The organism is Vibrio sp. Evd11, from assembly GCF_900382755.1.
GTDB lineage: Bacteria > Pseudomonadota > Gammaproteobacteria > Enterobacterales > Vibrionaceae > Vibrio > Vibrio lentus.
The window spans coordinates 115,344-169,502 of record NZ_OSDX01000003.1 but is presented as its reverse complement, the minus strand read 5'-3'; the positions used below and the strand labels follow the sequence as shown (position 1 = coordinate 169,502).

Genomic DNA, 54,159 nt, shown 5'->3' with positions numbered 1-54,159 from the left:
TTTTCTGCAAGAGTTCGATGGTCTCAATTAGATCATATTTTTACTTGAATTGGTATAAGAGCGCTTTCGCAGGCTTAACAATGAAGGGCACTCGAATACCGCCTTCTGCCGTGTACGCTTTATACCAAGACAGACCACCGGTTGAAGCGCTTGCCCATTCAGGACCTAATGAAACGCTAGAGTTGGCTTTCCCTAGGTTTTCCGTCGAGTTGTCAAAGTGATGCGCCGTCCACGTTCGGATCAAATCACTGATGTTTTCACCGGTAATGTCCGCGGCTTCAGGGCCGTTGTCTGCCAGATACATAATGTAGGTATTGTCGTATTCGCCAATGTCTTTTAGGTAATCGACAACCTGACCGACTTGTTGGTCTTGCATCTCCATCATACCCATCGCCACCGCCATCTTCTTGCCATACCACTCTTGTTCTTTCTGAGACAAAGAGTCCCAAGGGCGACTTAATGCATTACGACTTGAGATATCGGCATCTTTAGGAATGACGCCCATCTCCTTCATGCGTTCAAAGCGGTCTTCACGAATCGAATCCCAACCATGCTCGACGTAGTAATCAACTTTATCTTGATACGCTGATTCTGGTGCTTGCAGCGGAAGGTGTATCGCAGTGAAAGGAAGATAAGCGAAGAAAGGCTTACCGTCGTCTTTCTTACCATCGATCATCTTGATGAGTTCGTTGGTATAGACTTGGTCGGAGTACTCGCCTTTGTATTTATCCTCAACGACTTCACCGTTTCTGTAGGTAGGCTCAACTTCAACGCCGGGAATGTCGCCTTTTTGAAGCGCTTCAGCGGTAGCCGCGTTTTTGGCAGGGAACATCATGTCGCGGTTAAAGTGATTCGAACCACCCGCTAAAATGCCGTAACTTTCCGAAAAACCTCGGTCATCAGGCAGGAACCCATCATCATGACCTAAATGCCACTTACCCGATAAATACGTGTTGTAGCCATTTTCTTTGAGCAGCGTAGCCACTGTTACGCCCTTCTTGGTCAGGTAGCCTTCATAGCCCGGTTTGCCAATCGCGCCCGGATAGACTGCATAATCAAAGGTGCCTAGCCCGACTTCGTGGCTGTTCGCTCCAGTTAACATCATTGAGCGAGTCACTGATGAGGTTGGTGAGGCATGGAAGTTAGTGAATTTAACCCCCTCTTCAGCCAACGCCATCAAGTTGGGGGTTTCGGCTTCTGAGCCATAAGGCTGGGTATCAGCAAAGCCAACATCATCACCGACAATAACAACGATGTTCGGCTTGTCTGATTCGGCGGCGAAGGCGGTGCTACTTGCGGCGGCCATCGCTGTGCATAGTAGGGATTTCTTGAATGTCTGCATAAGATGTCTCCAATAGCTGTGAATAATTTTTTCTGTGACTAACCTTTCTGTGATTAACCTGAGTTAGAATCTGAATTAGTGCGCGGCTTGGGACATCCAATGTAATAAGTCGAGCGCAGGGTCATAATCTTGAGCTGCTGCCAGACCGATCCAGGTGACAGCGTCCGCTTGGCTAACCTGAACGCCACTTCCAGAGAAGTACATTAGGCCAAGCTGTGTTTGAGCTTCAGGGCTACCGGCACTGGCTGCGGTTTCAAACCATTTCGCCGCTTTCTCGTCATTCTGCTCAACACCATCACCGCTCAAATACCGATAAGCGAGAGCAAGTTGCGCTTCAGACTGTCCTTCATAGGCTTCATCCAACAGCTGAACAGCATCTTGATGCTGTTCAGATAAAGCCGTGGAGCTTTCGCTTCCCACACTTGCCTTAGCAAAAAGCAGAACAGCCAAAGCACCAGTCAGAATCACGGTAGTTAAACGTTTATTGAACATTTATTTCCTCCTCGGGAATAAAGGTCACAACGTCCCTGTCGAGTGAATTAAGCGAAAAGTAGGAATGGCGCGATGATGCACAAGCTCGATAGCAATACGTTTTCAATCTTCATAATTTGTCCTCGATTTACAGTGCGTTTTTGAATGCTTAATGAGACGACTAAATCGCTTTTTCTATAATCTGTTCAATCGTTTGTTTTGAGATTGGATAGAACTGGAAGCAGATGTCTTTCTCAATCGCTTGAGCAATGTTGCGCTTCTCTTGGTCATCAAATTCCCAGCTACTGAAACGCTTCATCGCACTAACTTGGGTTTGGAAATTGTGTAAGAAATCCAAAACTCGTTGGTAAGTCATCTCGTCCGTTCCAGTGCTATCAAGCGAGAAGGCTTGAGCCAATTTAATTGCGTTTGGCATGTAGAATTCCGGCAGGGCTTCAATCACAACCGGCATCAGTACCGTGTTGGCATCGCCATGTGGAATGTGGCTAATCGCACCAAAAGCGTGAGCACAGTTATGAATCGGAATGCCGCCCAAAGACGAATAGAAAGCAGAGATCGCCATGGTACTTGCTTGAAGAAGGTTGCCACGTGCTGTTAGGTTTTCTGGCTCTTTAAGTGCCAAAGGTAAGTTTTCAACAATCAGTTTTGCAGCCTGAATGCCGTAAGCGTCGGTGAATGCATTACTCATTGGCGAGACAATCGCTTCAACAGCGTGTGTTAGTGCATCAATCGCGGTAGAACGAGTAAGGTGGGCAGGCAGCTTAGTGGTGACCGTTGGATCAAGAATCGCGATATCAGCTTCCAATCCCGATGCGACTAGGCTTGCCTTGATGTTTTCATGTTCGTTGTAAAAAACAGCAATAGGAGAAGCTTCTGCGCCTGTGCCAGCCGTTGTTGGTACGGCAATATGAGGCACTCGAATGTCTTCGTTGTTTGGCCACACTTCCATAAAGCCACCGCCAGCAATCACGGTACGGATATCATCAATCTGCTTATGAAGTGCGTATTTCACGCCCTTAGAAGCATCAATCACACTACCGCCACCGACAGACAAAATAGCGTCAGCATTTAAGCTATTAGCAAACTCAATCGCAGCGTTGATGTTGTCGCAAGTCGCGTCTGGCGCAATATCGGTGTACACACCAACCAGCTGAGTCGTTTGTTGGGTCACCTTTTGGTTTACAAACAACGCTGAGAATTGTTCAACAAAGCCCAAAGACTCCAAGCCTTTGTCAGAAAAAAGCACGACTCTTTTCGCGCCTAAGCGAGCAAACAGAGAAGGGATATTTTCGATGCCGTTCTCTTGAGCATGAACAATGGTTTTCAGTTGAAAGTTAAAGTTATTGGTAGTCATGGTGTTTACCTCGTTTATGTTTGATGACTAAACAACAACCAATACAAACCGGTCGATCTAAAGTGTTAATGTCAAAGATATGTCAATTAAGATCGTTGAGGATCATTTGTCGGAAACGAAAAAAGGCCCGCAAATACGGGCTTAGAAATATTAGAATCAACGTGCTGAACGACAGAGGTTAACGCAAGTGAGCGGGTACCTTTGTTTTGTCTCGGTTGAGATAGTAGTAGAGATAAACCAAAGAGTAGACGGTCACAAATCCATCGAGCGCAAACACGCCACTCCAACCATAAAACCATTCATAGTCATTGATACAGACGTTGTATAAGAAGATGCCAACAAACATCGACTTCTCAAATGCGCTGTAAATCATGGTCGAAGTACGCAGCGATTTGTACTTGGCCGAGAACATCAGCAACACACCAATACAGCCAACCATCACACCCCAGTGCTGATAAGTCCCCAACAGATACTCTTTATTTTCCATCATCGTATCGTTGTAAGAAAACAGTGTCTGCATACTCCAATCCGGTGCCAAGAAGGTAGAAAAAGCAGTGGCGGTTAAGAATCCAGTAACCATCAAATACGATTTCATGGTTCGTTCAAAAAAGCGTTCCAACATAAAATAACCTCTAAAAATAACTTCTTAATAATGAATAGCGTAATGACAGAAATGATTTACTTACCAAGCATGCTCATCACTGCTGTTTTTAATTCGTTGTCTTCTTTTGAAAACAGATGCTTAACTCGATGATCTAAGCCCGTTTCCAAGACTGTTTTGGCATGGGAGAAAGTGAGAAAACCTTCTTTACCGTGATAATTGCCCTGCCCTGATTCACCAATGCCACCAAACGGCGCATCATCAACCGCTAAATGGAAGACACAGTCATTGATACACATTCCACCGGAATGTACTTGGTGCTTAACCTGAGCCTGTAAACTCAAATCAAAGCTCATCAGATACAGCGCTAAAGGCCTTGGTTTGCTATTGATGACTTGGAACGCCTCTTCGATATTACGATACGTAATCAACGGTAATAGTGGGCCGAAAATCTCTTCATTCATCACCTTGGATGACAGGTTTGGTTCTACAATCAGATGCGTCACCAGTCGTTGGCAATCTAAGTCCATCGCGTCGTCATGGCAGGCCACGGTTCGAGTCCCCGCTTGTTGTTCTTCACTCAACAAACCCACTATGCGGTCGCATTGGCGAGGGTTAATTAAAGACGTCAAATTCTCGGAATAGACCCCTTCGTCAAACAGCAGTTGGTATTGTTTTTTATATTCCTCAATAAATACTTCGAGTTTTTCTTCGGGCAACAATACGTAGTCAGGCGCGACACACACTTGGCCGTTATTGAGGCTCTTGCCGTAAATGATTCGCTCGACAGCAATATCAATCGGCATGTCTTCTGCCACGATAACTGGAGACTTGCCACCAAGCTCAAGAGTCACGGGGGTTAGCGTGTCAGCCGTTGACTTCATCACTTGACGACCCATTTGGGTTGACCCCGTAAACAGAAGATGATCAAACGGCAATGCAGAAAACGCCGCGGCTATTTCGACCTCGCCCTCAACAAGACATACCTCGTTGGCATTGAAGACTTCATCCAATAGCTGTCTTAAAACGTGATTGGTTGCAGGCGTAAATTCACTCATCTTGATCATGGCAGGATTGCCCGCTGCCAAGGCTGAAATGAGTGGGCCTACAGATAACATGATAGGGAAATTCCACGGGGCAATGATCCCCACTACGCCTTTAGGCTGATAAACCACTTCAACGCGAGAAGTTGAAAGCAAAGGACCGGAGTGGCGAATTGAAGATGTCGACCAATGCGGCAAACACTCGATGGTGTGATCGATATTTCCTAAACAAGGAAGTATGTCAGCCATCAAAGTATCTTGTCGGCTGCGGTGACCATAGTCCTCACTCACTGCCGAACACAAGCGGTCTGTGTAGTCGATAAGAGCAGATTTCAGCGCTAGCAACTGTTCTATTCTCACCGGCACAGTGGACATCGGATCATCTGCAAAAGCTTCCTGCATACTCTTCAACGTCGCTTTCATTTGTGTCGCCGTCAATTCATGTTTCATACATCACCTCATGGTTAGGAGAGGCACACAATAATACACAACAAACCGGTCGGTCTAGTGTTATTTTGTCAGAGAATCGTCAATGCTTTTGTGAAACAAGTGAATAAACGTTAAACAAATTAAAAATCAGAAAGCTTGAGAATTTAAAATCGAAAGGGATAATTGGAAGACAGTTTGGACTGAAATTGTCAAAGGGATAGAGGCTATAAGATCAAAAACGGCCGCTCAAAGCGACCATTAAATATTATTTTAAGATGTTGTTTTTAAAACAATTAACTCAGCTAGCTAATTAGCTCTTAGCAACGTTAGCAATGCCTTCAAGCTGTAGAACTGGGGCAGCGTCGATGTCTTCGGCGTTCATCATTGCAGACACACGTTGCATCGAAGAAAGCAGTAGGCTTTGCTCCCATGCTTCTAAATTTTGGAATTTTTTAACGAAGTTATCTTGTAGCGGTGGTGGCGCATTGTTAAGTAGCTCTTGACCTTTTTCAGTCAGATTTGCGTGTACTTTGCGGCGATCTGACGAGCTGCGAACACGTTGTACGTAGCCGTTCAATTCCAAGCGATCGATGATCGTCGTTGTCGTCGCTTGACTCACATTAGTTTGATTAGACAATTCTTTGATCGTCACATTACCCATCTCTTGGATTGCGCGCATTAAAATCAATTGAGGGCCCGTCAAACCATACTCTTTACTCAGCTTTTTCGAGTGTAAATCGATAGCACGAATAATTTGGCGAATAGCGACCAAGATTTCGTCATGTTTATCCAAGATGCAGACCTTTGTACTAATATACTGTGAGTGACTTTACAGTGCCGTGGCGATGAGATTTCCAAACTGAACAGCTTAGGATCGCTTGAATTACACTGTAAATTGATAATTTACTTTATTGATTTTTCCGCATTGTACTGATGTTAATACTATTCTCAATCTTTTCTATACCACTAAACTTGCGTGGTACGGCACTTTTGCTTAATGAAGGGGGAATCAAAGCTTCAATGAAGACAAAAATAATGAGTTAGAGAACACAAACTCAAAGAATAATATATTTTAATAATCATAGAGGTAGAGAGACTTAACCCTCTCCACCCAATGAAAAACCAGCCTCAATAGCTAAGCTGAAAAACGAAATTTTACGCAGCGGTATTCATCTGAAAGTTACCAGTAAGCGCATTATAAAATTCACTGTTATCCAAAATACCGACCAGTTTATTGTCTTCCACCAGCAAAATCGGGTGATTACTTAGCTGTTTCAGTTTAATCGCATCGCGCATGCCGATCTCTGGGCTTGCCACTACAACACTCGACGCGCTGATTGCCGTCAAATCGTCAGATTCATTCCACTCAACAAGCGCCAACGTCGATTCACCTTTTACAGATAACGTACCTTCGCTCTGCTCAATCCATAAGTCTTTGGCATCACAGATCTTCCAGCTTTCATCTTCTTGTTTCAAAGAATCCAGAGGCTGCATCAACGAACGACCTTTAAGTACGTTCAACGGGTTAGTGTGTGCGACAAAGTCTTTCACGTATTCCGTTTTCGGCGTGAGTACGATCTCTTCAGGCTTACCGTGTTGAATCAATTTACCTGATTCCATGATCGCAATGTTATTACCAATCTTCAGTGCTTCATCCAAATCATGGCTCACGAACAGAATCGTTTTGTTGAGTTTGTTTTGCAGCATGATCAGTTCATCTTGCAGTTGAGCTCGAATCAGTGGATCAAGCGCCGAGAACGGTTCATCCATTAATAGGATGTCGGTGTCCATTGCAAACGCACGCGCCAAGCCAACACGCTGCTGCATACCACCAGAAAGCTCATGAGGGAATTTGGTTTCCCACTCTGCCAAACCCACCATTTCAAGCTGTTCACGCGCTTTAGCACGACGAACACCTTTTGCGACACCTTGCATTTCTAGGCCAAACGCCACGTTATCCAACACGTTTAACCAAGGCATTAGGGCAAACTTTTGGAACACCATAGAAACGCGGTGAGTACGAAGATGACGCAGAGTCGCTTCGTCGCACTGTTCACCTAAATCAACCAGCTTGTCTCCATCTTTGATCGCCAATGAGCCACGGCTGATCTCATTCAAGCCGTTAACTGCGCGAAGCAAAGAAGATTTACCTGAACCCGATAAGCCCATCAGCACACAAATCTCGCCTTCTTCAACGGTCAGCGACACATTGTCTACGCCAACGACTTGGCCAGTCTCATCAATGATCTCTTGGCGAGTTTTACCTTGGTCGAGCAGCTCAAGCGCTTGCTTCGGCTTGTCACCAAATACAACATCGAGGTTTTTAATGGTAATCGCGTCCATTGTCTTTTGTTCCTGAGAGATAGACATGATTAAGCTTCCTTCTGGTTTGGTGTTTTGCACAAGCGATCAAGAATGATAGCGACTAATACAATCGCCAGCCCGGCTTCAAAACCTTGTGAGATGTTCACTGTGTTCAATGCGCGAACAACAGGTTTACCAAGCCCGTCAGCTCCGACAAGAGCAGCGATAACCACCATCGAAAGCGACAACATAATACATTGAGTTACACCCGCCATAATGCTTGGTAAAGCAGCCGGTAATTCGACCTTCATCAGCAATTTCATACGGCTTGCACCAAACGCTTTACCCGCTTCAATCAACTCTTCAGGCACTTTGGTGACGCCTAAGTAGGTCAAACGAATTGGCGCGGCAATGGCGAAGATGATGGTCGAGATTAAGCCAGGAACGATGCCCAAGCCGAATAAAACCAAAGTCGGAATCAGATACACAAACGTTGGAACCGTCTGCATTAAATCAAGGATGGGTCTAAGCATCGTATATAACCAAGGGCGATGCGCGGCCATAATGCCAACTGGAACGCCAATTAATACGGAAATCGTTGTCGCTGCAAACACGAGGACAAAGGTTTCCAGCATTTCTTGCCAGTAGCCAAGGTTTAAAATAGTCAGCAAAGCTGCAACCACGAAAATCACAAGCGAGGGTTTACGGTGTAAATACCATGCAATCGCTGCGGTCATCACGATTGGTAAAGCCGGTGGCATCCACTTAAATACATCGACTAAAAACATAATGACGGTTTCTAGAAAAATCGAAATAGCGTCAAAGAATCCTGCTGCATTGATTGTTAGCCAATCAACACCCGCTTCCATCCATTGACCAACAGGGATTTTGTTTTCCGTAATAAAATTCACAATATTGCCTTTTATTATGGGTGGGCTACTTCAAACCAATCGAACAATTGGTCAGCCCACCTTTTTTATTTATAGAGCTTTGATAAATAGATCGATAGGTAGGTAGGTAAAACTAAGCTTTAACTTGCTTTAGGTATTCAGTAATCGCTTGAGTCGCTGATTCACCTTTATGCGTTTTTACGTTGTCTAACCAAGCTTCAACTTGTTGAGGGTTATTGTTCAACCATTGTTGAGCTGCTTTCTCTGGCTTCACTTTTTGGTTAAGAATCTCTTCCATCAACTGGTTTTCCATCTCTAGAGTGAACTCTAGGTTTTTCAGAAGTTGACCGACGTTTGCACACTCAGACACGTAGTTTGAACGAACATTGGTGTAAACATTTGCGCCGCCGTAGTTCGGGCCGAAGAAGTCGTCACCACCTGATAGATATTCCATCTCAACATTGCTGTTCATTGGGTGCGGTGCCCAACCAAGGTAAACGATCCACTGGCTACGACGAGCAGCGCGAGATACTTGCGATACCATGCCCGCTTCACTTGATTCCACTAGGCTGAAATCTTTCAAGCCAAACGCGTCAGAATCAATCATTGATTGGATTAAGCGGTTGCCATCGTTACCCGGCTCAATACCGTAGATGCGGTCTTTAAATTTGTCGGCATGTTTTGCTAGGTCGGCGAAGCTTTTCACGCCAGAGTCGTACACGTATTTTGGTACGGCTAGTGTGTATTTTGCCCCTTCAAGGTTGGCACGCACGGTCTCAACCGTTCCCGCTTCGCGGTACTTAGCGATGTCGCCTTCCATAGTTGGCATCCAGTTACCTAGGAATACGTCAATATCGCCGTTCGCCATTGAAGAGTAAGTAACCGGTACTGAAAGTAGGTCAGTTTTGGTTTTGTAGCCTAGGCCTTTCAGTAGCTCTGAAGTGACAGCCGTTGTTGCGGTAATGTCTGTCCAACCAACATCAGCGAAGCGTACGTTTTCACATTGTTGTGGTTCAACAGAAGCGTTAGCACCAAATGCAAATGAGCTGATCGCTAGCGCTGTTAACGTTTTTGTCGTCACGTTCTGAATATTTAGAGTCGTCATAATGGTTCCTTTTTATCTTTCCTTTTGCTGCTCGATATCAACACCGATAGAGAGCAGTTCTTCTGACTTTTGACTAATTAGTTTTGTTATTTTTTGCTTGTTACTTGTTGTTTTTATTCTTTGCTGCTTTTGCTATTTTTTAATCAATAACAGACGCTTACGCTTCTCGTACTGGCTTATTGATTCTTTGTGTTTCTTCCCACTCCGGTGCTATCCATACTGGAACGTTTTGCTCTTTTAGAACGGGCTTGCCCAAAATCAGGTCCGAGGCACGCTCAGCAACCATAATGGTCGGTGCGTTCAAGTTACCGTTTGGAATAACAGGGAAAACAGACGAGTCGACCACACGCAGATTATCAATGCCGCGAACACGACACTCTTCATCTAGTACCGCCATTGGGTCGTTATCTGAACCCATTTTGCAGCCACAAGAAGGGTGATAAGCACTTTCAACGTTCTGCTTAACCCATTCGTCGATCGCTTCATCAGAAGTTACGCTTAAACCTGGCTGAATCTCTTCACCACGGTAAACATCCATCGCTGGTTGCGACAAAATTTCACGGGTTAAGCGAATACAATCACGCCAATCTTGGCGATCTTGTTCGGTTGAGATGTAGTTGAAAATGATCTCTGGCTTGGCATGTGGGTCAGCAGAAGTGATCGCTACCGTACCGCGACTTTCAGGTTTGTTAGGGCCAACATGAACTTGGAAACCATGACCATCAAAGGCCGCTTGTCCGTCGTAACGCATCGCTGCTGGCAGAAAGTGATATTGAATATTCGGCCACTTCAATCCTTTGCGAGAACGAATGAACGCGCACGATTCAAAGTGATTAGTGGCACCCAAACCTTTGCGAGTCAAAATCCACTCTGCGCCAATCATGCCTTTGCTGACTAAACCAAGCTTGCTGTTGAGCGTGATGGGTTCGTTACAGTGGTATTGGAAGTAGACTTCTAAGTGATCTTGTAGGTTTTCACCGACACCGCTCAGTTCGTGTTTCAGCTCAACACCTGCCTTCTCAAGTACCGATTTCGGGCCGATACCAGACAGTTGCAGCAGTTGAACCGAGCCAATAGATCCCGCAGAAGAGATCACTTCTTTGTTCGCCACGGCCACTTGGGTATTGCCTGACTTTTCAAACTCGACACCAACCGCTTTCAAGCCTGATTGACCTTCTGAGTCTTGTGCTTCAAGTAAGAAACGACGCGCCACGATGCCTTTTTCCAAGGTGAGGTTTGAACGCTTCAATGCACGACGCAGATAAGCATTAGAGGTTGAGGCTCTAACACCCTTGTCTACCGTCATATGCATAGTGCCGAAACCTTCTTGCTGGTAGCCGTTGTAATCTTGTGTTTCTGGGTAACCTGCGTCTTTACCTGCATCAATGAATGCTTGGTAAAGGGGGTTAAGCTCCATATCGTTACCGTTACAAGTGCCGACAGGGCCATTGTCGCCACGATATTCGTCACCACCTTTATTCCATGATTCAGCACGGCGGAAGTAAGGCAAGCAAGATTGGTAATTCCAACCGGCTGCGCCCTCTTCTTCCCATTGGTCAAAGTCACAAGCGTGGCCACGAACGTAAACCATACCGTTGATCGATGAGCTGCCACCCAACACCTTGCCGCGTGGACAATGCAGTTCACGTCCATCAAGGCCCGGTTCTTGTTGGGTCTCAAATTGCCAAGCGTACTTTTCAGTATTCATCGGGTAAGAAAGCGCAGTCGGCATTTGGATAAAAATACTCTTATCCGTACCACCCGCTTCCAGTAATAAAACGCTATGTTCACCGCTTTCCGTTAGCCTATCCGCTAACACACAGCCGGCCGAACCCGCGCCGACGATAATATAATCGTAGCGTTGTTCCATGTTTTGATTTCCCTGAGATGAGTCAGTGGAGCTAGCTCTGTTAAGCTAGCTCATAAAATTGAGTGTTACGCGTTAGGCATAAGGGCTGGCGTAGTCGCCAAGTTCAATAAGAATGCTCTTAGTCTGCGTATAGTGGAGTAGAGTCTCTGGTCCGTTTTCACGGCCAACTCCTGAAAGTTTGTAGCCACCAACAGGCATTTCTGCTGGTGAGTCACCCCATGTATTAACCCAACAAATACCCGCCTGCATTTGATGAATAACACGGTGAGCGCGAGAAAGGTTTTGCGTGAACACACCAGCCGCAAGGCCGTATTGAGTATCGTTAGCACGACGAATCACATCGTCTTCATCAGTGAACTTCAACACCGACATAACAGGGCCGAAAATTTCTTGCTGAACGTGAGGCATGTCGTCATGGCAATCTGTGAATACCGTAGGAATAACAAAGTTGCCGTTTGCTAAGCCGTTGTCCGTCACTTGGTAACCGCCAGTCAGCAATGTAGCGCCAGACTGTTTAGCCAGCTCAATCGCTTCAAGGACTTTTGAAAGATGTTCTTTAGAAATCAACGCGCCAATCTGAGTCTCCATATCCATTGGGTTACCAATGATCAGCTTCTCAGTGCGTGTTTTAAGTTGGTCGATGAATGCGTTGTAGATATTTTCATGTACATAAACACGAGTACCGTTGGTACACACTTCGCCTTGGGTGTAGAAGTTTGCGACCATCGAAGCCGACACCGCATCGTCTAATTTCGCATCATCAAACACGATCATTGGTGATTTACCACCGAGCTCCATCGTTACAGATTTGAGTGTTTTAGCACTGTCTGACATTACCGCTTTGCCCGTACCGGTTTCGCCTGTGAACGACACTTTAGCGATGTCTGGGTGCGCCGTTAGCATTTGGCCGACACGGTAATCGCCCTGAACTACGTTAAACACGCCATCAGGAAGGCCAGCTTCTGTGAAAATCTCAGCAAGTTTAAGTGCCGTTAGCGGCGTTTCTTCTGAAGGCTTGAAGATCATCGCGTTACCCGCAGCGAGTGCTGGAGCCGATTTCCACATCGCGATTTGGATAGGGTAATTCCACGCACCAATGCCCGCACAGATACCTAACGGTTCACGGCGTGTGTAGAAAAATTGAGATTCACTAAGAGGTTGTTGATCGCCTTGCAGCGTAGGTGCTAGCCCTGCGAAATACTCAATAACGTCGGCGCCAGAAGCCACATCGACTTCGATCGCTTCTTGTAACGGCTTGCCCGTATCGACAACCTCAAGGTTCGCAAGGTCATTATTTCGAGCTCTAAGTATCTCTACCGCCTTTAAAAGAATGCGGCTGCGTTCTACGGCTGTCATTGCTGACCATACCGCAAATCCGCGCTTCGCCGATTCAATCGCATTTTCAACGTCAGCTGAAGAAGCTTGGCCAAGCGTTGCGATAGGTTCGCCGTTTGCAGGGTTAATGCTGACGAAAGTTTCGCCTGAGGTAGCGTCAACCGCTTTACCATCGATGTATAACGAGTTCATTTCCATTTGATCTTCTGACTTAATTATTGTTGTTAGACTCTATCGGTCTATGTATTTGTGAATGCATATCGTTGTTGAGAGCGAGCCTTTTAAGCTCACTCACTAGAATTTTTGATGACTCATTGATCACGCTGACACGAGTAAAACGTAAGTTGCTTGTCTAAGTAGTCATTGATGATTGCACGAGCTTTATCGGCGTTAATGCCTTCAGGATTGAGCGTCCCTCTCAGCCAGATGCCATCAATTAATGATGCGATGCCGTGTGCGATTAATTCCGCTTGATCAGGTTGAAAAATCGATTTCAATTCAATAAGTAAGTGAGAAATCAAACGCTTTTCATTCACGCGCTGAAGACGCTTGAGTTGAGCGTCATGCATCGAATAAGACCAGAATGCGAGCCATGTTTTCGACACTTTATTTTCCGCTTGATAGCCTTCGAAATTGCCGTTGATGATAGCGTTGATCCTTTGCTGGTGAGCATCAGCAGGGAGCGCTTTTAATTCTGTTGTTACGGTATTCGAAAGTTGACGCAGTATTTCTCGCATGGTCTCTTCGAGCAGCCCATGCTTTCCACCAAAATAGTGATTAATAATGCCAGTGGAGACTCCCGCTTCTTTGCTGATCAGCGCAATACTCGCGGCATGTAAACCTACTCTATCAATCACCGTCATAGTGGCTTGAACAAGCTGTGGTTTACGTATGTCAGGCATCCCAACCTTGGGCATTTCTTAGTCCTTCTATTTTATATTGAACGTTCAGTTAAGTATAAAATGACAGAAATTTAATTAGGGTTCAAATGATTATTTAAAACGAACTTGTAACAACACACCATTCAAAATCAAATAAGTCATTTTAAAACAATACTTTAAATATCATTTAGACCACTAAATAAAATCATTAAAGATTTGAGGTGTGATGGTTACGGGTCAAAGTTTTTAGTCAATAAGCACAAGATTTAAACAAAGGAAGAGAATCGCATAAGAAGAGTCGAACGTCGTTTGAGACAACTTAAACGTAATAATCGGAGTAGCAGAATGGGGAACATAGAATGAAAAGCAGAGCACCATGTAACGAATAGATACTCTACTTTATGACGGCTCAATTTCAGAGCCAGATAATGAAGCTAAGACTAGATCTAGAAACTAGGTTCAATGATTGACTAGCCAATAATCGGCATAGATTGCCATGCTCTTTGGTGCAACATCTCGCAGCCAGACTCTGTGATGACGATGTTTTCCTCGTGCACCATCATGCGGTTTTTCGCAAATGCCATGCCCGGCTCAAGGGTGAGCACCATACCGGGTTTTAATATCACGTCACCATTGGGCACATGTGATGGCCACTCGGTTAGCTGCATGCCTAAGCCGTGCCCCATGCGACCCACATCGTTGCCGAGTGCACCGTTCTTTTCGAGCACCGACCACATAGCTTGCCACACGTCTCCAGTGGTGCGTCCCGGCTCTGCAATCGCGAGTCCCGCTTCTGTCGACTGATATACCGCGTCATAAGCCGCTATTGTATCTGGCTGCGCATGCCCAAACGCATAGTTACGGTCAAAATCACTGAAATAGCCATCAAAGTTAGCCCCCGAGTCTATGATCAAAACATCCCCTTCAGAGAGCACACGATCGGTTGGCCCCATGATGATGTTGTCATAGCCACCTTGGCCGGATGCCGAAATCAGATAAGGGCAAGCATCGGCACCTAAACGCAGCATCTCCAAATGCATGGCTTTACACGCCTCTCGTTCTGTCACCCCTATCGCGAGATGATGACGAAGATACTCAAAGCCCGCCGCCGTCACTTGGCAGGCGAAGCGTACTTTATCGATCTCCGCTTGAGATTTAACACTGCGCAGATCTCGAACCATCAGCGACACATCAACCAAACTGTGTTGGCTCAGCTTTTGCTGTAACAATGCATAGTTAGTGGCTGGCATACGCAAATGTGTTTCCGGACCAATCATCGAGCCGATTCTGCGAGAACCCTTGGAGACCTCAGATAACGTAGAAGCTAATAAAGAGACGCCATCGTCTTCTGGTCTTGGTGACGGCCAGCTGCGCACATCGTCAATCCATGTCTCGTCAAAGCCAGCCACACCGATCTCTGGTACTACCGCTATGGGCTTACCAACCGCTGGCACCACCAAAAACCAAGGCCGAGTTGGGCTTTCCCAAAACTGCGATTTAAAACCGCTGAAATAGCGGAATTCAGGCTCCGTCGTGAAAAACGCAGCATCGATGTTTTGCGCGCGAAGACGTTGTTGCAACTCGACAGTACGTTGCTCTAGTTCTGCTGATTCAAACCCTCTCTGCGGAGGTGTTAACGGCAATATACTCATATCTCTATCCTTGATTGAATAAGGGTAACTCGACGGATTAATTGAATAAAATGTCTCTTGGTAACAGAGCGATACTTGGGAAGAAAATCAGCAACGCAGACATCAATATCAAAATAAGGAAAAACGGTAGCGTCCCACGGATGACCTCCATATAAGGACGCTCGAAAATCGCAATCGCGGTGAAGATGTCACAGCCGAATGGAGGCGTTGCCGACCCAATCGCCATTTGTAGCGTTACCATCACGCCGACCAAGATTGGGTCGATGCCTGCTGCATCAACAATCGGCATGAAGATGGGCGTCAAGATAAGTAGAACCACCAATGAATCCACGAACATGCAACCGACAAAGAAAGTCAGTGCGATAACAAACAGGATGAACTCAGGCGAAGCGTCTTCTAGATTGAGAGGAGCCAACAACTCTTGAGGGATTTGTTCAAACGAGATGTACCAAGAGAACGCCTGACCAACACCCACCAGCACAAAGACAACCGCGGTAATCAAGCCGGTATTTAACGCCGCATCGCAGATGTCTTTTACGCCAAGTTTGCGATAGAAAATGCACTCAACGATGATCGCATACAACACAGCGAATGAGGCCGCTTCGGTTGGCGTCACAATACCCGAATAGATACCACCGATAATCAAAGCAGGGAAACCAAGAGGAAGAATCGCTTTCTTGATCGCTTCAATGCGTTCTGCGGTGTTGGCTTTTTCAACCAAAGTGATGGTGTCGCTGTGTTTTACGCTGTAGGCATAGCTGTATAACGAGAACAGGCTCGCGAGTACTAAACCTGGGCCAATACCAGCAATGAATAATTCACCCACACTGGCGTTAGCTAAGGTGCCGTAAAGAATCAAACCGATACTCGGTGGGATAAGAAACGCGATGTCACTGGCATTGATGATCAGCGCCATCACAAAACTGTCTTTGTAGCCGGCTTGCAGCAACTTCGGACGCATGATTTGGCCAACCGACACCACGGTCGCTTGGGTCGAACCGGAAACAGAACCAAATAAAGTACAGCTGATACACGTCGTAATCGGCAAGCCACCACGCAGATGTCCGACAAACGCTTGAATCAGGCCAAGTAAGTTATAGGCTGTGTGGCCGCGCGTCATGATATCGGCTGCTAAGATAAACATGGGTACCGCAATCAATGCGTTCGGCGAAATGCCCGTGACCATCTGCTGAATCAGTACTCCCGGCTCAACCTGAGAGAAATGAATCAAGCCAATTAAGGCCCCAACCGCTAACGGAACGATCATTGGGAAGCTCAAAAACAGCAAAATCACCATCACAGAAACAAGAGTAAATGTGATGACATAAATATCTAATTCGCCGGCAATAATGTCCGAGAAAAACTGTGCAACATCGCTCATTCGAACTCACCTACTTTTGTGTTTCTATTTTCAATCACGTCAAATGACACGTAGATCTCTTTGTGCAGTAAGTTCATCAAGAAACTCATGCTGTATTGCAATCCGGCAATGAAAAAACCAATTGGAATGATCGCGTATACCCAATACACAGGGAACTGTAAGGCTGGACTTAATCGATTGATGTCTTTGAGCTCTTTGACGTAGAAGAACGCATGGTAGGTGAGGTAAAACATCAACATGGCGGTGAGTAGCGCAATGATGGTTGTGAGAACTTTCTGAGCTTTAGTGCTCAATGAATCGTAGACTGCGGTCATACGAATGTTTCTACCTTGGCGCACCGCATAAGCGAAACCGATAAAGGTGACTGAAACGATCAAAAACTGGTTAAGTTCTTCTGAGAAAAACAGGCTTTTGTTAAAGGCATAGCGACCAATCGCATTGGCCGTGGAATTGATCATCATCGCGAGAATGGCGGTCATGATTAAAAAGCGTTCTAGCTTTTCTGTCGCGACGCTTATTTTATGTAGCAGTTCTTTCATAACAGGCAGTGCTCCATACTTCGTTCAGTGACAGGGGTCCATTGCCACAATTTGGAGAAGGTGGGGATAAGCTACCCGCTGCCAATAAACAGCGGATAGCATTCATCCTAACAACGCTTTCTATTGCGTCGCTGAAGCAGCCTTCACTTCATCTAGGATTTCTTCGAGAATGGTTTTCGCACCCTCACGCGCTTCACTTTGCTCACCAGAAGGATAAGCATTTGCTACCACGTCATAGTAAGTCGTGTGCAGCTTTTGACTGAGGACCTTGAAGCGTTCACGCTCTTCCTCAGTTAACACAACCACCTGCATGTTTGGACGCTCTTTCAAGATCTTGTCCATGTTCTCTTTGTTGATGCGGATTTGGTAGTCGTAAGCCGCTTGGTCTGCCGCGGTGATCGCTTTGTCGACCATCGCTTGCTTCTCTTCCGACAGGCCGTTGTACCACTTGCTGTTGGTCGAAACGGTGCTCACATAAGGTTGCTGACCTGGGAACATTAGGTAATCTTGAACCTCATGCCACTTCGCGTTATAGATGAAGTAGATAGGGTTAACCATGCTATCGATGGTCTTAAGTTGCAGTGAACCGTACACTTCACCCCAAGAAAGAGGAGTCGGTGTTGCACCAAACGCTTTGTAGGTTTCAACAGGAATGGTTGAAGTGAAAGTACGGATTTTCTGATTCGCAAAATCTTCAGGTGTGCGGATAGGTTTGTTGCCACCCCAAACCATTTCGCCTTCAGACATCATCGACAACAGCTTTAAGTTTACGCTCTCAAACTTAGGTGCCAGCTTGTTGTAGATGGTTGGGCTTTCCGTTAAGACCTTATGCGTGATCGCTTCGTTGGTGCCCAGTACATACGGTAAGCTCACCGCTTGGACTTCAGGAACATAAGACCCTAAGTGACCCGCGCCTACCGACACAAATTGAATCGTGCCTTTAGCAGCCAGTTCTACAATGTCGTTTTCTGTACCCAGCTGACCGTAGTAATAGATGCGAACACGGATGTCGCCATCAGATTCCTTCTTAATCACTTCCGCAAATTTTTGCGCATAGATATCTTGAACGTCTGTTTTGTCCTCTTCTGAAGCAAACTTCCATGTTTCGGCATGAACGCCAAAAACCATGCTCAAACTTAGCAGTGCTACGCCTAATCGTTTCATCCTGTCTTTCCTTTTTATTATCCTAATTACACGCTGATGACCTTGGTCACTTCACGCGCTTCAGTTTTGGCTGTGTCGACAATAAACTCCGTTTAAAGTCAGCCATCTTGCAGTGCCAAATGCGTCACTGCTGAATCTGTTTCTTTACTTATTGCTTCTCATTGAATTGTGACTTCTCATTGATTTGCTTTTAATTCATTGTTTCTAAATAAGTATTTCTAAATTGATCTTGTTAAACGATCGTTCACCAACTGAATCCAGTAACTCGCACCGAGCTTTAAGATGCCGTCATTAAAGTCGTATTTCGGGTTATGCAATGCGCAACCACCGACCGATTCCGTGCCATTACCCAACAGCACATAACAGCCCGGTTTAACGCGTAACATGCTTGAGAAATCTTCCGAAATTGTCAGTGGATCGCAGGCGTCATTAACGTTCTCAACACCAAGTACCTTTTGCGCGGCGGTAACCGAATATTGGGTTTGTTGCTCGCTGTTGATGGTTGGGTAGAAGGTATTGATAAACTCGAAATCATAAGTCGCGCCAGCTGCCTGACAAATGCCCGCCACGATTCGCTCCATACTTTGTTTGATTCGATCGAGAGAGGCTTCAGTAAAGCAGCGGCAATCGCCTTTAATGACCACTTGAGTCGGAATGACGTTAACCGTGCCATCGGTAATAAATTCGGTGGCAGAGACCACAGCGGTGTCGTGAATAGCACTGAGATTACGAGACACGATGGTTTGCAAACCAAGAATGACTTGCGAGCCAACGACAAGAGGATCGACCCCTTGATGCGGCAAAGCAGCGTGGCCACCCACACCATTGATGGTGATCTCAAAACTGCTTTCACTGGCCATTAACGAACCGGGGCGAACCATCAATTCACCTTCCGCTAAGCCGGGGAAGTTGTGAACGCCGTATACTTCATCAATCGAGAATCGTTCAAACAAGCCATCATCAATCATCGCTTGCGCGCCACAACCATGCTCTTCATCAGGTTGAAAAATGAAATACACCGTGCCATCGAAGGTTGAGTTCCCTGACAATAAGTTTTCGGCCAAATAGCTTGCAGCGCCGAGCAACATTGCGGAGTGTCCATCGTGTCCACAAGCGTGCATCTTTCCGTCGTGTTGTGAGCAATGCGCAAAGCTGTTTTGTTCATGAATGTGCAAAGCATCCATGTCAGCTCTTAGGCCAATACTCGCCTCACTTGATCCAGAACGAAGTATCCCTACTAATCCTGTTTTACCGATGTTACGCACCACTTCAATACCAAAGCTCTCAAGCTTACTGGCGATGAAGTCAGAGGTCAGATTCACGTCAAAGCCACACTCAGGAAAGCGGTGTAAATGTTGACGCCATTCCGTCATGTTCTGGATAAGCTGTGAAGACAGTTGGTCTGGTTTTCTCGAAAAAGTAGACGGCATAGTAGTGTTCCCAAAGTGTCATTCTTTGTATTAACGTTAAATATGGAGTTAGCTTGGCTGCTGAATGTAAACGCAAAGCGAGCAGCCTTAATCAAAGGTCGTTACAACGACTGCGACCTTCGGCAATTATCTGAGGATGGCTGAAGATGGTGCGCTAGTAGTGCACCAAAGCCTTTAATGGGTATGGGGTAGTTCATCAACTGAAGCGAGTGCCAAGCCAACACCTGATTACTGCTAACAACGGGCTTATCTAATTGCGCTTCAATGGATTCAATCACCGATGCTGCACGCAATGCCGTGCAAGAGATAAACAGAAGATCCGCTTCAGGGTCACAGACTTGTATCGCGGCTTGTTTGATGTCCATTGGAGAAATGAACGTCATCGCGGTGTCATCTTCAAAACCAAAGCCAGCGATGCTCAACACCTCAATGCCTTGCGACTCAAAAAATGCGGCCACGTCTTGATTCACGGCTTCGGTATAAGGCGTTAATACCGAGATACGCTTCGCTTTAAAGCTGTCGAAAGCCGCTAAGGCAGCGGTTACCGGATTCGTTACCGCAGCGTTTGGGCGAGACTGATGAATAAGCTGCGTAATGCGTTCGCTACCAATCGCTACAGTGCCAGAAGTACAGGCGTAGATCACCACATCTAATTCAGTACCCGGTAGGATGGTATCGGCGCAAGCAGCGATTCCCGGCTCCATTCTACGCAGGTTCTCTATCGTCAACGGGTTGTAGTTTCTTAGGCGGCTGGTGAACGATTGCACATCGTTTGGATACAGCGCGTTTAAATCACGCTCAATATTGAAATCTGTCGCTAACGCAATCACACCGACGCGTCCTGCTGGTGCCAATTTTTCTAATTCAAACTGTAAAGTAGCGGTTGCAGATTTCATACTTTCCAACTCCTTGAGCGAGAGTTAACACCGCCCAAAGGATGTTAACAACATGTTTCATATAATTTTCAAACTCTGTCGATTTGATCTTTACATTTTGTTCACAAGATTAATAATGCACCGATAACTTTAAGGATTATCATTAAATGGTGACCTTGTTGTGCAGAAATTCCGCATTTTTTCTGCGTTATAGTGGTTTTTTGTTCTCGTTCATCGAGGTCTAAATGTTAAGGCTAAATACCTTTAACTCGATCACACACTGGTTCAAAAGAAACAATTAATTTACAAACAGATATTGGGAAGTATGGGTATGACACAGCAACCTGCATTGGTGGTCGACAGTTTCGACAAGAAGATCCTCAACATCGTACAAGACTCAAACAGAGCTACCTCTGACAAGATTGCAGAAAAGGTCGGACTCTCTCCAGCTGCTGTTCAGCGCCGTTTAAAACGCATGAGAGCGCAAGGTGTTATTCAAGCTGATGTCTCCGTGATCAACCCAAAAGCAGTCGGTCACGGAATGACGTTTATCGTTCAGGTAACGCTAGAACGTGAACGTGTGGATTTGATGCACAACTTCAAAAAAGAGATGAGTTCGAACCGCTCAGTACAGCAATGCTATTACGTGACAGGCAGTTCAGATTTCATCATGATTGTCACAGCAGCAGATATGGAGGGTTACGACAACTTTACTCGTGAAGCCTTCTTTGATAATGCCAATATCAAGAGCTTTCAAACCAATGTGGTGATGGATAACGTTAAGGTAGGGCTGACAATTCCAATTGATGAGCAGCGTGATTGATGACCAGATTGATTGATGACCAGCGAAATTAGCAAACAAGGCGTGTCGTGCGATGAAGTCAAAAAGAGAGGAAAAAAGACGGTATGAAGAAACCTTACATACCGCCAACTTTGGGGCTTACTTTATTATTCGTTGTTCGCGATTAGCTCTTAACAGCTAACTGCTAACTATGTACTTCTAGTTATTAGATTTTATTGTCGATGATCTGTTGATAGAGATCCGGGTCAGTTGCCCCTTCAGTGCCAATCACTAGCACTCGGCTGTCTTGAGTCAAATTCAGTTTTTCAGCGTATTGGGGGTCTTGCTTAGCGATGATCGCCGCAGCAAATCCAGGAACGGCAGATTCCCCGCCTTCAATCGCGACTTCCGTTTGCTCGCCGCTTGCCAACATGCGCATCGCTTGCGGGATCGCCTCTTCACTCAACGTCATAAAGTCATCAGCGCCGTTTTGTAGAATCGTCCACGCCAAGCTTGAAACCTCACCACATGCGAGCCCTGCCATCAGCGTCTCTAGGTCGCCCGTAACCACGATAGGTTTACCTGCTTGAGCACTCTTCTGTAAGCAGTTAGCCTGCTCAGGTTCGACAATTACAAAGCGTGAACGATCAACGCCCCACAAATCCCAGAAGTAGCCGCAAACTGCTGAAGCTAGACCACCCACTCCCCCTTGCACAAAGACATGGGTTGGGATTTCACCATCTAATTGCTCGACAATTTCAGCCAACATCACGGTGTAACCCAAAGCAACGTCTTTAGGGATTTCCATGTAGCCTTCGTAAGAAGTGTCCGAAACAATCACGCGATTTTGCGCTTTAGCTTCTGAGTCGGCCAAACGAACAGACTCATCGTAGTTACCGGTAATGCGTACCACTTCTGCACCGAACGCTTCCATCGCTTGCTTGCGGCCTTCCGATACGTCACGGTGAATGTAGATAACACAACCACAACCAAACATTTGTGCGCCCCATGCGACGGAGCGACCATGGTTTCCGTCTGTCGCACAGCTGACAACGATTTCAGCAACTTCTGATTTCCACTCCCCGTTGAGCAGTTCACTGATGGTCGGGTTCTTCCCATAGCGATTGGCGATTTCAATCTGAAGCTGACGAGCAACGGCATACGCGCCGCCCAGTGCTTTAAAACTCTTTAGGCCAAAACGCTGCGATTCATCTTTGTACCAAAACTTGTTTACGCCGATCTCAGCAGAGATTGCATTCAGCTCATGCAAAGGAGTAACAGAGTAGCCTGGCCATTGAGAAATATCTTTAATCGCTTGTTGAGAGTTCGCAACACTTAAAATGTCACGCTGCTCACTCGAGTATTCCAATTCAGGGCGTGCTTGAGGGTTAGCGTAGTGTGTCAGAGTGCCTGCCAGTAACTGCATAAATGATCGTCCTTATTAGTCATTCACATGCTCCTTACATCGTTAGATTATAGAAACCTATCGGCGAGTAAGGCTGCGGATAATAAATTCTATCGACAAAAAAGTGCCGTGATTACACATTCTTATCACGCGATCTGCGGGAATTAATTGTTACATGAGTGTTAAATGAGGAATTTATTCACCATTCCGATGTGACAACCTAACCAATGAATTCTACCGATAGAAAAAAGTCCAATTCGAGCGATGGAACCACTAGCCTAACAACCCTGAACCAATGCAGAAACAACAGGCACAAAAAAAGGCCGATAATGACAGAGCCATCACCAACCTTTGCGGAGTCGTTATTGCTACTTTCTTTGACTACTCAATACGTGTAATGAAACCGTACTTATCAGAGTCTGCTTTAGTCATCCAGTGCTCACCAGCAGCAGGTGCAGAATCTAAAGTGAAGATATAGAAATCGATCCCTTTCTCTCCCATCACCTTTTGAAAATAGGTCGCTTGCCTACGATGACCCACGTCGGTGTATGGGAATTCTTTGGCCGTTTTATCCCCTTCAGCCCAACTATGCACACCCACCTGTTTATTCAGCTCAATGGCTTTGGTGGTATCCGCGCGTTGCAAAATACGTGGGGTGCCAGCAGCGAATAGATCCGTACCACCCGAGAAAACCGAACCCGTTGGAGTCACAACCGTCGTCATCTTGTTGTTATTGATCATACGCCCGGTGTACATGTTGATTTCGTCATCAGCACTGCCACCGATATGGTTAGTGAACTTCAACGTCATCTCACTACCTCGGTATAACTTCACGATATCAAAAAGCTGAGAATAAGTTGATGCGCCTAGAGTGGAAGTAATGCGCTCAACAGCGCCAGTCTCGTTGAGCACATCGCGGTAAAAAGCGTTGAAAGCAAACGATGTGGTGATGGTGACTTTATTACCATTTTTGGATTTACTCAGAATCGTCGAACCCAGGCTCGTCACGTATTGCGACAACTCGTTTTGGTATTCAAGCTTAACGGTAAGCTTTCTACCATTCGTTGTCGCTTGGATTAACGTCGTATCATTGCCAATTGAACGTTGAGCCGTACCACAATCAAACGAATCATAGTAGTTGCCTTCGCTGTAAATACCGCAGTCATCGACGCCTGCATCAGGAAGATACAGATCAACACTCTGACCTAAGCGACTTGCTAGCCTAACCACCTTTTGCTCATCACTGAGCTCTTCAGCAAACTGAATTGTTTCATATTGCACACCATCGTAATCAAGCTTCATTGACTCTTGAAGCTCTTCTCGCTCTTGATACAACTTGCCTAATTTCACTGATGAGAATACATAATCCGCCTTAGGTTTCACTTGCGCTTTAGTCGCTGCTTTACCCGAGTTAGAGCTTGAGTTACAGCCAGCTAAAAGAATCAAAGGTAATGCCAATAACGTTTTTCTATAGCTATTCATAAGGTAATTCCCAAAAATGTTTGATGGGAAAATTCTATTATTTAAAGGAGAAAACATCTGTCGTGCGAATGTATGAGAATGTATGTCTTTTTGAACATTGTTTTTTATTTTCGCACAAATTCAAAATCATCATTGAACTGGCGTGGAAAGTGTTTAATCATTCATGTCAGGTATTTTACGTAAATCATGCAAATTGGAGATGCCACAATAGCTAACCACTAGGTAAGGCTCCCTCACGTAATCTCAATAAATGAAACGCACGACAAGGCTGATAATGGAATGACAAAACCTAAAATGATCATCGTGGAAGACGATTTGAAACTTCAGAAAATGCTGCAAGACTACTTTGTCGCGCAGGACTTTGATGTCTCGACGCTAGATGATGGTAGTGATGCCATACAAACCATCCTTGCCGAGCAACCTGAAATCGTATTGTTGGATCTAATGCTTCCTGTAACTGATGGACTGACAATCTGCCGACAGACGCGAACGCTCTTTAAAGGTAAGATTTTAATGCTCACCGCCAGCGATGATGATTTCGACCACGTCGCAGGTTTAGAGACTGGGGCTGATGACTATGTCACCAAGCCAATTAAACCAAGAGTTTTGCTCGCAAGAGTTCGTTCATTATTGCGCCGCCAAGATACCAACACTGCTTCAATCGATGATTCAGACAACCTACAGTTTGATCAATTGGTGCTGAAAAACACCTATAAGAAATGTGAACTTTCAGGTGAGGTTTTATCACTCACAGACAGTGAGTTTGACCTACTTTGGTTATTGGCGAGTAACCCTGACACGCCGTTATCTCGCGACTATTTAACACAAACGTTGCGTGGTATTGAGTATGACGGGATTGATCGAACCATCGACAACAAAGTCGTGCGTCTAAGAAAAATACTGGGCGACGACCATGCGCCAGCAGAAAAAATTCAGACCATTCGCGGAAAAGGTTACTTGTTTGTGTCCACCGCTTGGCATTAACCTCGCTCACTATGAGCGTAATAAAAGAGAGCGATTATGCGACGTATCTATTTGGAGTCCCTATTAGGGCTTTTAGTTTGCTTTATGGCTGGCCTTGTCGCCTACGAGATCTGCGTCTATCAGCTCAATACCGACTACGAATATGTTCTACAAGATTATGAAGCGGCTGCCCACCAACAACTGATAGAAAACATCGCAAAAAATCAGGGCCTTGAAGCAGCTCATCAAGCAATAAACCAGTTTGTCGAGACCACTCGAAATAAGCTGGTGATTCTCAGTCCACAAGACGAAATACCAGGCCCCGTTTCAGAGTTCTTCACTACCAATCCGAATACCTTTATTTTTCACGATGATGAACGTGATCTATGGTTTCGCTTAGCAAGTAGTAACAACACCTATCACTATCTACCCAACAGTGAAGCGTTCGTTAGGCAACAAATAGAATTGGAGGATAACCTCATTTGGTTGTTCTTTTTAGCGAGCTTTATCCTGTATGGCTTATGTCATCTATTCGTTATCTTCCGCCGAGTAAAAAAGCTGGAATCTGCCACTCTGCGCTTTGCAGAAGGGGATCTCTCCACACGAGCCGAGACTTCAAGTGGTATTGCGATTGGTTCACTGAACAAATCTTTCAACCTGATGGCTGACCGAATTCACCGATTAGTTGAAAGTAATCGCTCACTCACCAATGCTGTCGCTCATGAACTGCGCACGCCAATATTCCGTATTCAGTGGCAAGCTGAAATGTTGAAAGACACCCAGCTAAACGCAGAGCAAGAGAGCACGATTGAGAGTATTGTCGAAGATACGGAAGAGATGGAAAAGATGGTCGATGAACTATTGTATTACGCCAAACTCGATAGTACTGACCTAGAAAACCTACAAAAGCCATTAGAGATTCGAGACTTTCTCGACCACGCAATGACGCGTTGGAACAAAGACACTCAGCTCAGCATCGACCTATCACTGCCAGATCAACCTAGCTCGATACTGGCGGATGAAACGCTACTCAACCGAGCACTCGATAACCTCGTTCGTAACGCAATGAAGTTCGCACGCTCGCAAGTGTCGATTGAAGCAAGCGTGCATCAAGACACGCTACAGATCGCAGTTCATGACGATGGAGATGGCGTGGCACAAGAACATCAAGCTCGCCTGTTCGAACCCTTTTACGTTGGCGACAAAGCGCGTAACAAAGCCAAAAGTGGCCATGGCTTAGGGTTGTCTATCGTCGAGAAGATCTGTGCTCAACACAACGCAACCGTAGAGGTTGGTCAAAGCCAAACTTTGAAGGGTGCGGTATTCACCATAACCATTCAGCTATGTAATGATTCAACTGACAAACCCATACAGTAACTACAAAACACCTCTGGAATAATGTTCAACATCGGTCGGGAGATGCTGTCTCCCATGAACTTATTGAATCTAGATAATCACGACACTGCCTTTGTGGCTTGCCATCTCGATTCCAATCATTCTTAGGGTATTTTTATGAAAAAGTTATTAGTTGTTTTAGGTATTGTTTCTCTAGCAGGTTGTTCAGGTATCAGCCACAACGAAGAAGTTTACACAGCGCACGCTGAGAGCTTCAACATTGTTGGTTTCCAAGTTCCTGGTAACACACAAGATCGTGCAATGGAATTAGTACCTGAAGGTGCAACTGTTGATACTATCCGTTCAACAAACTCTGATACAAGCTCTGTGCTAGGTATCATCAACCGTATTATCGGTATCGACTACGTTCAAGTTGGCGGTAAGAAACAATAATTCGTAAAAAACAATAGCTCGTTAGAAAGCAATAGCTCGTTAAAAAGCAGTAATTTGCTAAAGCTTGTGTGCCTTTACACGCTAGCCTGTACAAACTAAGTTCATCTAAGCCAGTGACCTCGTCACTGGCTTTTTTCATCCAGCCGTTTTTGTGCTCTGTGCCAAAGAAGTTCCTAGTTACCCTGCCCTGTTATAAGTAACAATTCGAAAAATAAGCCTAAAAACCTTCAATTTCTTATCAAAATGGCCCTTAAATTCGCTTAATTACCTCCCGCTTAAACTGACACGCCCAAATCGTTGATCCTTCTATCAGCCCAAAATCCGTTAATTGAGGCACAGATCAATTTACCCAGAAATCTTAATTTCCATAAAAAAATAACACTTAATAAAAGTGTCATGATTTTATAAATAAACCTATGACTGCGTTCAAAAATAAACAGAAACGATAACTATCTGTAAATACGAGAAATATAAGTTTCATGAATAAAAGAGATCATTGCCATGCTACTAATTAATCAGATCGAATGATGTAAATTCGTTGTGATAATTTTGTTACGTTTTCATGGATTTTACATGGAAAGAGAAAATAACAATGAAAATGAAAAAACGTTTAGTTGCCGTTGCTATAGCGAGTGCGATGTCTTTATCAGTACATGCAAGTGAATCAGTTAGCATCGATCAACCGATCAACTTTACTAGCTTTTCTGGGTTGAACACTCAGTTAGGCGTCAGTAACGCCTCTAGCTTTAAGATGGTAAAGGAAGTTAACCTCAAAAAGCGTGGCATCTACAAAGTTAAGATCCAACAAAACATCTGGGGAACGCCAGTATGGGGACATTACCTAAATGCCACCCAAAGTGTACAAGGTGGCGCACTTAAGTCTGTTCAAGGCAACTACCTTAAAACGACGACCCTAGAGCGATCTTTTGTTAAGCCATCGATCAACAGCTCTCAAGCGGTTGAGCTTGCGAGTAAAGATCTCAAGGTTCAGGGCTTAACCAGCAAATCTTTAGACAACGTCCAGCATGAACTGTTTATTTATCAAGGTTCAGGAAAACAAGGACATGACAAAACACGCCTAGTCTACGTTGTCTCTTACCTTGTCGAGGGTAGCGAACAGCCAACTCGACCATTCACCATGCTAGACGCTCACACCGGCGAAGTTATCGACCGTTGGGAAGGTATTGCTCACGCACAAATAGGTACAGGCCCGGGTGGTAACGAGAAAACAGGCATGTACGAGTACGGTACCGACTACCACTACCTTGATGTGGTAGAAAACGGCACAGAGTGTGTGATGGAATCGGAAAATGTCGTTACCGTTGACCTAAATGGCGCGACAGACGGCGACACCACTTATAGCTACGAATGTCCTCGTAACGAACATAAAGAAGTGAACGGAGCCTTCTCTCCACTCAACGATGCGCACTACTTCGGTAACATCGTGTTCGACATGTATAAGAACTGGTTCGACACAGCGCCGCTCTCTTTCAAACTCATGATGCGTGTTCACTACGGTAACAACTACGAGAATGCATTCTGGGACGGCAAGGCAATGACCTTTGGCGATGGTGAAAGCTTCTTCTACCCACTTGTAAGCCTAGATGTGTCAGCACACGAAGTGAGCCACGGTTTCACTGAGCAAAACTCAGGTTTGGTTTACGCAAACCAATCCGGTGGTATGAACGAAGCTTTCTCTGATATGGCAGGTGAAGCGGCAGAATACTACATGAAAGGTACCAACGACTGGATGGTCGGCCGTAATATATTTAAAGGCGACGGGGCTCTGCGTTACATGGACGATCCATCACGCGATGGTTCTTCAATCAATAATGCATCCGAGTACTACGATGGCTTGAATGTTCACTACAGCTCTGGTGTGTTTAACAAGGCCTTCTACCATCTTGCAACCACGCAAGGCTGGGATACTAAAAAAGCGTTCGAGCTTTTCGTGCTATCTAACCAAATTTACTGGTCGGAAAACAGTGACTTCTGGCAGGGTGCTTGTGGCGTGAAAAACTCAGCAAACGACCTTGGCTACAATGCCGAAGATGTGGTTTCTGCGTTTAACTTAGTGGGTGTTACCCCATGTGCCGAGCCACCACTGCCGCCAGAACCGGAATATCAACGCCTTGAAAACGGTGTTGAAGCCGCAGTTGTTGGTGAAACCAGCTCAAAAACTTACTTCGATATCGAAGTACCAGAAGGCCAAGACAAACTGACGATTGATCTTGCTGTCTCTACGGGTGATCCAGATATGTATGTCGGCCTAGATTATACGCCAAGCTCTCAAGAGAATATCTGTGAGAGTGAAAGCGTAACCGATGAAGTGTGTGTGATTGAAAACCCAACAGCCGGTCGCTACACAGTGAACGTTCTGGGTTACTCAGATTACGCAGGTGCAAACCTGAAAGCATCGTACGAATCAGGCAATGCTAACGTACCGCCAGTTTCTTCTTTCGAACACACGGTCGTAGGCAAAGAAGTAGAGCTGCGTAGCACAAGTTCGGACAGCGATGGCCAGATCGTTTCTTACCAATGGAACCTAGGCGATGGCAACACGCAAACTGGTGAAGTGACTCGTTATACCTACGCTGAAGCTGGCGACTACGTGGTGACTCTAACCGTGACTGACGATGCAGGCGTTGCAACATCGACAAGCAAGTCGATCACGATTGAAGGTGACTCAGCAGAAGGCTTCCCGCTAAAACTGAAGTTTGGTAACAAAAACCCGAACGGTAAGGCTCGCGTTAAGCTGGCATGGGATTACGACACCAATGACTACTTCGTGATTAAGCGTAATGGCAAGAATGTTGGTGCTACAGACTTTAACTCATACGTCGACAAGTTCCGTCACAACGGCACAGTGGATGTGGAGTACCAAGTGTGTACCTCAAGCGATATCTGTTCAGAAACCAAGCACTACCGTTTCATTAAAACACAATAATCGATAGTAAATTCAGGGCTCCGAAAGGGGCCCTTTTCGCGGTTATCTGTTCAGAAAATGAAACATCTACACAAAAACATCCACGTATTACACAAAAATCACCTCCATCAACATAACAATACTCACCATAAAAAGGACGACAAATGGCTATTCAAAAAAGCATGCTAGCTTTGGCTGTACTCGGAGGCTCTTTAGCCTTAATCAACAGTACTTCGGCTTACGCATCCCTAGGCATCACACCACCAGCGAACGAAGAAGTCTGGATCACCACCGATGCTGACGCACAGCATATAATGACTCAACATGGCGCAACGGTTTATCCAAGCGTGACTGGGAACAAGCATTCCATCGTAGCTAAAATCAACCAGAAAGAGCTGGCGAAACTATCCAGCCACATGCATGAAGAAACTCACCGTTGTGGTGGCTACATGGTGCACGAAGACAAAGCAAGTGCACTCAAAGCCGCAGCGATGCCACTGACAATGAACACCTTCGAAAAACCGGTGATCAGCCATCAAGACACAGTGAACGATCTGCTATCTCAGGTCGAGCCGAACAACATGGTCACGACTATTGAAAACCTAACCAACTTCACCAACCGTTTTTATACTACTTCTACTGGTGTCGCTGCTTCAGATTGGCTTTTAGAGCGTTGGGAAACAGAAATTAAGGATGTGCCGTATGCGTCTGCACGCCAGATCACGCATGCCGAATACCCACAGAAATCCGTTGAAGTGACACTGCTTGGCGCTAAATATCCTGAAGAGATCGTCGTAGTTGGTGGACACCTTGATTCGACCGTTGGATCTTGGACAAGCGAAGGCACCATCTCACCGGGAGCCGATGATGATGCGTCTGGTATTGCAACGGTAACAGAGTCGCTTCGCCTGATGATCGCCAGTGGTATTCAACCAGACAAAACCATTAAGTTCTATGGTTATGCTGCAGAAGAAGTTGGGCTACGTGGCTCACAAGATGTCGCCAACGCATTACGAGATGAGCAAGCAAACGTCGTGTCGGTACTGCAATTAGACATGACCAACTACAACGGTTCGGCGCATGATATCACCTTCATTACAGACTATACCGACAGTAACCTCACCGCCTACCTCAGCGAGCTGATAGACACTTACGCTAGCGACATCAGTTACGGTTTCGATGATTGCGGCTATGCCTGTTCTGACCACGCCTCTTGGCACAATGTTGGCTACCCAGCCGCCATGCCATTCGAGAGCATGTTCAACGACTACAACCCACATATTCACACTCAGCACGATACTTTGGAAAACTCAGATCCAACCGCAACACACGCGACCAAGTTCGCCAAACTTGCGATTGCTTACCTTGTCGAAACCAGCCTTGATTCACCCGTTGCAGGCCCTAAAGAGCTGCAAAATGGCGTGCCTGTTGAAGGACTTACTGCAGGGTATGGTGAAGAACAGTTCTTCACATTTACGACTCAAAGTGTAGGTCAGTTAACGGTAACATTAACCGGCCCTCGAAGTGGCGATGCCGACCTTTACGTGAAACACAACGGTACCGTATCGAAAGCGAGCTACGATTGCCGTCCATACCAGAACAGCAGCAACGAACAGTGTGTATTGAACAAGCCAGCGGGTGAATTCAACATCATGGTGCGCGGTTATCGCAACTTTAACGATGTCACTATCGTCGCTAACTTTGTCCCTGATTGGCTGTAAGATTAGTTAATTAACTAACAGTTAAACCGAGTAAACACGGCTAAAACTAAAAATCCGCAAGCCCACGATCATAAATAGATTGGAGCTTGCGGATTTTTTATTGTCTACGTTCTTCACTTGCTATGAAAAGCCCTGTTCGAACAAACAAGCCATTAGTTCAATTAACAGTTAAGACGTTTTTTTCATCACCTTGCCACAAATATACTCACCAATCGGCATTGCGGAAGTCGCTGCTGGCGATGGTGCATTGCACACATGCAAGCTTCTTGGGCTTTCGGCAAACAGAAAATCATGTACCAAAGTGCCATCTTTGAGCACCGCTTGAGCACGAATGCCTGCTGGGTAAGGTTTGAAATCTGATACCGTAATGCTCGGGCAATATTTGTTCACTAACTTTAGATAGCCCGGTTTCCACCACGAGTTCTTAAACTCGACCAAACCGGTCTTTAGATTATTCGCAGTCACTTTCCAAAAGCCCGCAAAGCTCAGCATCTGCCAAGTGTCCTTGAAACTAAAGTTAAGCTTGCCATAACCTTCTCTCTTCCAGCCTTGAACCGCATTTGGCCCTACCGTCACCGAGCCATCAATCATGCGTGTTAAATGCACGCCCAAGAAAGGCAGTTCTGGGTCAGGGATCGGATAGATAAGGTGATTCACCACTTGGTTGTGCTTAGCGTCCAACTGATAATATTCGCCGCGATAAGGGACGATTTGGAAGTCGGTTTCAATGCCAAGCATGCTGGTCATTCTGTCGGCCATCAAACCAGAACAAGTGATCAAGAACCGACTGTTCAGTTGAAGAGTCTGACCATCGACCTTACACGTTAGCTGCACCTCGCCTTCTAGTTCATCAGCCATGATCACTTCTGTGCCGAGGCTTAGCTTGCCACCCGCTTCAACAAACTCTTGAGCCATCACTTCGGTGACTTTTTTGTAATCGACGATGCTAGTGGTTTTGACATAAATCGCACCCAAACCGGTGATATTTGGCTCCGCAAGTTTCAGTTGCGCTTGATCCAAGAGATCGACATCAATGTCGTTATCATGACAACGCTGATAGAGCGCATTCATTCGCTCGACTTCTTGTTCATTGGTCGCAACCAACAACTTGCCACAATTCTCAACGGGGATATCGTGCTGACGACAAAAGGTGATGGTGCGTTCTACGCCACGCTTACAGAAATCCGCCTTTAAACTGCCCGAAGCGTAATAAACGCCAGCATGAATCACACCACTGTTATGCCCCGTTTGGTGCTGCGCGAAGCCACGCTCCTTTTCGACTAAAAGGATACTTTTATCAGGGTGAGCTTGCTGTAATTGCCATGCCGTCGACACACCAACAATGCCACCACCAACGATAATATAGTCGTATGTTGAGTTCATAATATTCCTACATTCAATCCTTTTAATTATAGGGAGGACGCGAGAGTGTTAGACCCGGTTTGAGGTAACTTTTGTTCCTCACTTTTGGATTCCTTTTCCACTTGATTAGCATCGTATTTACGACCGCTGTAGATGAAGATGCCAACAAAAATAGCGACACATACCAAGCGGATCACGACTGAAACATCAGGCCATACTAAAGCTGCCCCTACTGCTACTAACACTACTCGAGTAATGACATTAATTTCGCTCTCTAGATAACCCTCAATCGCCGCGATAAACGCGTAAGTACCAATAATAGCAAAGCCACCCGTGACTAAAACGGAGGTCACATCCCAACTCACCAAGTTAGTGTAAGCAATCAACAACGGCACTAGGTATAAGCCTTTGGCTATCTTCCATGCCATTAAGCCCGTTCTCATTGGTGGTGTTTTTGCGATAGTCGCTGCCGCAAACGCGGTTAAACAAACTGGCGGTGTCACGTTGCTGTCTTGCGACAACCAGAAAATAATTAAGTGAGCCGAAAGCAATGCAAGGCTGATCGCTTCTAAGCCAAGACTTTGCTCAAGCAGAGTTTCCACAAAATCAGCGGGAACCAGAGCAATCATCTCTTTCGCCGTTTCCAGCGCCATCGGTGCATTCAATAAATCAAGCTTATCTGGCGCAGCCAACATGAAGATGGCTTTAGCTTGTTCAGGAAGCTGACCTGACACCAACAAGTCGAGCAACTGACTTTCAGCAATCAATTTATACAAGGCAGGAGCAGACAATGTACCCAACACGATATAAGCCGCCGTCACTGGTAAGCCCATACCAAGAATCAAAGACGCCAACGCGATCAACGCGATCATCACTAGCAACTCGCCATTCGCCCAGCTGTTGATCATTAAAGAGAAGGTGTTACCAATTCCCGTGGTACTGATGACATTGACGACTAACCCAATGCCCACCAACAACACCGCCGTGGTCGCCATGTTTTTAGCGCCTTGAGAAAGCGCTTCAATGATCGCCTTTGGACCCATTTTGTGATTTTTAGAAAACCATGATGCCACCACCACAGAAAGAATCGAGATACCCGCAGCGTAAGTCGGCGTAAAGCCCTTCACCAACAAAGTCACTAACACGGCCAGTGGGATCAGGTTGTGCCAACCCGACAGCAATACCTTTAACAAAGGTTCACAGCCAGAAGTCACCTTTTGTACTCCACTGCGCTTCGCTTCAATACGCACGAAAAAGGCCACAGACAAAAAGTAGATAAGCGCAGGAACGAAGGAAACCGCAATAATATCGACATAAGGAATTTGCGTGTAAGACGCCATGATAAACGCGCCCGCACCCATCACAGGTGGCATCAGCTGCCCGCCAGTAGACGCAGCCGCTTCAACACCCGCTGCGAAACGCGAAGGGAAGCCCGCCTTTTGCATCAAAGGAATACTGATTACGCCCGTCGATACGGTATTTGCTACACTCGAGCCGGAGACCGAGCCCATCAAGCCAGAGCCAATCACGGCAATGAAACCGGGGCCGCCAATCACCTTGCCAGCGGCGGCGCGAGACACATCAATAATGAAATCACCCACCCCCGAACGCACTAAGAATGCGCCAAATAGGATGAACATGAACACGAAGGTCCAACTGATTCTTGAGATCGAACCGAACATACCTTCTGATGAGTAAAAGCTTCGATAAAGCAATGTTTCAAGGCTCAGGCCTGGAAAGTGAAAGATACCGCTGGTCCATTGTCCCCAAAGTACCACATAGCTCAAACACACCAAGATAAGTACCGGAATGAACCAACCCATGGTGCGGCGAATCAACTCAATAACGATGGCAATCGCCAAGATAGAAAAGAACCAATCACTGGCGATGAACTTCACGCCTCGCTCATAAAGAGCGTCTTCCGCAAAGGGAATATAGATAAGACAAGCCAGAGCAGCGAGGGCAATACCGATATCAACGGCTAAGGCGATTTTGCTATTTTTAAGTGAAATGTGGGCGGGATACCAAAGCGCGCATATAATCGCGAAGCCAGCAAAATGGGTCGCCGAAACCCAAAGTTCCGGTAAGGTAGATAAGGTGTTAAACCAAATGTGTAATAAAGAGAGAATCACGCCCATTGTTGTTATCGCTTTACCCACCCACGGGAAATCCGTCCGGGTCGGTAATTCAAATTTTTTCAGTTCCTGCTGCAGCGAATCGCTCATAGAAAACTCCTGCTCTCCACAGCCAAACGCGCAGAGAAAATCCATAAAGTAAGGTGGTGCGTTTTCACTTCAAATAATCAAACGAATCGGAAACGGTCAAATCAGAAAAAATAGCCGAAACAGATGAAAACGCACCAAGCAATTAATTAACGTGAATGTTCAGTTCACGCCCAATAGCGAGTTAAAGATAAATGGCTAATCAAAGACAAAGGGTTAGTCGACGATCAACTCAGAAGGGATTTCGATACCCGCTTCTTTATAGTAACGAGCAGCACCTGGGTGAAGCGGAACAGGAAGACCTGCGATCCCTTTCTCAAGTGCCATTGCTTTGGTTGCTTTATGAATACCTTGTAGGAAAGGTAGGTTTTCATAGATAGCTTTGGTTAGTTGGTACACATCTTCTTCAGAGATGTCTTCACGAACCGCTAGGAAGTTAGGTTGGGCGATGGTGGTGATCGGCTTATCAACACCAGGGTAAGTGTTTGCTGGGATCTCATATTTAGTCCAAATATTGTAATCACCATTGGCTTGTTTGATCTGCGCGTCGGTAAACGACAAGATTTGAATATCTTCACCCAGCGCTGCAAAGGCTTGAGTCACCGCGCCAACAGGCACGCCAGCGGGTGTGTTCATGCCATCAATGGTGCCATTTTGTAATGCACTCGCACTGCCGCCGTAACCCATAAAGGCGAGTTTAAATTGTTCTGGGTCTACCGACAGGCCTTGCATGATCTGACGACCTGAGTTTTCAGTACCTGAGTTTTTCTTACCGATAGAGAATTTCTTACCGTTTAAGTTCTCTAAATCGCTCACCGTACCTGTTGTCGCTAAGTCAGAGCGCACAATGAAGTGTTCTACGTTTTGCCATAACATGGACACCGAGCGAAGCTGAGTTTGTTGACCTGACTTTTCATATGGACCAAGCCCTTGCCACGCCCACGCACCATACAAACCTTGTAAAATAGCAAACTGTGCTTCGTTCTCGTTCAACAACTTTACGTTCTCACCTGAGCCCGCAGAGCTAATAGCCGCCAAAGAAAAGTGCTGCTTGGGCGCAAGCTTAACTTTACTCAATGTCGCTAGAGCAACCCCCACAGGATAGTAAGTCCCACCCGTTGAGGCCGTCGCTAGAATGTAGCTGCGATCTTCTTGCGCAGAGGCGTTGCTGATAAGGCCCATAGAGGCCATTGCGATCGCTAAAGTTTTAACTAGCTTGTTATATTTCATTGTTACTCTCCATGTAGAATTATTCACGTTATATTTTTGTTAACAACAATGACTAGATAGCAAGCACAATGCCAATTCATAAGAATCTGTTTTTATTGAAATTTATTTTAAAACCCACCAAAAGTAAGCGATTTTTTGCTTATTTGGCTACGAATGAATAAGCTATTTTTTGCTTATCCAACGCTGCAATTAGCCCCTGAATAAAGGTGGCCAAGTCACACCATGTTACATTTATGTGATCAATGTTTATAAAGTGATAAATACACAATGAGCCATTTATTGCTCATCAATATCCAATAAACACAACGGTCAAACCGCTCATTGAGCGTCAACATAGTCACTTCGGTTCAACGCATAGCGCACCATTTTTTGGTTCAATGTTCGACGGGGTAAATCCAAATCTTGCATCACATCATTAATGCGCCCCTGATAACGAACTAAGGCGTCATGAATGACTTTCCTTTCAAAGCTCTGCACCTGAACCGCCAATGGGATACCTGCCGTTGTGGATTCTGTGACAGAATTGGGACGACACGCCAAGATATCTCCAACCGTCAGGCTTTCATCCAATGCAAAACGAATCGCAATATTACGTAGTTCACGCACATTGCCCGGCCAGGCATACGACAACAAGGCATAACGATCGGCCTCACTGGCAACTCGGGTTTCACTGTTCGCTTCTTGAGTGAAGTGTTCGAAAAGGATCAAAGCATCGTCTTCTCGTTCACTAAGGGGAGGTAAATGCAGTTGGGCAACGTTCAAACGATAGAAAAGATCTTGGCGAAAATCGGGGTGATTCAGTAGATCGCTTTTCGAGGCAGAGACCACTCGCAGATCAACATGTTGTTGCTGATTACCACCCACGCGTTCTACGACATTATCTTGCAAGGTACGCAAAACTTTGACCTGCATCGATAGCGGCATGCTCTCTATTTCATCCAGAAACACGGTGCCCTTATCAGCAAATTCAAGCTTACCAATACGTCGTTTGGCCGCTCCAGTAAACGCCCCGGCTTCGTGCCCAAACAACTCACTTTCAAACAGGTTTTCTGGGATTGCACCACAGTTCAGCGGAACAAAAGGGTGACTTTTCCGCAGGCTAAATTCATGCAAACAAGAGGCAACGAGTTCCTTACCACAACCCGTTTCGCCATAAATGATCACATTGGTATCAATCGAGGCAACCTTTTGTATTTGCTCTCGCAGATCACACATCACTTTACTGCGGCCAATCAGAACTTGTTCAATGCCTTTCAGGTTATCCAGATAATTTTGACGACTGTTTCTGTCTTGGCCACTTTGATATTTGTCGACCGCTTCCGATACCGTTTGAGACAGACGTTCTGGATCGAATGGCTTTTCAATAAAATCATACGCCCCTTGCTGTAACGCTTTCACCGCCATATCGACATCACCGTGGCCGGTGATCAAGATAACTGGCACGTCTGGCACAACATTTTTAAAACACCCTAACAGCTCAAGCCCATCTATATCAGGTAAGCGCACATCAGTGATGATGGTATGAAAATCACCCCGCTCTACTGCGTTTAATGCATCTTGGCCAATCTCAAATGCGGTGACATCGAATCCCGCTAATTGTAACCATTGGCTGGTTGCTTGACGCACAATTGCATCATCTTCAATCAAAGCTATACGCTGCATAGTTTGGCTCCGCCACTTACCTCTGAATAATGTCGTCCACGGTATGTAAAAAATCCGCAGACGAAAAGGAGCTAGCTCCCACTTTAGATAACACTCCTTTAACAGTTTTGTGATGTTTGTTAGCTTCAACTTATCTCATTCGCCACTCGCTTAAAAACAAACAGATAACTTTCTCAAGCCATGAGTTTAAAAGGACAAGTCACTAATTTTAAAAGGATTTAATCAGAAATGATGAATAACAATCGGTATTGGTTGTTCCTATGTGCCTGTTTATTAATTGGTTTGGTTCAGGTCACCACCAAAAGCGGGATAAGCCAATGGAAGCTTGAGCAAGCCCAGCGCTATGCAGAACAACGCTTTCTTGGGTACATTGCTGAAGCAAGGCGCACTCTGAAACGTTTTTATTATTTGCCCTACCTCGTGACTAACGATGAAACCAGTGTCCGTTTTATCGATGGTGAAACTCGCCTCGAAAAGCACATTAAAAAGCAGCTGATTCAGTTAGACAAAGCCGCCAACACTAAGGGCTGGTACCTGCTTTCGGGTAAGGGTGATTTGCTGGTTTCTAGCGTTGAAAGAAGTAAGTTGAGCAAGAAGAACGCCGACACGATTGTGTCTAAGATCCACCAGCAAGGTGGTGCAATTTCAGTGGTCACCAAAAATAAAGGCGTTACACCCGACTACTTTATTGCAGCGCCCATTTACCGAGCATCCGATGTAGTGGGGATTGTTGCCGTACAAATCGATTTATCACTGCTGATCGATCAATGGTTTGCCGATGGTGAAGCAATACTGTTCCAAAACCCTCGAGACCAGTTCTTTCTTTCCAGTGATCACCGATTGAGTGCCGATTGGTTCAATGAAAATTTCACTTCACAACCGCTCACCACAAAGCGCGAACTGTACGATCAAACCCACATTCGAGTATGGCGACTAGAAAATAAAGATTACCTTATTCAGTCGATCAAGTTGGACGACCTCAATTGGCGTTTGACCTACCTAACGCCGTTAACCAGCCTCAACCAGGCCACTAACTGGATAAGTTGGAGCGTCGCGGTTGGCTGTCTTTTCATTCTGTTGCTGTTGGTGATTCTTTATCAAAGACGCCAGAAAAAACGCAGTAACCTGCGAATCCAAAAGCTTATCGAAGAGTCTGAAAAACGATTGTCTGGGATGATCAACAAGACACACGTTGGGTTAATACTGATCGATAAACATGGTCACATCCATGATATTAATCTGATGGCGAAAAACTACTTTTCCTTATCCGATTCGATGATCAATAACATCAAGGCATGGCAGTTATTTGAGGCGGGCAACCCGAACTCAACCACGTTGCAGTTACTCAAGAACTTAGAACAACACCAAGAGTTAGCTGAGGTAACCAGCGTCGAAACCATGGCAAGGCGCAGCGATGGCAGCTACTTTCCTGTGTTGTTTTCTATCAGTGCCTTTCCTTGGCATGCCACGACTTACTACCTGTGTACAGTGATCGATATCAGCAAGCGTAAGAAAGCCGAAATTGCGGTGCAAAACGCCAATAAAACGCTGCAACTACGGGTAGAGGAGCGAACACAAGATCTCAAAGATGCGCAGCAAGAACTGGTGGAATCGAGCAAGCTTGCCGCATTAGGACGTATGTCGAGTGCGATCACTCACGAACTCAATCAACCGCTTACTGGCCTAAAAACCCTACTTTCAAGTAATCAATTACTGATGGAAAGGGGTGAGACCAAGATGTTGAAAGCGAACATGGATCTCGTGATGAGCCTCATCGACCGAATGGCCAACATGACCAGTCAACTGAAGTCGTTCGCTTTTAAAAGGTTGGAAAGCCCCTACCCAGTGTCACTGACAGACGCACTGCAAGAAACCCTACGCATTCACCAAGCCGATCTAGAAAACGTCGATATTCGAGTACGAATAGCGTCCAATATTTCGATGGTGATGGGAGAAGAAGCACGACTTCGTCAAGTGCTTGGTAACCTAATCAGAAACGCTGTGGACGCTACGCAGAATCAAACACCCGCGACCATCATTATCAGCGCACACACCGATCAACAACGTGTGATCATCAAGGTGCAAGATAATGGCTGTGGCGTGTCAGAAGACCAACTCGAAACGATTTTTGAGCCGTTTCATACCAACAAAAAAATGGGCGAAGGTTTGGGTCTCGGCTTGGCTATCACAACAAACAATGTACGAGATATGCAAGGCTCCTTGATTGCGAAGAATAACCCAGACCAAGGCATGACATTCACGTTAACGCTACAGAATAGTGATAGTGAGTAATTGCTTACATAAAGCTTAGCCACCACGTTTATAGAGACGCTAAAACAAAAAAACCGCCCACAGAGGGCGGTTTGATTCATTTGTTGGCGTGTGACTTATTCGCTAATACGTTAACGGCTTACTCAGCTAACTGCTTCAACAAGAGCTCTGTCGGACGAACAATCGCGATGATCGATTCATCATAGATTTTCGCTGATTCAGACAGTATCGCTTGGTAGGCCTTCGTATCTGATGCTCTAACTTTTTCACCCGCTTGTGTTTTAGCAATCAAGGTTAACGCCAAGTCTGCTACTTCCGCCGTTTTCTCTGCGACAATCACAGTATCTACCGAAGACACATTACCTGCGAAGACAGTTTTAGCAGCGAGTGCAGCCGCTTTTGCTTGATGATAATGCTCTGCAAGTTGCTCAAGCGCTTGTTGATTACCCGTCGCGACTTCGTTGACCAAATCTTGCATCTCATACACAGCGTAGCTTTCCACTGGCAGCGCATCAACGAAGCGGTTTAGACGCTCGTATTGGCTGTATAAAGTGCCCTTAGGTTCAGTAGAATTCCACTTCTCCCAGTTACGCGCGTAGTACTGTGCTGGCTCGGTGTACTTGGCAAGCACGCGTAGGTCGTGGATATCTTGGCCTTTTGCAATGCGTTTTAACAACATGTCAGCATCCGCATGATGACGAAGTCCAACAGACACTTCAGACCATGTATCCATCGCTTTCATGCGCTTGTACATGCTGCGCTCGTCCGTCAACTCTGCATCAGACCAGAAGCGTTCTGCAATCGCATAGCTGCGTGGCCATAGGTAGTTTTCAACCGTGAGGCTATCTTTATTTTCTAGCCACATGGTGATCTCGCCGCCCAAGATAAGCTCTTTTTCTTTGTCAGTTAATTCTGCAGGATAACCGCCATTTGGTTCAGGAATCACGCTGCCTTCAACATCACTGCTCGCAATCACTTCACCTGTAGTTGGCCAACGCACATTACCGACCAATTGGTAACTGCCTTCGGCAAAACCATTTGAATTCAGATTCAGGTTGAACTCGGTGTACGACATGAAGTTATCGAAGTGGCCAACAAAGGTTTTACCCGGCACATAATCAAGGATGAAGATCTCTTCACGAGACTTGCCGTTGTAATCACTGAATGCGCGGAAAGTGCCGTCTTTCGCTTCAATGATGGTCAGTGTTCCCTTACGTGGGCCGCCTTTTGAACGTGGCTTCTCCCATTGATACGTCACGAACTTTTCGCCGCTGTGCAACTTATCGTCAACAGTAATGCCAGTTGGCATTGGGTCATTGCGATAATGGTAGCTAGTTGGCTGAGGTTGATCTAGGTAGTAACCTGTAGAAAGAATACCTGGGTAGCCCTCTTTCGCCGCACGACCAATGCTATCGTGCCCTTGCCAGCTTTGAATCACGATGGAAGTCGGCAGGTCTTTATGCCAAATCTCATCCCAACCGGTCATCTTCTTACCGCGCTCTTCGAGCATCTTCTCAACTTTTACATTGAGGTAAGACTGCAGGCCACGCTCGCCATCGATATTGTTCTCTTCAATGAACTGTTGGTGCTTTTCGCTGTTTTTCCACTGTGCATAATTCGGCTCATCGCCACCAATGTGGAAGTACTCATCAGGGAACAGCTCGGTCACTTCATCAAACACATCACCAAGCATCTCATAGACTTCTGGGTTCAGTGGGTCCATGAGCGGTTCAAACACGCCCCACCCTCTTTCTTGCTCGTAGTTTTGCCCTTCACCGCCCGACATCAAACTCGGGTAAGCGTGAGCAACCGCAGAAGAGTGACCCGGAAGAGAGACCTCAGGAATCACACGAATACCAAGATTACGCGCGTATTCAACTAAGTAGCGAACTTGGTCTTTGGTGTAGTAATTACCATCAGCGGTTTCAGACCACAGACGCGGCCATGATTCGGTTTGAATGCGAATGCCTTGGTCGTCCCAGAAGTGCCAATGAAACACGTTCATCTTCGCCGACGCCATCGCATCTAACTGACGAATCAGTACATCGAATTCAATGAAGTGACGTGACGTATCGTAAGAAACACCACGCCAGCGGAAACGAGGCTCATCGACAATCGTGACGGCAGGAATGTGGTAGCCAGTCGCAGTGGTTTCAACGAGCTGTAAAAGGGTTTCGATGCCGTGGATAGCACCATATGGGCTTGGAGAACTCAGCGTGATTTGTTCACCCTGAGTGGTAATTTTGTAGGACTCTACAGAGTCGATGTTCTGTACTTCAGACTTTGGCGCCGCGTCGATATCAATGATCAGGTTCGCTTGGTCTTCATTATCAACCTGCCAATTTAGAATCGGCACACCCGTCTGACGCTCAAGGCGATCAATAAAGCGTTTCGCCGTGTACTCAACGCGATCAGAATTAAAGCCTTTGATATAAACTTTAAAATTACCATCTACTTTCACTTGGCCTGATTTTAATTCCACAGTTTGTGGGTAAGGCATTAAATTCAAGTCTGTATTTGGAGCCATTGCTAAAGCCATTGGAGAAACTACTGAACCGGATATCAATAGTGACAATATAGTTTTTTTCATTATTAATTTTCCTATATAACTTTCATTGTATTTTATTTATCAGAGCCTATTCACAAAAATAATGTGGCTCTGTTGTATTAAAATGAGAAATTAACACCAACTCGGAAACGCCAATCCGTTTTATCGTTTTCTGATTGCACCGTATCTGCATCAACCACTTCAGCATATGGCCTCACTGTTGGTTTCCATTTGTAGACTGCTTTGACGGTATGCTCGCGGGCATTTAGGTCGCCGGTTGCGAGCTCTGTCGTATGATGCGTAATCTGATCGAAATACGTAAAAGCATACGAAATCATGTATTTGTCTGTATTGTATCCCGTCCAAATATCATAACGGTTTCGCTTTGCTGTCTCTTCATTGCCATAGTCATTCACTAAAGCTTCGGTCGAAAAATCATAACGATAACGGCCATGTACAAAGAGCCCATTGTCAAAGTTGTAATTGAGCTTTAGATAAGGCATCAAGAAGGTATTCGAGCCTTGGAAATTCATCACTACGCCAGGGTTCAGCATAAAATTGTCATTGATGGCATAGGTGTAATAATGGGTAAACTCGGTATTAATCACCTTCGTTTCGTCATACGCTCCCGCTGCATGTCGAACATTCGTCAGTGTTTCTAAACCATAGCCATTATCAAAATGGTGACCAACAATAAAACGACTTCGATACTGATCTGTCGTACTTCGATACTCTGCCCTTAAATCGACATAACCCCCGGCAGTTGAGGTCATTGGTAATAATGCTAGTAGTGTTAAAGGAAGTAATTTTTTCATAGTTCACCGATATTATGATTATAAAAACCCACCGCACATTGATATATGCAGAAAGATGTAAATTCGGAGACTACCTGTTTTATTTCTTATTAATTTTTAGATTGTACAAGGTTTATTTATAGCTACTGCTCATATTCAGTAGCTATTATCTTATTTTGACTACAACTAGATTTAACTATTTCACCAACTCAACCGCTTCACGAACCAATACTGCAATCTCATCCCATTGCTCATTCTCGATCATCTTTGGCGACACCATCCAAGTACCACCACAGCACACCACGCGATCCACGGCTAGGTAGTCATTCACGTTGTGTTTTCCGATACCGCCCGTTGGCATTAAAGACACATCAACGTATGGCGCTAGTAGAGACTTCACCATGTTGATGCCACCAGACGCTTCTGCAGGGAAGAACTTCAAAAAGTTAAGACCAAGCTCTAGCGCTTGCTCTACTTGGCTTGGGTTGTTTACGCCCGGAACGATTGGCATGCCGATTTCTTGGCAACGTTTTACGGTGTTTGGATTCAGGCCCGGAGCCACGATGAATTCACTGCCCGACTCTTTCGCAAGGTCGATCTGCGCTGGCGTTAATACTGTGCCGGCACCGATACACATTTCTGGATACGCATCGCGCATCGCACGAATCGCGTCTGCTGCCGCTTCAGTACGGAATGTGACTTCAGCAACTGGCAGGCCGTTTTCTACCAACACCTTTGCCAGTGGAATCGCGTGTTCAACCTTGTTGATTTGGATAACAGGGATAACTTTGAATTGCTTAAGTTTGTTGATCATTTCTTGAGACATAATAATTCCGCTTTTTATTTTATTTTTTAATCAGTTGGCTCATAGCGCTCACGGGGATGATCGCGCCAGAGTATTGAATAACGATTGAAGCCAGTTGGTGGCCAAGTTCGGCTGCGTCGGTGGCGCTCTCACCAATAAGACGCGCAGCTAAATAACCCGCGGCGAATGAATCGCCCGCCGCGCAGGTGTCGACCACGTTAGAAACACGAGTCGCTGAGACATAATTCTCAACAATGTTGCCCTGTTCTACTTGAACAATCTTGCATGGCTCACAGCCACGTTTGATGACGATCTCTTGGCAACCCAAACGAAGGCAGCGTTGTTGAACGCTCTCTGAGTTCCCCCAGACAAGTAGATCGTCGTCTTCGGTAATCAAGGCGATGTCTACCAGCGGCAGTAACTTGGCATACCAATGTTGAGCTTGCTCGGTGCTCCAAAGTTGCGGGCGATAGTTGTTATCAAAAATTACCTTGCCGCCTTGGTTTGAGAACACGCTAATGGCTTTGAATAGGCGCTCACGAGAGGCATCATCCAAGATCGCGATACTGATACCGCTGATGTAAACCGCGTCGACTTGCTTCTCTGTCAGGGCAATTTCAAGCTTATTCAAGTCATTAGCATGGAAGTAAGATTTTACTGCCGCATCGTTGCGCCAGTAGTGAAAGTGTCGCTCGCCCGTTTCATCGGTTTCGACCATGTAGAGTCCAGGTAGCTTGTTTGGGATTCGTTCAACGAAATTGGTTTGAATACCCTCTAGCTGCCAGCTATCAATCATATTTTGAGACAGCTCATCACTGCCAAGACCTGTCGCGTAATGAACAGAGAGGTTTTGATGTTGAGTTAAGCGAGAAAGGTAAAGTGCGGTATTGAGTGTGTCACCGCCGAATTTTTTGGTTAATGGAGAGCCGCTGATTTCGACCATGCACTCGCCAAAGAAAGCAATATTGAAGTTAGAAGATGCAGGCATAGCAGATCCTAAAATAGAGAGATAAATGGGGAAGAAGGCCCTACCGAGAAGCAGAGCCTGAGCTAGCTAAACCACTCCACAACTTGTTGTACTGAATTTGTGGTACTAACTCGCTGTGGAGCGTTTTAGATTAGCTTGTTTGATTTGCAGGACGTTGAGAAGACGCGTCTTCTTCAAGCACACCTGAGTCTGACAATTCCATTTCCATCAGAGCGCGCTCGTCATCAAGGATTGCTTTCGCCATTTCTGGTGTTACTTGATTAGCCGGAGTACATAGGCTTACCAGCACACCAGCCGTTAGAGCCACTAGACAAGAAGGAATCACAGGGTTGCCCCAGAAAGCCGTGTAGTCTGCGTTTAGCATTACGACAAATGAAGCCACAGATGCACCCGCTAGCGTAGCAAGAGCACCCTGCCAGTTGTAACGTTTCCAGAATCGACCCAACATACCGCACACAAACATGCCCGACATTACGGTTGAAATCATTTTCGTGATGTAGCCAATGATGTCGTTTGACGTTAGTGCGAACAACAGTGCAAAACCAATCACCACAATCAGTGCCAAGCGAGAGTAGTTCACCATTGACTCTTTGTTTGGTACGCGGCCAGTGAACATCACGTAAACATCACGAAGTAGGATAGAAACACCTGCTATCGCATCTGAACTTGCGCTCGACATGGTTGCAGAAAGACCCGCGATAAGAACAATCATGCCAACGCCAACCGGAAGAACCGTTGCAGCCACATAAGGGAACGAGTAGTTCGCGTTATCCAATGATGGGTCAATCGCATGTGCTGCCATACCAATGATTGCAGGGATGATTGAGAAGAAAAGGTACAACACACCCGATGCAACAAATGAGCGACGAACGGTTGATACGTCTTTACCCGAGTAGATACGTTGACGGAATGAAGGAGTCGCCAGCACACCCACACCGATAACCACAGCCAGAGACACAGCAGGCAGAAGGCCCAGTTTATCGATTGCTAAAAAGCTTGTAGCAGCAGGGTCCATCGCAGCGTAAAGGTTATCCATGCCGCCGATGTAATCAACTGACATTACCGCCATCAAAATGAAGCCAGCAAAAAGAATGATCGCTTGAATGGTATCGGTCCACACAACCGCTGTGTAACCACCGATCACCACGTAAATAGTGAATGCTGCAGCAATAATGATTTTCGCCAGGTTGAGGTCGATGTCTGCAATCCACGCTAAGTACATGCCGCCACCTAGAATGTGTGCGCCCAACCAACCAATTGAAGCGACAAAGATCAGTACACCTACAACGTTTTTCACGATGCGGTTAGCGCCAACATAGTAAGCCAGCTCTTCACTCATGGTCATGAAGTTCAATTTACGAACCGGAGCAAACCAAAGTGCAAGTAATAGGATGCCTATCGCGCCACCAATGCCGTACAGAGCACCTGCCCAGCCATTTGCGTAGCCGAAGCCAACCGCCCCCATACTTGAACCCGTACCGACCATCGTCGCTACTGTTGTACCAAGTACTAAGAACATAGGTAGGCCACGGCCACCTAATAAGAAATCTTCGCCAGATTTTTGATTACGCGAGACAAACCAGCCTAACCAAATTAAAAAACATACGTACACGCCGAAGCCTGTAAGAAAAAGTGTGCTGTTCATTTGACACCTCTCAGTGAAATATTGAGTTCATTCTTGAACTTTATTTATGATTCATTCATTTTATATTTCATATAATTACTTTATTGATTTTATCTTTTTTAATTAAAGTAATTTTTATAAATGTAGGGTGAGAGTATTAAAGGATAATAACAGGGATAACTAACCCCTAATACTCTATAAGTAGGTAATTGTGATTAGGTTATTACTATCCGCGATCAGCGCGGTAGCAAGTCACATCTACTTCAACCTTCACGTCTACAACTAAGTCGCAAACCATGCAGATACGAGCCGGTGGGTTAGCACCGAAGAACTCTTTGAATACCTTATTAAAAGATTGGAAGTAACGAGAATCCGTTAGCACAACCTTTACGTGCATTACGTCTTCTAGGCCGTAGCCCGCTTCAGTCATGATATCGACACAGTTTTGGATCGCTAGGCGAGACTGGTCAACAATGCCACCCTCAACCACTTCACCATCTGTCATCGGTGTCTGGCCAGAAACGTATAGGAAACCACCTGCTTCAGTTGCACGTGCAAATGGTAAATGTTGTCCGCCTGTACCTGTACCGCCTTCAACACCGTAACGTTTAATAGTCATTTTTTAACTCCACTTATTTATAGATAATATTGGGTTTATAGATAACATTGGCTTTATAGATAAAACTGTTTCTATTCCAATATATTTAAATTAATTCGCCGTTTTTATAATCATCTGAATTTAATAAATAATTTAAATTCTAGTTTCGGTAAATAAAAACGCCTGAACGATTATTTCTTACTTTTCCTTGCTGGTAAGTTAACTCACCATTTACAAATACACTTTCTATTCCTTGAGCAACTGAAATAGGATTTTCAAATGTTGCTGTGTCTTTAATATTCTTTGGATCAAATAAAACTAAATCGGCAAAGGCACCACAGCGAACTTCGCCTCGGCCCGCTAAGTTGTAACGCTGAGCCGACATTCCAGTCATCTTGTGAATCGCTTCTGGCAACGAGAACAGTTTTTCGTCTCGGCAATAGTGACCTAGCACTTTCGGGAAGGTGCCCCACAATCTTGGGTGTGGATGCGGGTCATTAGGTAAACCGTCTGAACCGACCATGGTCAGTTTGTATTTCAATACGCGCTTTACGTCGTTCTCATCCATGCAGTGGTAAACCGCGCCCGCTGGTTGAAGCGCTTTTGCTGCGTCCATCAGGGGGAGATTCATTTCATCAGCAATCTGCTTCAGCGTTTTGCCTGCATGTTCTGGTTTTGCTTCAGACCAAGTGATGAAGATGTCGAAATCGTCGGTCACTTGTTTCAAATCTAATGTTGAAGAGCTCGCTGAGTATGGGTAACAGTCGCAAGACACATCTTGGTGCTCAGAAACCTTGTCCATCAAATCAAGTACTTCAACGGTTCTACCCCAGTTCCCCGCACCTGCACATTTAAGGTGGGAGATAACAACAGGCACTTTCGCGTATTGTCCTGTCTCAAACGCCTCTTCCATCGCGCTTAAGATCTCTTCAAATTCGGTACGCATATGCGTGGTATAGATGCCGCCGTGACCAGAAAGCACTTTCGCTAACTGCATCACTTCGTTGGCATTCGCTTGTTTCGCGCTTGCGTAAGCCAAACCCGAGCTCAAACCTAATGCGCCTTGTTCCATCGCCAAATCAAGGTTGGTTTGCATCGCTGCGATTTCGTCTTCGCTTGCAGTGCGTTGCAGGTCGTCCATCACTTGGTTACGTAATGTGGTATGGCCAACTAACGCTGCGACGTTTACTGCCGGTTGAGCTTGCTCTACTGCTTGTGCATACGCGGTGAAAGTTGGGTATTTAAAGTCAGCTTGTGCGCCTAAAAGATTCATTGGATCAGGTGGATCGCCAGCCAAAACAGTTGGTGATGCGCTGATACCACAGTTACCAACAATCACGGTTGTGACACCTTGGCTGATCTTAGGCAGACAGTCTGGGTAACGAATTACATTGGTATCGTCATGTGTGTGTACATCGATAAAACCAGGAGCCAATGCTAAGCCTGCTCCCTCAACCAATTGGCCACAATCTTCATGATCGATTTGACCAATTTCGGCGATTTTTCCATCTCGGATTGCTACATCGGCACAAAACGATTGTTCGCCGGTGCCATCAAACACCTCTACATTTTTAATTATCGTATCGAACAACATTTTTCACTCTCTCAATCCACTGTGTTGATGGAGCTATCTTAAAAATTTGGTCGATTGTTTTCAGTGACAAAACACACATAATACTTTAAATTGCGTGATAGTTTCTATCACAAACAATAAGAACGATAGATTTACACATAACAAAACAACGACTTACATCATGTTAGGAATCAGCAATGAAAAATAACCCTGCACTCGAAAATGTTAGAAAGTATCAAAAAGAAGGTTTTATCTTGACTGAAAAAGGCCAAAAAGGGAGAGCGATATCACAATCTGAGAACGGTGTTTATCGACTGATTGATGAAGATGTTTCGCTCCCGGTTGCGGTTATCAAGCAATCAGCCTTAACCAATAACCTAAATTGGATGCAATCATTCGCCGATCATCACCAGGTTAAATTATCGCCACACGGTAAAACCTCCATGACACCTGATTTTTTCCGTCAACAGCTAGAAAATGGCGCTTGGGGAATTACCGTTGCGACACCTGCACAAGCAGAAATTGCAGCAATGGCAGGTGCAAAACGCATCATCATGGCTAACCAATTGGTGGGCAAAACCAACATGGCGATCATCGAACAACTGATTCGCGAGTTTGATGTCGATTTCTACTGTTGTGTGGATTCATCGGTAAACGTGCAGCAACTTAGCCAATATTTCGCTAATACACAGCAGACGCTAAAAGTACTCATCGAATTTGGTGTACCGGGCGGTCGCTGTGGTTGTCGTTCACCGGAAGAAGTTCTAGAACTGGCTCAATTCATCCAAGACACACCAACCCTTTCACTCGCGGGTATTGAGGTTTACGAGGGTGTGATTCACGGTGACAATGCTGAGCAAGACATTCGTACCTTCTTAAATCAGGCGCTCACTTCGGTCGAAAGCCTAGCATCAGATGGCCTAATTGCAGGGCAACCTATTATCACTGGCGCAGGCTCGGCTTGGTATGACGTGGTTGCAGAATGTTTGGCGAACCTAACCGATTACTTGGCTATTATCCGCCCGGGCTGCTATGCCATTCACGACACTGGCATTTACCTAGACGCACAAAGCAAGGTGTTGCAACGCGCCCAAGTAAACCAAGGCTACGCGTGTGAATTGGGTGGTGATTTAGAATCGGCACTTGAGGTGTGGGCGTATGTTATCTCTCGTCCGGAGCCAACCAAACTGGTGATCGGTCTAGGTAAGCGTGATGTGGCCTTTGATGCGGGTTTACCGATTGCAGAGCGCGGCTATCGCAACGGCGAAGCAATCTCTGTGAAAGGTCTGACTGCTACCGCGGTAATGGATCAACATACCTTTGTTGAAACCGATGGCTCTTCTGAGATTGAAGTGGGTGACATGATTGCTTTCTCGACCTCACATCCGTGTTTAACCTTCGACAAATGGCGCTACATTGCCATCAGCGAGGACAACCATCAGGTAACAAACTGGGTGGAAACCTGTTTCTAGGTCGATTTTTCAATAAGCTAGAATCAACGAAACAATAAGATATACTAACGGGGCTAAGCTTTAGCGACCAATGACTAGGTATTAGCAAATAGCCCCATCAACAAAGGATCAGGATTCTTGAGTTTAGAAGTAGATATCATTTCACAGATAACAGAGCGTTTTCCTGCTCTTCGTGATGCAGAAAAGAAAGTCGCCAAGCTGATCATGGATGACATTGATTTTGCTGCCAATGCCAGCATCACAGAGCTAGCCGAAGGCGCTCAAGTGAGTGAAGCCACCATCACACGTTTTGCTAAAGCGATCGGTTGCAGCAACGTACGTGATATGAAGATTAAGTTGGCTCAGACGCTAACCGTTGGCCAGCGCTTTATCCTCGAACCTGTTGACCAAACGGGTTATCAAGGTATCTACGAATCGATCAAACAGAGCCTAGATATCAACCGAACTCTGTTCAAAGAGCAAGACGTTGAAACTGCGGTGAGCTGGCTGCATAACGCCAGACAGATCATTGCTATCGGCATGGGTGGCGGTTCGACCATTGCTTCTCAAGAGCTGCAACATAGACTGTTTCGTTTGGGCTACCCAGTGGTGTCGTACAACGATGGCTTGATGTCACGTATGGTTGCTGCCACGGCCGATGCCAATGACGTGATGGTGATGATTTCAGCGACAGGCTTTACGCCCGTGATCACTGAAACTGCCGAGCTAGCCAAGCAGTACGGACTTAAGATTATCGCTATTACCCCACAAGACACACCGCTAGCAAAAATTGCGGATATCTTGTTACCAATCAAGCATATGGAAACCGACTTCATCTACAAACCATCGGCTTCTCGCTATGCTATGTTGGCGTTAGTGGATGTGCTTTCGATGGGCATGGCAGTCAATCATAAAAACCGTTCGCGCGACAAGCTGCGTCGCTTGAAAGTTGCGCTCGATTCTTATCGCGGTGGAGGCGACCGACAACCTCTCGGTGATTAGACGTTACCGAAACCAAGCTTCTCGCAGCTAAATAAAAATTGAATCTAAATAAAAAAGCCCCGTAGTATTCACTCAATCGAGTCGATACTGCGGGGCTTTCTTAGTTGTGGTTTTTCTGGGAGTTACTCTCCTGAGTCAATTGAAGCTAAGATAAACTCAACTCGCTCCTCAACAGATAATTTAGGTACTTCCACTAGCTGATAACCAAACTGAGTATAGGCCGACACCATGTTTGCGTAGGTGGCGACCGCTTCGCCGAAGTCTTGTTTACGTTCTTGATCATTGATGAAAATAGAGTCCCAAGGCGGGAAGATAAATACCTTACTGTTGTATGTGATCTCATTACAGCTATTTAGCAAGGATTCTGGAATAGGCAGCGTTTCTAACAGGCTGTAACCGTATGAATCCACGATGCTTCTATCAAAGAAAACAGGCTGTTCACTCGATTCGAACGCTTGATAATTGGCTAACTCTTCTCGCACCATCTCATCGCGAAAGGCTACTTTATCTCGCCACGGCAAAGCATCTCCTTGTTGCTCGACTTGCAGCTGAATCACTTTACGTCCTACTTCTAGTGCGCAGCGATAGCCCTGACTTTTTAAAGCATCGATGACCGAGGTTTTGCCAGATCCCGGCCCACCGGTAAATACAATTAGGTTATTCAAATGAACCTCTTCAAAGGGGGAAAATAACGAATCGGACCTTAACGAAACCCAAGTTAACGAATCAAGGACAGAATGGACTTAAATTCTGGTGCGCGGCAATCTTTCACAAGCTCGTATAAACTCATTTCTAATCCCGTAATCTGGATACCAGCGTCCTGCAATCGGCTGATAGCCAATTTCTTATTCAATGCTGTTCGTGAACTAATGCAATCACCAACGACCTGAACCTTGTACCCAAGATCTAACAACCCCATTGCGGTTTGATAGACACAAATATGAGCCTCAATGCCACACACTAACCAAGTCTCCACACCCTTGTCTTGCACAGCTTCAACAAACTTGGGCTCGTTACACGCGTTGAAGGTAAATTTTGGTATCGGCTTAGCATCACTCAATAGGTCATTCAGTTCGTCGACCGTAGCACCTAACTTCTCAGGGTTCTGCTCCAAGCTAATAATTGGCAGCCCCAAAACCTGCGCACCCTTAATCAACTTTCCACAGTTAGAAATCAGCGTATCGCTCTCATCAACAAGGCGTGCGAGCTTGCCTTGTACGTCCACAACCACCAACCCTGTGTTTTGTTTCGTTAGCATGTTTATTCCTTGTTTGAACAACCTGACTCAATAGGCAATCTGATGTGTATTTTTTCTACTATGTAACGATTCAACTTACAAAGCCATACAGTAATAGGTACAAGACTACGGAATAATGCTCGCCAACGGTCGAAAGGTCGCAAAACAAAAATTATTGATACTGGCATGACATTAAAGAGTGAGTAGGAAAGATGAATAAGTTAACAAAATCAGCATTAGCACTAGGTTTAATCAGCGCAATTTCTCTTCCTGCTTTAGCAGCAGGTACTGACGGCGGTGCGTACATTGGTGGCGGCCTTGGCGTATACCAAGATTCTGATACCGATGGTCAAGGTTATTTAGATTCAGATGGCATGGGCTACAATCTATACGGCGGCTACCAATTCAACCGTATCGTAGGTGTTGAACTTGGCTACAACGATTACGCAGACTACAAAAAGGGGACTGCAAAACTGTCTCCGACGTCTGTTTCTTTGTCAGCAAATCTTGGTTACACATTCGACAACACAATCCGCCCATTCGTATTGGCTGGTTTAAGCTCTGTTGACCTGAACGCAAACAAGAGCGCTGGTTACGATGATGATAGCGGTACGGGTTTCCACTTTGGTGTTGGTGTTGAATACACGCCAATCGAGCATCTAACACTACGTCTAATTTCACAAGCAGACGCAGTGAGTGTTGAAAACGACTACGGCTTTAAGAAAGAAGACAAAACACTAGCATTCAGCAGCGTTAGCTTCGGTGGTTCATACAACTTCTAATGTGATTGAACCACATAGAATAAGCTGAACATACTAATTCACTTTGCTGTTCCACCTTGTCATGAAGGTCACTCAGTAAAGTGAATTTTTGTATCTACACAACCTATCGCGTCATGTCACTTTAGCCGGTTTATCGCTCACCATTACTTATTTGAGCTTTATGCGTTGATATTAGAGCTTTCTTGGTAGCGAGACTAAAATAAAGGGATAAGAGACGCAGGAAAACAAAACCTATGAACCTTCCAAGCTTAAACATG

General features: G+C 45.6%; 43 protein-coding genes and 1 pseudogene (1 of these 44 cut by a window edge). 11 read left to right on the top strand and 33 right to left on the bottom strand.

What is annotated here, in order from left to right:
* Positions 1-55: 55 nt before the first annotated feature.
* The 18 genes and pseudogenes from ED652_RS02275 to ED652_RS02190 form a co-directional block, all read right to left on the bottom strand.
* Positions 56-1,342: pseudogene (locus ED652_RS02275) on the bottom strand (sulfatase-like hydrolase/transferase); the annotation flags it as partial.
* Between the two features lie 75 nt (positions 1,343-1,417).
* Positions 1,418-1,834 (bottom strand): tetratricopeptide repeat protein, encoded by a 417-nt coding sequence (locus tag ED652_RS02270; RefSeq protein ID WP_122053362.1) that lies wholly within the window; start codon positions 1,832-1,834, stop codon positions 1,418-1,420.
* A gap of 160 nt (positions 1,835-1,994) precedes the next feature.
* Positions 1,995-3,188 (bottom strand): iron-containing alcohol dehydrogenase, encoded by a 1,194-nt coding sequence (locus ED652_RS02265; protein ID WP_122053361.1) that lies wholly within the window; start codon positions 3,186-3,188, stop codon positions 1,995-1,997.
* Between the two features lie 178 nt (positions 3,189-3,366).
* On the bottom strand, positions 3,367-3,810 hold the full coding sequence (locus tag ED652_RS02260; RefSeq protein WP_065105891.1) for a hypothetical protein: 444 nt from the start codon (positions 3,808-3,810) through the stop codon (positions 3,367-3,369).
* Positions 3,811-3,866: 56 nt separating this feature from the next.
* The gene (locus ED652_RS02255; protein ID WP_122053360.1) at positions 3,867-5,282 is read right to left on the bottom strand and encodes a coniferyl aldehyde dehydrogenase; all 1,416 of its coding nucleotides are present in this window, start codon (positions 5,280-5,282) and stop codon (positions 3,867-3,869) included.
* A gap of 289 nt (positions 5,283-5,571) precedes the next feature.
* Positions 5,572-6,054: a MarR family winged helix-turn-helix transcriptional regulator gene (locus tag ED652_RS02250; protein ID WP_102458739.1), complete on the bottom strand. Its 483-nt coding sequence runs from the start codon at positions 6,052-6,054 to the stop codon at positions 5,572-5,574.
* Between the two features lie 362 nt (positions 6,055-6,416).
* Positions 6,417-7,631, bottom strand: coding sequence for a choline ABC transporter ATP-binding protein (choV, locus tag ED652_RS02245; RefSeq protein WP_122053359.1), 1,215 nt, complete (start codon positions 7,629-7,631; stop codon positions 6,417-6,419).
* A gap of 2 nt (positions 7,632-7,633) precedes the next feature.
* A complete protein-coding gene (choW, locus tag ED652_RS02240; protein ID WP_122053358.1) occupies positions 7,634-8,476 on the bottom strand; it encodes a choline ABC transporter permease subunit in 843 nt (280 codons plus the stop codon).
* Between the two features lie 112 nt (positions 8,477-8,588).
* Complete coding sequence (locus tag ED652_RS02235) at positions 8,589-9,560, bottom strand: choline ABC transporter substrate-binding protein (protein ID WP_122053357.1); 972 nt, start codon at positions 9,558-9,560, stop codon at positions 8,589-8,591.
* 157 nt (positions 9,561-9,717) lie between these two features.
* Positions 9,718-11,430: a choline dehydrogenase gene (gene betA, locus ED652_RS02230; RefSeq protein WP_122053356.1), complete on the bottom strand. Its 1,713-nt coding sequence runs from the start codon at positions 11,428-11,430 to the stop codon at positions 9,718-9,720.
* A gap of 72 nt (positions 11,431-11,502) precedes the next feature.
* Positions 11,503-12,963, bottom strand: a complete 1,461-nt coding sequence (betB, locus tag ED652_RS02225; RefSeq protein ID WP_122053355.1) for a betaine-aldehyde dehydrogenase — start codon at positions 12,961-12,963, stop codon at positions 11,503-11,505.
* A gap of 113 nt (positions 12,964-13,076) precedes the next feature.
* Complete coding sequence (betI, locus tag ED652_RS02220) at positions 13,077-13,682, bottom strand: transcriptional regulator BetI (RefSeq protein WP_017097225.1); 606 nt, start codon at positions 13,680-13,682, stop codon at positions 13,077-13,079.
* A gap of 434 nt (positions 13,683-14,116) precedes the next feature.
* Positions 14,117-15,298 carry a Xaa-Pro peptidase family protein gene (locus ED652_RS02215; protein WP_122053354.1) on the bottom strand — a complete coding sequence of 394 codons (1,182 nt, stop codon included), beginning with the start codon at positions 15,296-15,298 and terminating at the stop codon, positions 14,117-14,119.
* A 37-nt stretch (positions 15,299-15,335) separates the two neighbouring features.
* Positions 15,336-16,679, bottom strand: coding sequence for a TRAP transporter large permease (locus tag ED652_RS02210; protein WP_017111212.1), 1,344 nt, complete (start codon positions 16,677-16,679; stop codon positions 15,336-15,338).
* On the bottom strand, positions 16,676-17,218 hold the full coding sequence (locus ED652_RS02205) for a TRAP transporter small permease (protein ID WP_017111213.1): 543 nt from the start codon (positions 17,216-17,218) through the stop codon (positions 16,676-16,678). The genes ED652_RS02210 and ED652_RS02205 overlap by 4 nt, the downstream gene beginning before the upstream one ends.
* Before the next feature lie 120 nt (positions 17,219-17,338).
* The gene (gene dctP, locus ED652_RS02200; RefSeq protein WP_017105430.1) at positions 17,339-18,382 is read right to left on the bottom strand and encodes a TRAP transporter substrate-binding protein DctP; all 1,044 of its coding nucleotides are present in this window, start codon (positions 18,380-18,382) and stop codon (positions 17,339-17,341) included.
* A gap of 218 nt (positions 18,383-18,600) precedes the next feature.
* The gene (locus tag ED652_RS02195; protein ID WP_122053353.1) at positions 18,601-19,812 is read right to left on the bottom strand and encodes a M20 aminoacylase family protein; all 1,212 of its coding nucleotides are present in this window, start codon (positions 19,810-19,812) and stop codon (positions 18,601-18,603) included.
* A 101-nt stretch (positions 19,813-19,913) separates the two neighbouring features.
* Positions 19,914-20,708: an Asp/Glu racemase gene (locus ED652_RS02190; RefSeq protein ID WP_122053352.1), complete on the bottom strand. Its 795-nt coding sequence runs from the start codon at positions 20,706-20,708 to the stop codon at positions 19,914-19,916.
* Between the two features lie 310 nt (positions 20,709-21,018).
* On the opposite strand from ED652_RS02190, the gene ED652_RS02185 reads away from it, so the two are divergent.
* Positions 21,019-21,510, top strand: a complete 492-nt coding sequence (locus ED652_RS02185; protein ID WP_004732456.1) for an Lrp/AsnC family transcriptional regulator — start codon at positions 21,019-21,021, stop codon at positions 21,508-21,510.
* A gap of 184 nt (positions 21,511-21,694) precedes the next feature.
* Here the strand turns inward: ED652_RS02185 and ED652_RS02180 are convergent, their stop codons facing one another.
* Together ED652_RS02180 and ED652_RS02175 are read right to left on the bottom strand one after the other, a co-directional pair.
* Positions 21,695-22,894 carry a diaminopropionate ammonia-lyase gene (locus ED652_RS02180; RefSeq protein WP_122053351.1) on the bottom strand — a complete coding sequence of 400 codons (1,200 nt, stop codon included), beginning with the start codon at positions 22,892-22,894 and terminating at the stop codon, positions 21,695-21,697.
* Positions 22,895-23,254: 360 nt separating this feature from the next.
* A complete protein-coding gene (locus ED652_RS02175) occupies positions 23,255-24,355 on the bottom strand; it encodes an alpha/beta hydrolase (protein WP_122053350.1) in 1,101 nt (366 codons plus the stop codon).
* A 279-nt stretch (positions 24,356-24,634) separates the two neighbouring features.
* Between ED652_RS02175 and ED652_RS02170 the strand changes: the two genes are divergently transcribed.
* The 5 genes from ED652_RS02170 to ED652_RS02150 all read left to right on the top strand — a co-directional run bounded on the left by ED652_RS02170 (position 24,635) and on the right by ED652_RS02150 (position 31,753).
* Entirely contained in the window at positions 24,635-25,339 is a 705-nt protein-coding gene (locus ED652_RS02170; protein ID WP_122053349.1) for a response regulator, read from the top strand.
* A 36-nt stretch (positions 25,340-25,375) separates the two neighbouring features.
* Positions 25,376-26,695: a cell wall metabolism sensor histidine kinase WalK gene (locus tag ED652_RS02165; RefSeq protein WP_122053348.1), complete on the top strand. Its 1,320-nt coding sequence runs from the start codon at positions 25,376-25,378 to the stop codon at positions 26,693-26,695.
* Positions 26,696-26,830: 135 nt separating this feature from the next.
* Positions 26,831-27,106, top strand: a complete 276-nt coding sequence (locus ED652_RS02160) for a hypothetical protein (protein ID WP_017065177.1) — start codon at positions 26,831-26,833, stop codon at positions 27,104-27,106.
* Between the two features lie 592 nt (positions 27,107-27,698).
* On the top strand, positions 27,699-30,053 hold the full coding sequence (locus ED652_RS02155) for a M4 family metallopeptidase (protein ID WP_122053347.1): 2,355 nt from the start codon (positions 27,699-27,701) through the stop codon (positions 30,051-30,053).
* Between the two features lie 143 nt (positions 30,054-30,196).
* Positions 30,197-31,753 (top strand): M28 family metallopeptidase, encoded by a 1,557-nt coding sequence (locus ED652_RS02150; RefSeq protein WP_122053346.1) that lies wholly within the window; start codon positions 30,197-30,199, stop codon positions 31,751-31,753.
* A 168-nt stretch (positions 31,754-31,921) separates the two neighbouring features.
* Here ED652_RS02150 and lhgO read toward each other — a convergent pair whose 3' ends face one another.
* The 4 genes from lhgO to ED652_RS02130 form a co-directional block, all read right to left on the bottom strand.
* Positions 31,922-33,136, bottom strand: a complete 1,215-nt coding sequence (gene lhgO / locus ED652_RS02145; RefSeq protein WP_122053345.1) for an L-2-hydroxyglutarate oxidase — start codon at positions 33,134-33,136, stop codon at positions 31,922-31,924.
* Positions 33,137-33,162: 26 nt separating this feature from the next.
* A complete protein-coding gene (locus tag ED652_RS02140; protein WP_122053344.1) occupies positions 33,163-35,340 on the bottom strand; it encodes a TRAP transporter permease in 2,178 nt (725 codons plus the stop codon).
* A gap of 213 nt (positions 35,341-35,553) precedes the next feature.
* Positions 35,554-36,567, bottom strand: a complete 1,014-nt coding sequence (locus ED652_RS02135) for a TAXI family TRAP transporter solute-binding subunit (protein WP_076679301.1) — start codon at positions 36,565-36,567, stop codon at positions 35,554-35,556.
* Positions 36,568-36,885: 318 nt separating this feature from the next.
* Positions 36,886-38,229: a sigma-54 dependent transcriptional regulator gene (locus tag ED652_RS02130; RefSeq protein ID WP_122053343.1), complete on the bottom strand. Its 1,344-nt coding sequence runs from the start codon at positions 38,227-38,229 to the stop codon at positions 36,886-36,888.
* A gap of 228 nt (positions 38,230-38,457) precedes the next feature.
* On the opposite strand from ED652_RS02130, the gene ED652_RS02125 reads away from it, so the two are divergent.
* Positions 38,458-40,521, top strand: a complete 2,064-nt coding sequence (locus ED652_RS02125) for an ATP-binding protein (protein ID WP_122053342.1) — start codon at positions 38,458-38,460, stop codon at positions 40,519-40,521.
* Positions 40,522-40,639: 118 nt separating this feature from the next.
* Here the strand turns inward: ED652_RS02125 and ED652_RS02120 are convergent, their stop codons facing one another.
* The 7 genes from ED652_RS02120 to ED652_RS02090 form a co-directional block, all read right to left on the bottom strand.
* Positions 40,640-43,090 carry a family 20 glycosylhydrolase gene (locus ED652_RS02120; RefSeq protein ID WP_122053341.1) on the bottom strand — a complete coding sequence of 817 codons (2,451 nt, stop codon included), beginning with the start codon at positions 43,088-43,090 and terminating at the stop codon, positions 40,640-40,642.
* A 77-nt stretch (positions 43,091-43,167) separates the two neighbouring features.
* Positions 43,168-43,863 carry an oligogalacturonate-specific porin KdgM family protein gene (locus ED652_RS02115; protein WP_017111229.1) on the bottom strand — a complete coding sequence of 232 codons (696 nt, stop codon included), beginning with the start codon at positions 43,861-43,863 and terminating at the stop codon, positions 43,168-43,170.
* A 175-nt stretch (positions 43,864-44,038) separates the two neighbouring features.
* On the bottom strand, positions 44,039-44,668 hold the full coding sequence (locus ED652_RS02110; protein ID WP_017111230.1) for a bifunctional 4-hydroxy-2-oxoglutarate aldolase/2-dehydro-3-deoxy-phosphogluconate aldolase: 630 nt from the start codon (positions 44,666-44,668) through the stop codon (positions 44,039-44,041).
* A gap of 19 nt (positions 44,669-44,687) precedes the next feature.
* A complete protein-coding gene (locus ED652_RS02105) occupies positions 44,688-45,635 on the bottom strand; it encodes a sugar kinase (protein WP_099166021.1) in 948 nt (315 codons plus the stop codon).
* 130 nt (positions 45,636-45,765) lie between these two features.
* Positions 45,766-47,280, bottom strand: coding sequence for a sodium:solute symporter family protein (locus ED652_RS02100; RefSeq protein WP_065111643.1), 1,515 nt, complete (start codon positions 47,278-47,280; stop codon positions 45,766-45,768).
* Positions 47,281-47,485: 205 nt separating this feature from the next.
* Positions 47,486-47,878, bottom strand: coding sequence for a RidA family protein (locus ED652_RS02095; protein ID WP_004732497.1), 393 nt, complete (start codon positions 47,876-47,878; stop codon positions 47,486-47,488).
* A gap of 139 nt (positions 47,879-48,017) precedes the next feature.
* Complete coding sequence (locus tag ED652_RS02090; RefSeq protein ID WP_102314513.1) at positions 48,018-49,451, bottom strand: amidohydrolase family protein; 1,434 nt, start codon at positions 49,449-49,451, stop codon at positions 48,018-48,020.
* Between the two features lie 176 nt (positions 49,452-49,627).
* On the opposite strand from ED652_RS02090, the gene ED652_RS02085 reads away from it, so the two are divergent.
* Complete coding sequence (locus ED652_RS02085; protein WP_102344419.1) at positions 49,628-50,902, top strand: amino acid deaminase; 1,275 nt, start codon at positions 49,628-49,630, stop codon at positions 50,900-50,902.
* Between the two features lie 117 nt (positions 50,903-51,019).
* Positions 51,020-51,883, top strand: coding sequence for a MurR/RpiR family transcriptional regulator (locus tag ED652_RS02080; RefSeq protein ID WP_012600047.1), 864 nt, complete (start codon positions 51,020-51,022; stop codon positions 51,881-51,883).
* Between the two features lie 122 nt (positions 51,884-52,005).
* Here the strand turns inward: ED652_RS02080 and ED652_RS02075 are convergent, their stop codons facing one another.
* Both ED652_RS02075 and ED652_RS02070 read right to left on the bottom strand, forming a co-directional pair.
* Positions 52,006-52,548 carry an AAA family ATPase gene (locus ED652_RS02075; RefSeq protein WP_017111235.1) on the bottom strand — a complete coding sequence of 181 codons (543 nt, stop codon included), beginning with the start codon at positions 52,546-52,548 and terminating at the stop codon, positions 52,006-52,008.
* 53 nt (positions 52,549-52,601) lie between these two features.
* Positions 52,602-53,141 carry a hydrolase gene (locus ED652_RS02070; protein ID WP_122053340.1) on the bottom strand — a complete coding sequence of 180 codons (540 nt, stop codon included), beginning with the start codon at positions 53,139-53,141 and terminating at the stop codon, positions 52,602-52,604.
* A gap of 191 nt (positions 53,142-53,332) precedes the next feature.
* Here ED652_RS02070 and ED652_RS02065 point away from each other — a divergent pair, with 191 nt between their 5' ends.
* Together ED652_RS02065 and ED652_RS02060 are read left to right on the top strand one after the other, a co-directional pair.
* Positions 53,333-53,902, top strand: a complete 570-nt coding sequence (locus ED652_RS02065; RefSeq protein WP_122053339.1) for a porin family protein — start codon at positions 53,333-53,335, stop codon at positions 53,900-53,902.
* Positions 53,903-54,135: 233 nt separating this feature from the next.
* On the top strand, positions 54,136-54,159 hold the 5' portion of the coding sequence (locus ED652_RS02060) for a phosphoethanolamine transferase (RefSeq protein ID WP_122053338.1). The gene runs 1,599 nt beyond the window's last position; only the first 24 of its 1,623 coding nucleotides appear in the window; it begins with the start codon at positions 54,136-54,138; its stop codon lies beyond the right edge, outside the window.

Coding starts and splice junctions, on each gene's coding strand:
- ED652_RS02270 (WP_122053362.1), bottom strand. CDS start 1,834: ATGTTCAATAAACGTTTAACTACCGTGATTCTGACTGGTGCTTTGGCT.
- ED652_RS02265 (WP_122053361.1), bottom strand. CDS start 3,188: ATGACTACCAATAACTTTAACTTTCAACTGAAAACCATTGTTCATGCT.
- ED652_RS02260 (WP_065105891.1), bottom strand. CDS start 3,810: ATGTTGGAACGCTTTTTTGAACGAACCATGAAATCGTATTTGATGGTT.
- ED652_RS02255 (WP_122053360.1), bottom strand. CDS start 5,282: ATGAAACATGAATTGACGGCGACACAAATGAAAGCGACGTTGAAGAGT.
- choV (WP_122053359.1), bottom strand. CDS start 7,631: ATGTCTATCTCTCAGGAACAAAAGACAATGGACGCGATTACCATTAAA.
- ED652_RS02235 (WP_122053357.1), bottom strand. CDS start 9,560: ATGACGACTCTAAATATTCAGAACGTGACGACAAAAACGTTAACAGCG.
- betA (WP_122053356.1), bottom strand. CDS start 11,430: ATGGAACAACGCTACGATTATATTATCGTCGGCGCGGGTTCGGCCGGC.
- betB (WP_122053355.1), bottom strand. CDS start 12,963: ATGGAAATGAACTCGTTATACATCGATGGTAAAGCGGTTGACGCTACC.
- betI (WP_017097225.1), bottom strand. CDS start 13,682: ATGCCCAAGGTTGGGATGCCTGACATACGTAAACCACAGCTTGTTCAA.
- ED652_RS02215 (WP_122053354.1), bottom strand. CDS start 15,298: ATGAGTATATTGCCGTTAACACCTCCGCAGAGAGGGTTTGAATCAGCA.
- ED652_RS02210 (WP_017111212.1), bottom strand. CDS start 16,679: ATGAGCGATGTTGCACAGTTTTTCTCGGACATTATTGCCGGCGAATTA.
- ED652_RS02205 (WP_017111213.1), bottom strand. CDS start 17,218: ATGAAAGAACTGCTACATAAAATAAGCGTCGCGACAGAAAAGCTAGAA.
- dctP (WP_017105430.1), bottom strand. CDS start 18,382: ATGAAACGATTAGGCGTAGCACTGCTAAGTTTGAGCATGGTTTTTGGC.
- ED652_RS02195 (WP_122053353.1), bottom strand. CDS start 19,812: ATGCCGTCTACTTTTTCGAGAAAACCAGACCAACTGTCTTCACAGCTT.
- ED652_RS02190 (WP_122053352.1), bottom strand. CDS start 20,708: ATGAAATCTGCAACCGCTACTTTACAGTTTGAATTAGAAAAATTGGCA.
- ED652_RS02185 (WP_004732456.1), top strand. CDS start 21,019: ATGACACAGCAACCTGCATTGGTGGTCGACAGTTTCGACAAGAAGATC.
- ED652_RS02180 (WP_122053351.1), bottom strand. CDS start 22,894: ATGCAGTTACTGGCAGGCACTCTGACACACTACGCTAACCCTCAAGCA.
- ED652_RS02175 (WP_122053350.1), bottom strand. CDS start 24,355: ATGAATAGCTATAGAAAAACGTTATTGGCATTACCTTTGATTCTTTTA.
- ED652_RS02170 (WP_122053349.1), top strand. CDS start 24,635: ATGACAAAACCTAAAATGATCATCGTGGAAGACGATTTGAAACTTCAG.
- ED652_RS02165 (WP_122053348.1), top strand. CDS start 25,376: ATGCGACGTATCTATTTGGAGTCCCTATTAGGGCTTTTAGTTTGCTTT.
- ED652_RS02160 (WP_017065177.1), top strand. CDS start 26,831: ATGAAAAAGTTATTAGTTGTTTTAGGTATTGTTTCTCTAGCAGGTTGT.
- ED652_RS02155 (WP_122053347.1), top strand. CDS start 27,699: ATGAAAATGAAAAAACGTTTAGTTGCCGTTGCTATAGCGAGTGCGATG.
- ED652_RS02150 (WP_122053346.1), top strand. CDS start 30,197: ATGGCTATTCAAAAAAGCATGCTAGCTTTGGCTGTACTCGGAGGCTCT.
- lhgO (WP_122053345.1), bottom strand. CDS start 33,136: ATGAACTCAACATACGACTATATTATCGTTGGTGGTGGCATTGTTGGT.
- ED652_RS02140 (WP_122053344.1), bottom strand. CDS start 35,340: ATGAGCGATTCGCTGCAGCAGGAACTGAAAAAATTTGAATTACCGACC.
- ED652_RS02135 (WP_076679301.1), bottom strand. CDS start 36,567: ATGAAATATAACAAGCTAGTTAAAACTTTAGCGATCGCAATGGCCTCT.
- ED652_RS02130 (WP_122053343.1), bottom strand. CDS start 38,229: ATGCAGCGTATAGCTTTGATTGAAGATGATGCAATTGTGCGTCAAGCA.
- ED652_RS02125 (WP_122053342.1), top strand. CDS start 38,458: ATGATGAATAACAATCGGTATTGGTTGTTCCTATGTGCCTGTTTATTA.
- ED652_RS02120 (WP_122053341.1), bottom strand. CDS start 43,090: ATGAAAAAAACTATATTGTCACTATTGATATCCGGTTCAGTAGTTTCT.
- ED652_RS02115 (WP_017111229.1), bottom strand. CDS start 43,863: ATGAAAAAATTACTTCCTTTAACACTACTAGCATTATTACCAATGACC.
- ED652_RS02110 (WP_017111230.1), bottom strand. CDS start 44,668: ATGTCTCAAGAAATGATCAACAAACTTAAGCAATTCAAAGTTATCCCT.
- ED652_RS02105 (WP_099166021.1), bottom strand. CDS start 45,635: ATGCCTGCATCTTCTAACTTCAATATTGCTTTCTTTGGCGAGTGCATG.
- ED652_RS02100 (WP_065111643.1), bottom strand. CDS start 47,280: ATGAACAGCACACTTTTTCTTACAGGCTTCGGCGTGTACGTATGTTTT.
- ED652_RS02095 (WP_004732497.1), bottom strand. CDS start 47,878: ATGACTATTAAACGTTACGGTGTTGAAGGCGGTACAGGTACAGGCGGA.
- ED652_RS02090 (WP_102314513.1), bottom strand. CDS start 49,451: ATGTTGTTCGATACGATAATTAAAAATGTAGAGGTGTTTGATGGCACC.
- ED652_RS02085 (WP_102344419.1), top strand. CDS start 49,628: ATGAAAAATAACCCTGCACTCGAAAATGTTAGAAAGTATCAAAAAGAA.
- ED652_RS02070 (WP_122053340.1), bottom strand. CDS start 53,141: ATGCTAACGAAACAAAACACAGGGTTGGTGGTTGTGGACGTACAAGGC.
- ED652_RS02065 (WP_122053339.1), top strand. CDS start 53,333: ATGAATAAGTTAACAAAATCAGCATTAGCACTAGGTTTAATCAGCGCA.